Raw genomic sequence first — 56,817 nt, 5'->3', positions numbered from 1 at the left:
CGTGAGGCTGTGCGATTGGCGGCCCAACGCGGCGGTCAGGTCATGATGGCGGCACAGCTCATCGAGACGCTCACCCTGGTTTCGGCCATGAAGCTGTCGTTGCCACGGCTCTCGCCGACCGCTCCCGCCACGCTGGGCGGGGACCTCCTGATGGGCTCCCACGGTGTGATGATGGGCTCCCGCCTGGTCGTCTCCGCCGAGTGGGTGGAACAGATGCGCCGGCTGGTGCAGGCGGGCGTCCTCTCCGTTCCCGCTGTCAGTGCCGCGGTCCGCATTCAAGCCGGTCAGGCGCTGATGTCGCAGGCACACCAGGAACTCCCGCAGGGCGTACGTGAGGCGCTGGGAGATGGGCCCGAGGTTCGCGCCATGCACGAGACCGGCAAAGCGGGAGCCGGCATGGCCGAGCCGCCGCAGCACCATGTCCTCCCCAAAGAGCACCGCGAGTGGTTCGAGAAGCGCGGCTTCGTGGGTGAGATGAGCATCGACCAGTTCTGCGTCGAGTTGGAGCTGGCGCACCACCAGGCGATCCATGGCGGTGGTAATTGGCGCCTGGGGCGTACATGGCCCAGAGAATGGAACCAGATGATCATGAGCGTCCTGCGCGACGCCGAGACGGCAGCAGGCCGGATATTGACGCGGAACCAGACCCTGAAGATCGTCGCTCGATATATGAGGAACTATGACATCCCGATGAGCTTCACGCCTTGGAGAGGCCGATGAGCGAGGGCCGCTCCTGGCGAGGCAACTGGAGGATCCGTCTCCATGAGCGGGTCCGCGAGCGCGGCTACACTTCGCTTACGGCTTTTGCCGAGGAGCGCCCTTCGGTCCCGCTGCATGAGCTTGCCAAGGAACTTGGTGGAGCGGACCTCAACGCGGTGCAACTGTTCAGCGGGTTGGTTGAGGAGGCTGAGCAGCGCCAGCAGGTGACACGTCTGGTGCGCGGCCAACTCGCTCGCGAGTTTGCTGAGAGTCTCCCAGGGGGGTGGCCAGCCGTGCTGGACGACGAAGCCCGTTTCGCCGTCGCTGAGACACTCGCCTCATGGATTGGCTTCACCCCAGAAACGCACAAGGAGAGCGCCAGACAGGTCATGGCTGCCCTCCTCAGGACACCGCCGCCGACTGGCTGGCGCCCGCTTGGGCCCGACGACGAACTGCTTCGCACGCTCTTTCCAGATGAGCACGCCTGACAGGCAACTGCCCGGAATGGACCCACCCGAAAGGGGCTCTTACGGGTGGTCTGGATGGAGCCGGTGCCGCCATGTGGTGCGCTGCTGGGTGAAGCGGCGGTTCTCGAACAGCTTGATGAGCACCGCGCCCGCCACGAAGCCGCCGATGTGCGCCCACACCGCCACGCCTCCGGAGACCTCGGGGTTGAGCTGGTTCAGCTGTGGCAGTCCGGTGATGACCTGGAGCACGAACCAGTAGATGAGCACCACCCAGGCCGGCACCGAGATGATGTGCAGGAAGAAGAAGATCGGAATGAGCAGGTTCACTCGCACGCGCGGGTAGAGCACCAGGTACGCCCCTAGCACCCCCGAGATGGCCCCCGAGGCACCCACCGTGGGCACCGGAGAGCTCGGGCCCACCAGCACGTGCGCTCCCGCCGCCACCAGCCCGCACAGCAGGTAGAAGACGACGAAGCGCCTCCGCCCCATGCTGTCCTCCACGTTGTTGCCGAACACCCAGAGGAACAGGCAGTTGCCGAGGATGTGACCCCAGCCGCCGTGCAGGAACATGGAGGTGACCGGGGTGAGCACGTTGATGGCCTCCCGGTCCACCACGCACGCCAACCCCTCGCCGATGGGCACCGGCAGTCCCAACCGCGCCAGGCCCGTCAGCTCGCCCGGCACCATGCCCCAGTTGCACACGCTCGCGGCCATGGCCACCGCGTTCAGTCCCGCGCCCTGGAAGAAGATCCAGACGAGGGCAATGGCTCCCAACGTCAGGTACGTCATCACCGGCGTGCGCAGCGTGGGGTTGTCGTCGCTGATGGGAAACATGGCGTGTCCCCCACTATGGCCATCGGTCGCTGAGGAACCAGGAAGAAAGCACTCGCCTGTGCGGCGCATGACGTCCCGAGGCGCCACTTGGCTCGGGGCAGGGCGCGTGCTTGAACGGCGGTGCCGCACTCACCCCAGGAGCTGAACATGACGCTGACTTCCAGGCTCGGATCCACCGCGCTGCTGCTGGTGGCCGCCCTCGCCCTCTCCACCGGTTGCGCCGCCAACCGCCGCGACGCCTATCTCCACGACAAGGCGCGCGAGCACGTCTACCGCAAGCCCATCAATGAGGTGTGGCCCGAGGTGAAGGCGATGCTGGCCGAGGAGGAGTTCTCCATCATGGAGGCCCAGGGCGGCTACGAGCTGCAGACCGACTGGGTGATGGAGGGCGCCCCTTCATCCCTGGGCACCAGCTGGGCGCGCTACCTGGTGCGCGGCATCGAGAAGGGCCCTGGCCAGTCCGCCGTGCAGTTCCACAAGCAGGCACGTGTCCAGTCCCAGCCCCCCAACGACGGCAACACGGGCTATCCCGCCGAGGGCATCGGGCATGCCGGCACGGACAGCAACACCCTCAGCCGCGACCACGCCATGGAGTGGAAGCTGCTCCAGCGCGTGGACGCCGAGGCCGCCAAGGCCCTCGAGGCCGAGGCTGCCCAGAAGGTGCAGCCGTAGCGCCTCGCTTCAGTCGCGCAGCGGCAGCTCCACGGTGAGCCCGTCATGGGCTACCTCCACCGGCCCCTTGTACTCCTCGCGCGCCTGCACGAGCAGCTTCGTGGGGTCGGTGTCGTGCCGGCTCGACAGGTGCGTGAGGATGAGGCGCCGCGCTCCCGCCTCGCGCGCCACCCGCGCCGCCTCGCGCGCCGTGGAGTGCCGCGTCTCGATGGCCCGCTCCTGCTCGTCGTCGCTGAAGGTCGACTCGTGGACGAGCAGATCCGCGTCCTGCGAAGCCTTCACCAGCGAGGCGCACGGCCGCGTGTCCCCGGAGATGACCAGCTTGCGCCCCGGCCGTGACGTGCCCACCACGTCCTCGGGCCGCACCGTGGTGCCGTCCGCCAGCGTCACCGCCTCACCCTTCTGCAGCTTGCCGAAGCTCGGCCCCTCGGGCACGCCCAGCGCTCGCGCCTTCTCCACGTTGAAGCGCCCCGGCCGCTCGTCCTCCGCCAGCACGTACGCCAGCGCGTTGATGCGGTGGTCCACCCCCACCGCCTGCACGCTGTAGCCGCCGCGCCGCACCACGTCTCCGTCCTTCAGTTCGTGAATTTCCACCGGGAAGGCCAGCGCGTCCACGCCCAGGTGGACCGCCTGGTGCAGCACCCGCCGCGCCGTGGGCGGGCCGTAGAGCTGCACCGGGTGCTCGCGCCCCATCATCCCCAGCGTGCGCAGAAAGCCGATGATTCCCAGGTAGTGGTCGGCATGGAAGTGCGTGAAGAAGACGGCGTCCACGCTGAAGCCGGTGCCGTAGCGCACCATCTGCCGCTGGCTGCCCTCGCCGCAGTCGAAGAGGAGCAGGTCCGCGTCCGCCTTCACCGCCAGCCCCGAGAGGTTGCGGTGCAGGGTGGGCTGAGCGGCCGAGGTGCCGAGGAAGGTGAGCCTGAGGAGGGACATGCCGGCGCTTCCCACGAAGAAGTGTGCCTCCCGCACCCGCCTCCCGGCCCCCCGAAGCGGGAGGGCACCGCGGGCGCGCGCGCATGGCGGCCATTTAGCAGGCTTTCGACGCCCTCGTGACTTCCCGACTGACTCTCCGTGCGCTATGCAGCCGCGCTCCTGTCCCATGGCTGACTCCCTGACCGTTGCCCCCACCCCGGACCCGCGCCGCGTGCGCGCGCCCGATGGCTCCCTGCTCACGCCTCCGCCCGGCTGGGCCCTGCTGCCGCCCGGAGACGCCGGGCTCACCCGCCGCGTGAAGGCCGCCGGCCCCAGCTGGACGGTGGTGGAGAAGAAGGGCCGCAAGACGTTCTCCCGCGGCATCTGGGCCCCCGAGGCCCACATCTCCGCCGCCCGCGCCGAGCTGGAGGCCGAGCGCGCCACCCCCGCCTATGCCAAGCGCCGCGCCTCGGACCAGGCCCGCCGCGAGCGCGAACAGGCCGAGTACGAGGTGGACTTCGCCAACCAGGTGCTGCGCTTCCTCTCCTTCGCCCCCACCTTCACCGCCCACGCCAAGCGGCTGGCGGTGGTGGTGACGGCCCACGCCGCCCCCGTGGGCAGCGGCACCGTGGCTCGCACCGAGCGCATCCCCGTGGAGCGCCGCGCCGAGGCGGCGGTGATCGCCTGGCTGCGCCACCAGACCACCGGCTATGACGACATGCGCATCGCCCGGGTGAAGGGTGCCCGGCGCGAGGTGCGCCGCGAGCTGGCCGAGATGTCTCGCGCCCTGCTCGACGTCCACCGCCGGGACGTGCCCCACGCCGTCGTCTCCTGCTCCCTCTGCTCCGCCCTGGAGAAGCTGCAAAAGCCCGGGTAACGGGTTTCAGTAGTTGTGCAGCGCGGGTGAAGAAGCTTGCCTGCACTAAAAGGCCACAACCCGTGTCCTTTTTCAGGACACTTGTTTGAGCCACTACAAGCTACTGAATTGACAAGAGATTGTTGCAGAAATGTAAAGATTCATGGCGAATGTGAATCTGGGGCTGGAGCGCGTATGCTCCAGGAACTTCAGGACATCTCGGCCAAGCCTTTAGTTTTCCTGCATTCCCTGAGTGGCCTGGAGATTGCTTTTGAGCCCCGCGAGCGTCGGACGGGTGCATCAATCCCCCGACCGTCCGACGCTTTGCAGGCCTCAGCGCGCATAAAGAGGCGTCATCGCGTCCAGGATGGAGTTGAACAGCCGCTGCCCGTCCGGGGTGTTGGGGCACAGCCCGCCCCACACCAACGTGGTGCGCGCGGCGATGGGCTGGAAGTACATCTTTCCCCGCATGCGCACCGGCTCGTAGCTCTCGCGCTGCGAGGACAGGTAGCGCTCCTCCGGCACCCCGAAGACCGCGTAGTACGTCAGGTCCGGGGTGACGGCGTCCTTCAGGCGGTGCAGGCCGCTGGGAATCACGCAGGACACCTCGGCCGTGTGCCAGGGGCCCTCCTTGCCCACGCTCGCCTCCTCCACCCGGAAGCACATGCGCGAGGGCGGACAGCCCAGGTTGCCCGCGGTGAGGAAGTTGTAGTCCAGCCAGGGCACCTCCAGCATCTCCTCCAGGTTCACCCGCCCGTCGCGGCGGAAGCCCCACGGGGTGCCGTCCGGCTTGTGCGAGCGCAGCCCGTAGGCGCCGTAGAAGACGTTGTACCAGGGGCTGTCCGGATCGAAGTAGCTCGAGCAGCAATCCCCGCTCGCGAAGTCGCCGATGGTGAAGACCACCATCAGGTCGAACAGCCGCTTGAGCTCCTCGGCGCCGAAGGGCTCGTGCGCCACCGCGCCGATGGAGCCCGGGAGGATGGGGACGGGGGAGGACAGGCCCGTGTCGCTCAGGAAGTTCTTCTGGCCGGGAAGGGGGGTGGCGCGCATGGCCATCGCCGCCAGCTCACGTTGAAGACCCATCGGGTTCCTCCAGGGAAGGCAGATCAGGAGTAGACTACTCCCATGCAGGAGAAACTCGTCTTCGACCAGACCCTGGAGGGCCTGTTCGTCCGAGGTCTCGCCGGCAGGGTGACTCCCACCCTGAAGGGCCACCTGCGCGAGGCGGGCGTGGACCTGGACCGCAAGCTCCTGCCTGCCTACCCGTTCGCCACGTGGTGCTGGTGTGTGCGTCTGGCGGCGCGGGAGCTGTACGCCAGCCAGCCCGAGGAGCACGCCTACCGGCACCTGGGCGAGCGCATGGTGGATGGCTATCGGGTGACGATGTTGGGGCGAGCGCTGTTCAGCGTGCTCCAGATGCTGGGGCCTCGGCGCGTGGTGGGCCGGGCGCAGCAGAGCTTTCGCTCCGGCAACAACTACACCGAGGTGCGCATCCAGGATCTGGCCCCCGCGCACCTGGAGCTGTGGGTGAATGAGGCGGGCCCCACCCGCTACCTGGTGCAGGGCGCCATGATGGCGGGCCTGCGCGGCTGTGGCGTGAAGGAGGTCCAGGTGGAAGTGCATGCCTTCAGCGCCGACGACGTCACCTTCCATGTGAAGTGGAGGGACGAGAAGGGTTGAAGGCGCTTGCCTCCGGGGAAGACCCGGCGGGTGCCTGTTCGTGAAGCAGGCGACCCAGCGCGAACTCTTCAGGACTCACCGGAAGTCTCGGTGATAAGGACGACTTCACCGTTATCCAGAGCCAGGCCCGTCCATGCCCAGCATCCTCAACCTGCGCGGCGCTCCCGCCTTCTCCCCGTTCCGTCAGGACAAACTGCTCGCCCAGTGCCGCGAGCGTGTACCCGAGGTGGCCTCGCTCTACGCGGAGCTGATGCACTTCGTGGACGCCGCGGGCGCGCTGTCCGAGGCGGAGCTGGCGGTGCTCTACCGGCTGCTGGAGTACGGCCCGCGCATCCCCATCGGCTACTGGGAGGGCAGCCGGATGGTGGTGATGCCGCGCCCCGGCACCTTCTCGCCCTGGTCTTCCAAGGCCACGGACATCGTCCATAACTGCGGCCTGGTGCGCGTGCGGCGCATGGAGCGCGGCATCGTCTTCTTCGTCGCCGACAAGGACGGCCTGCCCCTGTCGCGCGAGCAGCTGGAGCGTGTGAAGCCGGTGCTGCACGACCGGATGACGCAGGTGGTGGTCTCGCGAATGGAAGAGGCCGAGGTGCTCTTCGCCGCGCACACCCCACGCTCCTTCTCCACGGTGGAGGTGCTCGGCGGCGGCCGAGCGGCGCTGGCGGAGGCCAACCGGCAGCTGGGGCTGGCGCTGGCGGAGGATGAGATGGATTACCTGTGCGCGCGCTTCCTCGAGCTGCGCCGCAACCCCACCGACGTCGAGCTGATGATGTTCGCTCAGGCCAACAGCGAGCACTGTCGGCACAAAATCTTCAACGCGAGCTGGACCGTGGACGGTGCGCAGAAGGAGCGCTCGCTGTTCCAGGCCATCAAGAATACCTACGCGGCGAACAGCGCGGGCGTGCTGTCGGCGTACAAGGACAACGCGGCCGTCATCGAAGGCTTCGAGGTGGAGCGCTTCTTCCCGGACGTGGCCAGCGGGGAGTGGCGCTTCGTGCGCGAGCCCACGCACATCTTGATGAAGGTGGAGACGCACAACCACCCGACGGCCATCTCTCCGTACCCGGGCGCGGCCACGGGCGCGGGCGGAGAGATTCGCGACGAGGGAGCCACCGGGCGCGGCGCCCGTCCCAAGGCGGGGCTGACGGGCTTCTCGGTGTCGAACCTGCGCATCCCCGGCTATGAGCGCCCGTGGGAGCGCGAGTACGGCAGGCCCGCGCGCATCGCCTCCGCGCTGGACATCATGCTCGAGGGCCCGATTGGCGGGGCGGCCTACAACAACGAGTTCGGCCGGCCCAACCTGTGCGGCTACTTCCGCAGCTTCGAGCAGCACGTCCCCACGCCCGAGGGTGTGGAGGTGCGCGGCTACCACAAGCCCATCATGATCGCCGGCGGCCTGGGCAACATCCGCGCGGGCCACGTGCAGAAGGGACAGCTCAAGGCCGGGGATAAAATCGTCGTGCTGGGCGGGCCGGCGATGCTCATCGGCCTGGGCGGCGGCGCGGCCTCCTCCATGGCGCAGGGCGCGAGCGCGGCGGACCTGGACTACGCCTCCGTGCAGCGGGACAACGCGGAGATGGAGCGGAGGTGCCAGGAGGTCATCGACCGCTGCTGGTCCCTCGGCGAGGCCAACCCCATCCGCTCCATTCATGACGTGGGGGCGGGCGGGCTGTCCAACGCGGTGCCGGAATTGGTGCATGACAACGCGCTGGGCGGACGCTTCGAGCTGCGCGCGGTGCCCAGCGCCGAGAAGGGCATGTCGCCCGTGGAGCTCTGGTGTAACGAGTCGCAGGAGCGCTACGTGCTCGCCATCGCTCCGGAGGACCTGGAGCGCTTCACCGAGCTGTGTGAGCGCGAGCGCGCCCCCTTCGCCGTGCTGGGCGAGGCCACGGCGGAGCAGGTGCTCCAGGTGGAGGACAGCCACTTCGGAAAGGCCCCCATCGATCTGCCGATGGATGTGCTGTTCGGCAAGCCGCCGCGCATGCACCGGGACGTGAAGTCGCGCCCGCTGGGGCACGCGCCGCTGAAGCTGGAGGGGCTGGAGCTGGGAGACATGGTGGCGCGGGTGCTGGAGCACCCGACGGTGGCCGACAAGTCCTTCCTCATCACCATCGGCGACCGGACGGTGTCGGGCCACACGGCGCGCGACCAGATGGTGGGACCGTGGCAGGTGGCGGTGGCCGACTGCGCGGTGACGCTGTCGGCCCTCTCGGGCTACACGGGCGAGGCCATGGCCATGGGCGAGCGCACACCGCTGGCGCTGGTGAACGCGGCGGCCTCGGCACGGATGGCCGTGGGCGAGGCGGTGACGAACATCGCCGCGGCGCGCATTGGCAAACTGTCGGACGTGAAGCTGTCGGCCAACTGGATGGCGGCCGCGGGCAGCCCTGGCGAGGACGCCAACCTCTACGCGGCGGTCCACGCGGTGGGCATGGAGCTGTGCCCGGCGCTGGGCCTCACCATCCCCGTGGGCAAGGACTCCATGTCCATGCGCACGGAGTGGGAGGAGCAGGGCGCGCGCAAGGCGGTGGTGGCGCCCGTGTCGCTCATCGTCTCGGCGTTCGCGCCAGTGCTCGACGTTCGCCCCTCGCTCACGCCGCAGCTTCGCGAGCTGCAGGAGGACACCCGGCTGCTCTTCATCGACCTCGCCGGTGGCCGGCAGCGCCTGGGTGGCTCGGTGCTGGCCCAGGTCTATGAGCAGGTCGGCGCGGAGTGTCCGGACGTGGAGGAGCCAGCGGTGCTGCGCGGCTTCTTCGCGGCCATCCAGGAGCTGAACGCCGCGGGGCGCGTGCTGGCCTATCACGACCGCTCGGACGGAGGCCTGCTGGCGACGCTGTGCGAGATGGCCTTCGCTGGCCACTGCGGGCTGGACGTGGATGTGGCGCCCCTGGGCACGCAGGCCGTGCCGGCCCTCTTCAACGAGGAGTTGGGCGCGGTGCTCCAGGTGCGCGCGGCGGACCTCGCGAGCGTGCGCGAGGTGCTCTCGCGGCATGGACTGGGCGCGCACGCCCATGAGCTGGGCCGGCCCCGCGCGGAGCTGGAGGTGCGCCTGCGCCAGGGCGAGCAGACGCTGCTCGCGGTGCCCACCATGGCGCTGCGCCAGTACTGGTCCCGCGTCAGCCACGAGCTGCAGAAGCTGCGCGACAACCCGCGCTGCGCCGAGGAGGAGTTCGCCGCCAAGTGTGACTCGGAGGACCCGGGCCTTTCGCCCTCGCTCACGTTCAACCCCTCGGAGGACGTGGCGGCGCCGTACATCGCCAAGGGCGCGCGGCCCCGCGTGGCGGTGCTGCGCGAGCAGGGCGTGAACAGCCAGACGGAGATGGCGGCGGCCTTCACCCGCGCCGGCTTCACCGCGGTGGATGTTCACATGAGCGACATCCTCGCCGGGCGCGTGTCGCTGACGGACTTCAAGGGCCTGCTGGCGTGCGGCGGCTTCTCCTATGGAGACGTGCTGGGCGCGGGCGGCGGATGGGCCAAGTCCATCCTCTTCAACGAGCGGGCGCGGGACGCGTTCAGCGCCTTCTTCGCGCGGCCCGACAGCTTCAGCCTCGGCATCTGCAACGGCTGCCAGATGATGGCTCAGCTCAAGGAGATCATCCCCGGCGCCGAGCACCTGCCGCGCTTCGTGCGCAACGCCTCGGAGCAGTTCGAGGCGCGGCTGTCGTTGGTGGAGGTGGCTCAGAGCCCCTCGCTCTTCTTCAAGGGCATGGCGGGCAGCCGGATGCTGATCGCCGTCTCCCACGGCGAGGGGCGCGCGGAGTTCCCCAACCCGGAGGAGGCGGCGCGGGTGAACGGGCTGGGGCTGGTGACGGCGCGCTTCGTGGACAACCACGGACGGGTGACGGAGGCCTACCCCGCCAATCCGAATGGTTCTCCCCATGGCATGTGCGGACTCACCACGCGGGACGGGCGCGTCACGCTGATGATGCCGCACCCGGAGCGCGTCCACCGCACCGTGCAGCACTCCTGGCACCCGAGCGGGTGGGGCGAGGACGGACCGTGGATGCGGCTGTTCCGCAATGCCCGGGCGGCCCTCGGCTAACGCCTCTTCAGGGGCGCCCCGGCGGCGGTTCCTCCAAACCTGTCTGGTTGTCTGACAGGTTTGCCACGGCTCCTTCAGGCACGCTGGCTGCTCTCGCCTGTTACCACCGCCGAGCCGATGAGGTGTGCCAGGCGTAGCGGCTCGGGCACGAGGCCCCGGTCCGTGACACGCGCGAGCGCCTCGGCCACCTCGGCGGGCTCGGCGCCCTGCACCTGAAAGGTGAAGCCGCCCAGCTGGTGGATGGGGCCCGCCCGCTTCAGCAGGGCCAGCCGTCGCTCCGCTCGGGGCAGCCGTCGCAGGGCTCGCTCCACCGCGTCCAGGTCCGGCAGGCGCCGCATCACCGCCACGCACGGGCGCTTCAGGCGCGAGGCCAGCGTGGGCAGGTCCACCACGTTGAAGCCCCCGAAGGCGATGCCATCCAGCAGCACCAGGTGAAGCTGCGGCAGGAACTTGCCGCCCTCCAGCAGCCGGCACACCTCCTGCGTCGCGCTCCATCCATCCTTGCGCACACGCCCCCAGACGAGCCCCTCGAAGCGTGTGCCGCTGCACACCACGCCCACCAGCGGCACCACGGCCCCCGGACGGCGCTGGAAGGGCCCGTCGTCGAAGCCGATGACACGTGGGAAGCGGGGCAGGCGCATGGACTCAGCGTGCGCCCTGGGCGCGGGGGGAGGGAAGCGCTGTCGAGCGGGCTACGACTTCCCGCCAGGGCGGATACCCTCCCGGGCAGCGCGTGCCTAACTTGGAGAGTGCAAACGTCCAGGAGCGCCGGATGGCTGAGTCCAAGACAATCCCAGATCCTTCCCACCCACACGACGGCACCCTGGGGCCCTTGCGCCTCATGATGCACCACGTCATGGACCGGAGCGCCGCGGCCGGCATCATCTCCCGCCCGCTTCCTGGAGACCTGCCGCTGCACCGCTGGGTACCGCAGGGTGTGCATTCGTTGATGGATCTGGCCGCCGGGGTCGCGGTGGCGGTCGCCGGAGGGCTCTCCGGGGACAGGCAGGCCCAGCGCACGGGGCTGGCGCTGGGGTTGGGCTTCGCGGGCACCGCCCTGCTCACCGACACGCGCATCAGCGTGTCCCGGTTGCTGCCCATCGAGCTGCACGAGCTGAGCGACTATGGCTGGGGGCTGGCGACGATTGCCGCGCCCTTCGTGAAGGGCTATGCGCGCCGGGCACCCGCCACCGCCGCCGTACACGTGCTGGCGGGCGCGGCCGTGCTGCTGGGCGCCTTCGTCACCGATTACCGCTGCCGCAGCGGCATGCACCTGGGCAAGGAGCGGGTGACGGACCCGGGGCCCATCAGCGCATGAGCCAGCCCGGCCCCCAGGCTCGAGGTAGCACCGTGCGCGCCGCGCTCGAGGCCGCCCTTGCCGAGGCGCCGGAGGCGGGCCTCACCGCGCGCGAGCTGTCGGCTGCGGTGGGCATTTCCGAGAAGGACGTGGCCGAGCACCTCGTCCACCTGGACAAGTCCCTCAAGGCCCTGGGCGGGCGGTTGCAGGTGGTGCCCGCCGAGTGCCTGGCCTGCGGCTTCGTCTTCCGCGACCGCACGCGCTTTACCCGCCCGGGCGCCTGTCCCAAGTGCCGGGCCACCCGGATTGATCCGCCCGCCTTCCGGCTCGGACACTGAGCCGAAGGCAAAAGCAAAGCGGCAGGGCACCCGGGGGCACCCTGCCGCTCTGGAAACAGCCTCAGCGAGACGGGAAGGCCAGGCCTTCCGCGGCTAGCTCTTGACGGCCTCGCTGCGCATCGGCGTCTCGATGCGCATGCCGTAGAACGACCGGTACACGAAGACGACCGACAGGGCGAGGAAGACGGCGGACAGCACGCGGGTGACCGTGCCATGGCCCGAGCTGTTCAGCTCCACCGCCAGCTCCACGGCGAGCAGGCCGAAGAGGGTGGTGAACTTGATGACCGGGTTGAGTGCCACCGAGGAGGTGTCCTTGAACGGGTCGCCCACCGTGTCGCCGACGACCGCGGCGGCGTGCAGGTCCGTGCCCTTGGCGCGCAGCTCCGTCTCGACCAGCTTCTTGGCGTTGTCCCACGCACCACCGGCGTTCGCCATGAACACCGCCTGGTACAGGCCGAAGATGGCGATGGAGATGAGGTAGCCGATGAAGAAGTACTCATCCAGGCACGCGAAGCCCAGGGTGCTGAAGAACACGCCCAGGAAGATGTTGATCATGCCCTTCTGCGCGTACTGGGTGCAGATCTCCACCACGCGCTTGGAGTCGGTGACGCTGGCCTTCTCCACGCCCTCCAGCTTGATGTTGGCCTTGATGAACTCCACCGCGCGGTAGGCACCGGTGCTCACCGCCTGCATCGAGGCGCCCGAGAACCAGTAGATGATGGCGCCGCCGGTGACCAGACCCAGCAGGAACGGGGCGTGGAGCAGCGACAGGTTGGCCAGCTTCAGCGAGTCCAGCAGCGGCACGCCGTTGGCGCCCACGATGGCGTTACCCACCGCGTCCTTCTGACCGACCAGCAGCACGATGATGGAGAAGATCATCGTCGCCGCGCCCACCACGGCGGTGCCGATGAGCACCGGCTTGGCGGTGGCCTTGAAGGTGTTGCCCGCGCCGTCGTTCTCCTCCAGGTACTCCTTGCCCTTCTCGAAGTCCGGCGTGAAGCCGAAGTCCTTCTGCACGGCCTCCTTCACGTTGGGCACGTTCTCGATGAGCGACAGCTCGTACACGCTCTGCGCGTTGTCCGTCACCGGGCCGTAGCTGTCCACCGCGATGGTGACAGGGCCCATGCCCAGGAAGCCGAACGCCACCAGACCGAACGAGAACACCGCCGGGGCCAGCATCAGGTCCGCGGGCACCGTGGTGCTCACCCAGTACGCGGCGCCCATCAGGCCCGCGATGATGATGCCCATCCAGTAGCCGGAGAAGTTACCCGCCACCAGACCGGAGATGACGTTGAGGCTGGGGCCACCCTCGCGGCTGGCAGTCACCACCTCGCGCACGTGGCGGCTCTCGGTGGAGGTGAAGACCTTGATGGCCTCGGGGATGATGGCGCCCGCCAGCGTGCCGCAGGTGATGATGAGCGACAGCTTCCACCACAGCGTGGTGTCATTGGCCAGGCCGGGGATGAGCAGGTAGCTGACCACGAACGTCAACACCACCGACACGATGGAGGTGAGCCACACCAGGAACGTCAGCGGGTGCTCGAAGTTCATCTTGTCGGCGTTCTTGTACTTGCCGCCCTGGATGATGCCGTTGACGCCGTAGGACAGCAGGCTGGCGATCACCATCACGATGCGCATCACGAACACCCACACCAGCAGCTGCACCTGGAAGTCCGGGGGCACCGCCAGCAGGATGAAGGTGATGAGCGCCACGCCCGTCACGCCGTAGGTCTCGAAGCCGTCGGCCGAGGGGCCCACGCTGTCGCCCGCGTTGTCACCCGTGCAGTCCGCGATAACACCCGGGTTACGCGCGTCGTCTTCCTTGATCTTGAAGACGATCTTCATCAGGTCCGAGCCGATGTCGGCGATCTTCGTGAAGATACCGCCGGCGATGCGCAGCACCGAGGCGCCCAGCGACTCGCCAATGGCGAAGCCGATGAAGCACGGGCCGGCGAAGTCACGCGGCACGAAGAGCATGATGATGAGCATCAGCAGCAGCTCGGTGCTGATGAGCACCATGCCGATGGACATACCGGCCTGCAGCGGAATCGCGTAGGTGGGGTAGGGCTTGCCGCGCAGCGAGGCGAAGGCGGTGCGGCTGTTGGCGAAGGTGTTCACGCGGATGCCGAACCAGGCCACCCCGTAGCTGCCCGCGATGCCGATGAGGCTGAAGAAGAGAATGGCGATCAGCTTGGCGGGGGCCTCGCTGAGCATGTGCTGCAGGAAGCCGAAGTAGCCGATCATCACCACGAGCAGCAGCGCCCACAGGCCCAGGATGAACTTGCCCTGGGTGACGAGGTACGTCTTGCACGTCTCGTAGATGAGCTCGGAGATCTCCAGCATCGACTTGTGCACGGGCAGGTTCTTGAGCTGGCCGTACTGGAGGAAGCCGAAGACCAGACCGAGCACGCTCACGATGATGCCGGCCATGAGCAGCTGGCGGCCGTTGAGCGCGTCGTTCATGAACGTCTTGGTGGCGAAGTCCGGCAGGACGAGGTCCGCCTCGCTGGCGCGGGCGGTGCTACCGGCAAGCAGCGCTACGAGTCCGAAGACCCGGGCGACCGTGCCGGAGACGCCCTTCCGGAGGGCGTCCAACGGTGAAACGGTGGGTGTCATGGGGGTGCAACTCCTCAAGCAGGCGAAGAATGTCGAGGGGTTGGCCGCCTGCGAGCGGGGACACCGCACGCCGACGCTTCAGCACAGCCTCGCCCTTCAGGGCCATGGAAGAGCCCAGAAGGCGGCGGCCCCTTAGCATGGGCGAGGTGTGGAAGTCGACTTCCACGTGCCTACACGTCAGGGAAGTGTCGAGACTTCCTGGCGATCAGGGCTTCAGCCGCAGCAGGAAGCCGTCGCGGCCATGGGTCCGTTTGGCCCCCCCGGCTCGGGCCAGGCTACCAGCCACCACCGGGTAGCCCGAGGCGTCCACCGCCACGGTGCTGGCGCTGGGCAGGGTGGCGCCGGTGAAGCTCCGGGCCCACACGGAGGTGCCCTCCTCGGGCAAGAGCTTCGTCACGTAGAGCCCGGGCCCCGAGGCCCGGCTTCCCACATCCAGGCCCCCGTCATGTGTGCCGGCCACCAGCACCTGCCCCGCGCTGTCGGTGCCCAGGGCCGTGGCGGAGGCCGCCAGCGAGCGCGCCCAGCGCGACTGTCCCTCGGCGCTGTAGGCGGCCACGAAGCCGTCCTGCCAGTCTGATTCGAACTGCTCCAACTGGAAGAAGAAGCGCCCGGTATAGGTGCCCGCCAGGAAGACGCGGTCCGAGCCCACCGCCACCGCCTGAGCCACTCCTTCGGCGCCGGACACCTCGCGGCTCCAGCGGTGCGCGCCCTCGCGCGAGAGCTTCACCACGTAGGGCGTGCGCGAGCGCACCGTGACGAAGGTAGAGCCGCCGAAGGACACCGCGCCCGAGTAGCTGCCGGCGAACACCACCTCGCCAAAGGCGTCCACCGCCAGTGCCCGGGCCGCTACATCTCCGCTCTTGGGAGCGAAGGCGCGGCTCCAGAGCGGCGCGCCCTTCGCGGTGAAGCGCGCCACGAAGGCTCCCTGTCTGTCCTTGGGTACCGCGTGCGCCCCGGTGCCAAAGTCCCGCTGCCCGGCGAAGTCCCCCGTGACCACCACCTCGCCCGAGCCCGGCTCCACCGCCACCGCGCCCACCGTGAGCGCGCCTTCGCCGGGAAAGCCTCGCACCCAGCTCAGCTCACCTTGTGCCGAGAGCCGCGCCACGAAGGGGCCCTCGGGCAGCCACCCCGCTCCCCACCGAAACCCCGCCGAGGTGCCTCCCAGCAGCACATCCCCCGAGGCCCCATCCACCGCCACCGCCCCGACCTGAGCGCGCTGAGCACCCGGGCCCGAGGGCACCAGCCCCTGGGCCCAGCGCAGCGCGCCGTCGCGCCCATAGCGCGCCACCAGCAAATGGGGGCCGGCAACCCCACGGTCGAAGGGCAGGGGCCCACCCCCGAGGTCTACCGGCTCGCCGTAGGCCGCCACCAGGAGGACGTCCCCGTTGGGAGCCACCGCCGCACGTAACGCCTGGCTGTCCCCCAGCACCAGCGCCCGCGACCACTCCTTGGCTCCCACGCCCTCACCGGCGACAAGCCCGGCTTCCTCGAGGCCAGGCACACGCTGCGTCGAGGTGGTCTCCTGCTCCTCGCACCCCACGAGGAGCAGGCCCACCGCGAACACCCCGCCCGCCTGACAACGCCACCCCATCCCCAACCCCCCCACCTACCCACCCCAACCCCACCACCCCGACAGCCCCTGCCCTTCCAACCGCGAGCAGTCCTTCTGCAAAGGCATTGCCAGCCCCGCCGCGAGGCGGTTTCCCTCGGGGAACGCGAGGTGCGGGGCGCTCCGGAGGCGGAAAATCGGCCTCCAGCCGGAAAATTGTTCTGGGGGCGCGGGAGGCCCGAGGGCAGGCGAGGCGGAAAAAAGAACGCGCCCACCTGGGATGCGAGCATCCCCCGGCGGGCGCGTGGCGCTTCAGGTTGCGGTGTGGACTAGTTCACCTTGACCTGGAGCTCCTTGAGCGTCTGGTCGCCGCGCATGACGCTGACCGTCCAGCTGCCCGGCTTGTTCAGGCGCACGCCGGTCCACTGACGGGCGCGCCAGCCATCGCCCTTGACCTTCACGTCCTTGGTCTCGCGCACGGTGTTGCCCTGCTTGACCTGGACCATGATGTCCTCATAGCTGTCGCCCTGGGGGACCAGGTAGGCCTGCCACAGCATCACGCTGGTGCCCGACTTGACGCCGGCGGCCATGTCTACCTCGGCGGTGCATTCGTACTTGTTCGCACCTTCCTTGCCGACCTCGGTGCAGAGCTTGGCCTCGATGAGGACCGGCCCCTGGCCCTGGCCTCGGTAGAAGTAGTCCCAGGTGTTCTTCACGCCGTCAGCAGTGGGCTTGGTCACCGGTGCGCCCGTGGGAGCCGCGGCCTGCTCGGCCTCCTGGGCCAGCGCCACGGACGACAGGGTCAGGGCCGCGAACACCGCGCTCCGGGTCAGCATCTTCTTCATGTGAAAGAGTCCCCTCCGTTGAGAGCCGGGCTCTCTTGCCGGCTCGGGGGACCGTCTAGCACGAAACAATGCCTCGTCCAGTGACCTGGGAGGGAGGCTACGGGGCGCGCTCGAGGCTCGCCGCCGTAGCTTTGGGGCTACGCCATGGGCTGGGTCAGCGGAAGGCCGGCCAGCACCGCCTCGGCCAGCTTCTCCATCTGATCCAGCGGGATGTCCTTCAGAGACAGCAGGACCGTGCCCTTGTGGTTGCGTGCGACCACCGCGACACGGGTCTGCTTGCCGAAGTGGTGCGACAGCGCGTCACGGTAGCGCTGGACGTTGGCCTCCTCCTCGGGAGGGATGGGAGCGCTCGAGGTCGGCTTGCGCAGGCGCTGCAGGGCCTTGCGCAGCTCGTCCACGCTGCAGAGGGCGAAGGCCTTGGTCTGCACCCGGCCGTCCTTGTCCGGCACCTGGATGGGACTCTGGCCCGGGTCACGCTTGTCGACCTTGAGCTTGGAGACCTCCTCGTAGGTGAGCAGCACGCTGAGGTTGGTCGTGCCGTAGCGCGCGCACGTCTCGGCGGAGAACTCCCGGGCCACGGAGCCGTAGCGCACCAGGGTGGCGCGCGACAGCTCCGCGATGTTCTTGGCGAAGTACTCCAGGGCATCGCTGTAGCCCGCGCCCTCGGCCAGGTTGTTGGCCACGACGTAGTTGTAGAGCTCGCCGATGCGGTGCTGGTTGATGTTCTCCTGCGCCAGGAGCTGGCGGACGGTGACGCGCACCTCCTCCAACGTCATGGGCTGGGAATGAATGAGGGTTGCTGCCTCCATGATGAAACTCCTTCTTTGATTCGCTCTCCGGGATGGAGAGCGCTGCGTGTGCAGGCCGCTGAAGCGACACGCGCTGTAGAGCAGGAGACGGGCCAGAGGATTTCCTTCAGGAAACCAAGCGGTTGTGAGGGTGGAGGGGCTTGACCGTCTCGCCGCGTGGACGGTGCGTCCACCGTGCGGGACGGGGCACCCGTGACGCCCGGGGAGCAGAAGGGCGCGGTGCTCACCGGTGAGCACTGAGAACCGGGGCCGTCCCGCTCTGCTAGGGTGAGGACCCAGGAGGTTCTGTTTCCGTGTTCCAACCTACGGCTTGGTTGCTCCTGGCCCTCGTGCTGCTCGTGGCGGCCCCCGCTGCCGCCCAGCCGCTCGCCCGGCTTCGCCAGGATCGGCGTGTCTCCCTGTCGGGCGCTCCGGCCGAGCCCGTGCCCGAGGTGCGCGTGGCCGCCGGGCATCTCACCACCCTGGTGTTCAACGCGCCCCTGGAGCGCGACACGCTCGAGTTCGACACGACGCGCTTCAAGCTCGCGGACCCTGGGGAGCGCAGCCTCAGCCTGGAGCCCACCACGGATCTGGGCGCGGGCGAGCGGCTCGTCGTGAAGGTGCGGTTCAAGGACCGTGCGCTGCCAGGTCAGGCCGTGTTCGCCGTCGTCTCCCACGCCACCGAGGTGGATGGGAGGGTGGAGGTGGACCGTCGCGCGAATACGCCCGAGGCGCTGATGGCGGCGCTGACCCAGACGCAGGCCGAACTAGAGAGGCTCAAGTCCTGGTGCGAGGTGAGCGGGCCCGCTAGGCTCGCATTCTCCGGGCAGATGGATGAGAACGGTGTTGTCCCTGTCTTGTTTCGGAGCGAGATGCCCTTGGAAGGGAGTGGGGGCCTGGAGGTGACGGGCGCGATGGGTTACATGGGCAAAGCCTGGGCCCTGTTGGTCGTCACCCTGCACAACAGTCGTAGCAAGAAGCCCTGGAGGCTGGAGCAGACGCGCCTTAGCCGCACAGAGGGTGTGCCGCTGCGCATCATCTCCGCGCGGATGAACAAGCCTCAATTGGCTCCTGGTGAAAATGGCATGGTGGCGGTGGAGTTGGATTATAAGGAGTTGAAGTTGCCCTCTGGCGCGCGGCTGAGATTGGACTTGCGCGACAGCAGCAACGCACGGCCCCTCTCGCTCGTCCTGGTCAAGCAGTAGCGCGCCTCCTGTCATGACAACGGACGCCCTGCATCCGGATCAACTTCAGCCTGGTCATTGGGTGGGCCCCTGGCGAATCCTGGAGTCGCTGGGCACGGGAGGCTTCGGCCGTACCTTCAAAGCCGAGCGTGAGGGAATCTTCTTCTCCTTGAAGATGGCGGTGCGCCCGGCTTCGACGGAGCGGGAGGTGGAAGGGCGTGTGGCTCACGAGGCGGCCGCGCTGATCGCCAACACCAGTCACCCCAACCTGCCGCGCCTCTACGCGGTGGACCGCTGGCCGCACCCAGCGACCGGCTACCTCTACTTCGTCACCGGCTACGAGGAAGGAGAGACCTTCCAGGATTGGCGTGCGCGCACCCGTCCCAATGCCGCTCAGCTCGCGGATGCCTTTCTCGGGGTGGTGTCCGCGCTCGCCGAACTCCATCGACGCGGGATGCTGCACAGGGACTTGAGTGGCTCCAACATCCTGGTCCGCAAGGAGGACGGCGCTCCAGTCTTCATCGATCTGAGCAGCGTGTGGCTGCCGGGCGCCTCCATGCTCACGGAGAAGCTGCCCCCGAGCCTGGCGCATACGCTGCCGCCCGAGTGCGTCACCTTCCTGAGAAGCAGCGCCGACAAGGAGGGCGAGCCCTTCGACGCGGGAAGGGCTGGCGACCTGTATCAGCTTGGTGTGCTTTTCTATGAGGCCCTCACGGAGTGCCATCCCTTCGATCCCAAGAAGCTCACCGCGGCGGAGCTCCTGGCCGCCATCGAGACCCTCGTTCCGCGTCCTCCGCACTACCTCAACCCCCAGGTGCCCGAGTCGCTGAGCCGGATTGTCATGCGGCTATTGGAGAAACGCCCCGAGGACCGCTACCCCAGCGCCGAGGTGCTTCATCAGGCACTCTGGGAGGCCGCCAAGGAGCGAAAGCGTCGGACCTGGAAGGTACCGCTGGTGCTGCCAGAGCGTGGGCCGGCTCCTGCCACCGAGGAAGAACGGGAGGAGCGTCAGGCGTGGCAGCAGGAGACGGAGCGCAAGGCGCGGGAGTCTCACCCGGAAGGGACACTGGAATCCTCTCGACACGAGGCCCTGGAGGCGTTCGCGGCCGCCGCCGAGGAACTCATTGTCGAGGCGGAGGCCGCGACTCGCCGCAGGAAGTGGTGGTGGATGCTGGCCACGGGAGCGGTACTGCTCGGCTGTGTCCTCTTCGCCACCTGGTGGGTGTGGCTTGCCCCCGCCGCGCGCTCCGCTGCTTCCTCCGAGAAAGGAAACCCGCCCGTGTCTGACCTGTCCTCCCGAGCTCGTTCCGGAACTGGAAGGCTCGCCGTCTGGCTGTGCGCCACCTTCAGCCTTGGTTGCCCTGGGGCTCAGGTGAAGCTTCCCCCTCCGGGTGCCTGCCCCCAGGAAGCTGTCGACAGCATGTATGCCCTGGAGATCCTGGGGGGCTTCGTGAACTACCGATTCATCCTCGACATCCACCAGCCTGGAGGGATCGTGGATCGGGGGGTCTATCGGGAAGGCCCCATCGTGGGCCGTGTGGTGCGTGACGAGCTCTCGCGCCACCCTCTGCCGGATGGCACCTTGTTGTACGGATATCTCTGGACCGAAGGCATCACCAAGGAGGAGCTGGGGGCGGTGATGGGGCGCTACACCGAGGCCTTGTTACCGGATGGTCGCCGCTTCCCCGTCTGCTTTGTGCTGGGCGATCACATCACCGGACGCATCACCAAAGCCGAGGGTTCGAAGCCCGGCTCGACTGTGTTGCCAAGGGCGGACAGGGTCTACCCCGTCACACGGTGGCCTTGGCCTTCTTGAGCGAGGGCTCAGTGCTCACCGGTGAGCACTGAGCCTCTTGAGTCTCGGTGCGAGGCGTAGGTTTCACCACCGAGGCGGAGAAGAACCGAGCGCAACCGCTCCGCCGCGCTGGAGTGGGACATACGGCTGCTTTTCGAGACAGACACTGCAAAATTCGCGATTCGTCGCTGTAGCTCCCTGTGCAGCATGGGCTGTTGGGAGGTGTCAGGTTCCAGCGCGGGCCGGCTGTGAATAACGTCGGTGCGGAGGCGTCCGGCCGAACATGATCCGACCGCTCGTCGTGCTGGCAGCGCTGGGACACCTGGCCCTTGGCGGCTCGCAGGCCCACGCGGCAGGCAAGCAGGCGCCTGCCCGCGTGGAGGCAAAGGTCGCGGCGAAGAAGGGCAGCACCGCGCGATCGACACCGAGCGTGGGCACGCGCATCGCCGCTCGGGCCACTCGGCTCGTGGGGGTTTCCTCGCTGCGGAAGGTGGACCGGTCGGTGCCCGATGACTGCACGGGCGTGGCGCGCATCGCCTACTCCAGCGTAGGCATCGAGGTGATGCCTCGGAGCGGCGTCCAGGGCGACAACGGCGTCTCGAACATCCACCGGCACGCGAAGCAGCTCGGCGCTGTCCACAAGGGGAAGCCCAAACCGGGAGATCTCGTCTTCTTCCGCGAGACGTATGACCGCAACCGGGATGGGCGCCGCAACGACGGCCTCACCCACGTGGGCGTTGTCGAGCGGATCGAACCCAATGGCACCATCCTCTTCGTCCACCGGGGCAGCAAGGGGGTGGCGCGCGTGCGGATGAACCTCCAGCGCCCCACCACGCGCCGGGATACGAAGAGCGGCGCGGTGCTCAACGACTACCTGCGCGCCGCTTCGGGCAAGAGCCGCGCGTACCTCACGGGAGAGCTCTTCGCGGGCTTCGCCTCACCAGGGCCACTCGCCAAGGCCCGCGCCGTCGTTTCGGCTCGCCGGTAAGCCCCTTGGGGTTTCCCTCCAGTGCAGTGGGCCCGGTTTGCGGCTCAAGTGGCGCCCATGAGTTGTGCCACCCTCTCCGTGAATCGCTCCCTCGGTGTACTCGCCGCCTTCTGGGCGGCGGTGGCCATTGCCTCCTTTGCTCGGATCAACCGCTCATCCGAACAGAAAGAACGCCACCGTGACGAAAGGCAGGTAGAGCAGGAAGGCCAGCAGGAGGAAGCCGAGAATGTCCTTGAACTCCAGCCGCGCCACGGCCAGCAGCGGTAGCGCCCAGAAGGGCTGGATGAGGTCCGTCGCCATGTCCCCCCAGGCGTACGCCAGTACCACCTTCTCCGGCTCCACCCCCAGCGTGCTCGCCGCGTTGAGCAGGTAGGGCGCCTCGATGGCCCACTTCGAGCCCCCCGAGGGCACGAAGTAGTTCACCACCCCGCTGTAGAGGTAGACGATGGCGGGGAACGTCTCACGCGTGGACAGCGACACGAACGCGTCGCCAATCAGGTCTGTCAGCCCCGTGGCCTTGAAGATGCCGTAGATGCCCGCGTACAGCGGGAACTGGAGCACGATTCCGTGCAGCACGCTGCCGGCCTCCTCGCTGGCCTTGAGCAGCCGCGCCGGCGTGCCATGCAGCAGCACCGCCAGCACCAGGAACAGGAAGTTCACCACGTTGAGGTTGATGGCGCGCCAACCTCCATTGAGCACCAGGTGCCGCGCGAACCACGCCAGCCCCAGCACGCCGAACACGAGGTTGAGCAGCCGCGCGTGGTCCAACCACACCGCCAGGCCCTTCTCCTTCGGGCGCTCGGGCGGCACGAAGTCCCCCAGCTTCTCCAGCAGCGCCGGCTCCACCCGCACCGTACGCTCCGGCTTGGGGTGCAGCGCCCAGGCCAGCAGCGTCATGCCCGCCACCACCGCCACGGTGAGCCCCACGTTGAAGGCCGAGAACAACGTCCGATCGATGGGCAACACCCCGAGCTGCTTCTCCAGGAAGTGCCCCGGCGTGGCCACCAGCAGCGGCGCCGAGGCCGACAGCCCCGAGTGCCACGTGGCGCCCAGCCCGAAGTAGGCGCACGCCACCAGCAGCCGGTAGTCCACGTCCGGTCGCCGTCGCACCATGAAGCGCACCAGCATGGCGCTGGCCACCAGCGACAGGCCCCAGTTGATATAGGCCAGCGCCATGGAGACGAAGGCCATCCACGCCACCGCCCCGCGAGGGCTCTTCGCCAGCCCCGCCAGCTTCTCCAGCACCCAGCGCACCGGCGCGGTGAGGGCCAGCAGGTAGCCGGTGAACATCACCAGCGCCATCTGCATGGAGAAGGTGAGCAGCTCCCAGAAGCCGCCGCCCCAGGCGCCCAGCACCTGGTCCGGGGCCGCGCCTCCCCAGCCCAGCGCCAGCCCCATGGTCAGCAGGCTTAGCAGCACCGCGATGGCGAACGCGCTGGGAACGAAGCGTGCGGAGAAGCGACCGAGTCCTTCCGCGATGCGCACGAGGGTTTCCACGGAGGTGGGCTCCAATCGACAAGCGGCCTGGGAATGACAGCGGACGCACGTTTTTTACGGTAAGAGCCGCCCGGAGGCACCATGTTCCACCTGCTCAAACTCGGCCCTGTGCAGCTGTCCCAGCACACCACCAACGTGTACCTGCGGGTGACGGAGACGGGTGACTTCGCCCCGCCCGTGTTCGAGCAGGAGGACACCGCCGGCGTGCGCGCCCTGCTGGAGGGACTGGAGCCCGCCAACGTGCGCTGCGAGCCCGCCCTGGCGCCGGTCGCCGAGGGCCTGGGCCTTCAGGTGGAGAGCCCTCCCCAAGAGGTGCTCTCGGCGCGGGCGGCCATCGCCACCTTCATGGCCTGGGAGCAGCGCGGCGTGGCGGGGCTGGGCGCCGACAAGGCCCTGCTCTTCGTCCAGGCCGCCACCGAGTTCTGGGAGGCCCGGCCCTGGTCCCACTGGGATGACAGCCAGCCCTTCCACATCACCATCTCCGGCGCGCTGTCGCGCACCTACGAGGGCAGCATCTTCGGTGGCGGAGAGGACGGGGGCGAGGGGCTCGCGCTCTACGAGCAGAGCGGCGCCCTCAAGCTGTTGATGGATCTGCAGAGCCGGGGGCAGGGCTCCGCCGCCACCTCGCTGCCGGCCATTGGCGTCACCCTGGACATGCGCCCTCCGTACGCCGTGGCGGCGCTCGAGGCCGCGGGCCGTGTGCCCCGCCTGCCGCTGCCGCTCAAAACAGGGCCCTCGGGCATCGCCGTGCCCTCCACCGTGGAGGCGCTGGTGCTGGTGGCCACCTTGAGGGCCGTGGCGCGCCTGGCGCCCACGCGTCGCGAGGCCATCAGCACCGTGGTCTCCGGCAACGAGCAGATGGCGGTGCGCGTCATTGCTCCGCAGCCGCGCATGCGCAACTGAAGCTCGCCCGCGGAGCGAGCCGCCCAGCGTAGCGTGTGCCGCGCTTTCACTCCTTGTCCGAGGGGGAAGGTGAAATGTTGGCTCCTCAACGCTGACGGGGAGGGACTGTCTCCTACTCAGCAGCCAGGCACGGCGCGGGGACTGGCGTGTCATCCCGTAATCAAAGAGAACTCTGCTCCGCTCAGTATTCCCGTGCCCACAGCGAGAGGCCGTCTTCAGCGCCGTGGGCCAGCCAGGGGTTCGAATGCGTACGCAGAAGCAACCGGCTCGTAAGGTCTCCGTCAAGGGGCATGAGAGCACGTCCGACACGCTCGACACACGTCAGCTCCTCCGCATCCTCGCCGCGGTGCAGCGGGGAGACTTCACCGTTCGGATGCCCGTGGACACGGTGGGCATCGCGGGCAAGGTGTCAGACGCCCTCAACGACATCATCGACCTCAACGAGCGCATGGCGAAGGAGTTCGAGCGCATCGGCAACATGGTCGGCAAGGAGGGCCGCATCACCCAACGCGCGACGCTGGCGGGCTCGGTGGGCTCGTGGGCCGACTGCGTGGAATCCGTCAACACGATGGTGGCGGACCTCATCCAGCCGACGACGGAAATGGGCCGTGTGATCGGCGCCGTGGCCAAGGGCGACCTGTCCCAGACGGTGGCGCTCGAGGTGGACGGCCGCCCGCTCAAGGGTGAGTTCCTCCGCACCGCCCGGCTGGTGAACGGCATGGTGGAGCAGCTGGGCTCTTTCGCCTCGGAAGTGACGCGCGTGGCGCGCGAAGTGGGTACCGAGGGAAAGCTGGGCGGTCAAGCCAAGGTGAAGGGCGTGGCCGGTACGTGGAAGGACCTGACCGACAACGTGAACTCGATGGCGTCGAACCTGACGTCTCAGGTGCGAAACATCGCCGAGGTGACCACGGCGGTGGCCCGTGGTGACTTGTCGAAGAAGATCACCGTGGATGTGCGCGGCGAGATCCTGGAGCTGAAGAACACCATCAACACGATGGTGGATCAGCTCTCCTCGTTCGCCTCGGAAGTGACGCGTGTGGCGCGCGAAGTGGGTACGGAAGGAAAGCTGGGTGGCCAGGCCGTCGTGAAGGGCGTTGGCGGTACGTGGAAGGACCTGACCGACAACGTGAACTCGATGGCCAGCAACCTGACCGCTCAGGTGCGCAACATCGCCGAGGTGACGACGGCGGTGGCCAATGGTGACCTGTCCAAGAAGATCACCGTGGACGTGCGCGGCGAGATTCTGGAGCTGAAGAACACCATCAACACGATGGTGGACCAGCTTTCCTCGTTCGCCTCGGAGGTGACTCGCGTCGCCCGCGAGGTGGGTACCGAAGGAAAGCTGGGCGGCCAGGCAGTGGTGAAGGGTGTTGCCGGTACGTGGAAGGACCTGACCGACAACGTGAACTCGATGGCGTCGAACCTGACTGCGCAGGTGCGAAACATCGCCGAGGTGACGACGGCGGTGGCCAACGGTGACCTGTCCAAGAAGATCACCGTGGATGTGCAGGGCGAGATTCTGGAGCTGAAGAACACCATCAACACGATGGTGGATCAGCTGTCGTCCTTCGCCTCGGAAGTGACCCGCGTCGCCCGTGAAGTGGGTACGGAAGGAAAGCTGGGCGGTCAGGCCGTCGTGAAGGGCGTTGGCGGTACGTGGAAGGACCTGACCGACAACGTGAACTCGATGGCCAGCAACCTGACTGCTCAGGTGCGAAACATCGCCGAGGTGACCACGGCGGTGGCCAATGGTGACCTGTCCAAGAAGATCACCGTGGACGTGCGCGGCGAGATTCTGGAGCTGAAGAACACCATCAACACGATGGTGGATCAGCTCCGCTCCTTCGCTTCGGAAGTGACCCGCGTCGCCCGCGAGGTGGGTACGGAAGGAAAGCTGGGTGGCCAGGCCGTCGTGAAGGGCGTCGGTGGTACGTGGAAGGACCTGACCGACAACGTGAACTCGATGGCTAGCAACCTGACCGCGCAGGTGCGAAACATCGCCGAGGTGACGACGGCGGTGGCCAACGGTGACCTGTCCAAGAAGATCACCGTGGATGTGCGCGGTGAGATCCTGGAGCTGAAGAACACCATCAACACGATGGTGGACCAGCTCTCCTCCTTCGCCTCAGAAGTGACCCGTGTGGCGCGCGAAGTGGGTACGGAAGGAAAGCTGGGTGGCCAGGCCGTTGTGAAGGGCGTCGGTGGTACGTGGAAGGACCTGACCGACAACGTGAACTCGATGGCAAGCAACCTGACTGCTCAGGTGCGCAACATCGCGGAAGTCACGACGGCGGTGGCCAACGGTGACCTGTCCAAGAAGATCACCGTGGATGTGCGCGGTGAGATTCTGGAGCTGAAGAACACCATCAACACGATGGTGGACCAGCTGTCGTCCTTCGCCTCGGAGGTGACGCGCGTCGCCCGCGAGGTGGGTACGGAAGGAAAGCTGGGTGGCCAGGCCATCGTTCGCGGCGTCGGTGGTACGTGGAAGGATCTCACGGACAACGTGAACTCGATGGCGTCGAACCTGACGTCTCAGGTGCGAAACATCGCGGAAGTGACCACAGCCGTTGCTCGCGGCGACCTGTCGAAGAAGATCACCGTGGATGTGCGCGGTGAGATCCTGGAGCTGAAGAACACCATCAACACGATGGTGGATCAGCTCTCCTCGTTCGCCTCCGAAGTGACCCGTGTGGCGCGCGAAGTGGGTACGGAAGGAAAGCTGGGTGGTCAGGCCGTTGTGAAGGGCGTCGGTGGTACGTGGAAGGACCTGACCGACAACGTGAACTCGATGGCCAGCAACCTGACTGCTCAGGTGCGCAACATCGCCGAGGTGACGACGGCGGTGGCCAACGGTGACTTGTCCAAGAAGATCACCGTGGATGTGCGCGGTGAGATTCTGGAGCTGAAGAACACCATCAACACGATGGTGGACCAGCTGTCGTCCTTCGCCTCGGAGGTGACGCGCGTCGCCCGCGAGGTGGGTACGGAAGGAAAGCTGGGCGGCCAGGCCTTCGTGAAGGGTGTTGCCGGTACGTGGAAGGACCTGACCGACAACGTGAACTCGATGGCGTCGAACCTGACCGCGCAGGTGCGAAACATCGCCGAGGTGACGACGGCGGTGGCCAATGGGGACTTGTCCAAGAAGATCACCGTGGACGTGCAGGGTGAAATCCTGGAGCTGAAGAACACCATCAACACGATGGTGGACCAGCTGTCCTCCTTCGCCTCCGAAGTGACCCGCGTGGCGCGCGAGGTGGGTACGGAAGGAAAGCTGGGTGGCCAGGCCGTCGTGAAGGGCGTGGCCGGTACGTGGAAGGACCTCACGGACAACGTGAACTCCATGGCCACCAACCTCACCACCCAGGTGCGCGGCATCGCCAAGGTGGTGACCGCGGTCGCCAACGGCGACCTCAAGCGCAAGCTCGTCGTGGATGCCAAGGGCGAGATCGCCGAGCTGGCCGACACCATCAACGGGATGATCGACACGCTCGCGGTGTTCGCCGACCAGGTGACCACGGTGGCCCGCGAGGTGGGTATCGAAGGAAAGCTGGGCGGTCAGGCCCGCGTGCCTGGCACCGCTGGCATCTGGCGCGACCTCACCGACAACGTGAACCAGCTCGCCGCCAACCTCACCACCCAGGTGCGCGCCATCGCCGAGGTCGCCACCGCGGTGACGAAGGGTGACCTCACGCGGTTCATCACGGTGTCTGCCCAGGGCGAAGTGGCTGCCCTCAAGGACAACATCAATGAGATGATCCGCAACCTCAAGGACACCACGCGCAAGAACACCGAGCAGGACTGGCTCAAGACGAACCTGGCCAAGTTCACCCGCGTGCTCCAGGGTCAGCGCGACCTGCTCACCGTGTCCAAGGTCATCCTCTCGGAGCTGGCGCCGCTGGTCGATGCCCAGCACGGCGTCTTCTACATCTCCGAGCGCGTGGACGGAGAGCAGATCCTCAAGCTGCTGGCCTCCTACGCCTACCGCGAGCGCAAGGGCCTCTCCAATGCCTTCAAGCTGGGCGAGGGCCTCGTCGGCCAGTGCGCCCTGGAGAAGGAGCCCATCCTCCTGTCCGATGTGCCCGACAGCTACATCCGCATCTCCTCGGGTCTCGGCGAGGAAGTTCCGCGCAACATCGTCGTGCTGCCGGTGCTCTTCGAGGGTGACATCAAGGCCGTCATCGAGCTGGCGAGCTTCCACAAGTTCAGCGACGTACACCTGGGCTTCCTCGAGCAGCTCACCGAGTCCATCGGCATCGTGCTCAACACCATCGCCGCCAACATGCGCACCGAGGCGCTGCTCAAGCAGTCGCAGGCGCTCACCGAGGAGCTCCGCAAGCAGCAGGAAGAGCTCACCGAGACGAACAAGCGGCTGGAGCAGCAGGCCACCTCGCTGCAGCAGTCCGAGGAGCTCCTCAAGCGGCAGCAGGAGGAGCTGCGCCGCACCAACGAAGAGCTGCAGGAGAAGGCGAAGCTGCTCTCCGAGCAGAAGAACGAGGTGGAGCGCAAGAACCAGGAAGTGGAGCAGGCCAAGCGCGCCCTCGAGGAGAAGGCCGAGCAGCTCTCGCTCACCTCCAAGTACAAGAGCGAGTTCCTCGCCAACATGAGCCACGAGCTGCGCACCCCGCTCAACTCGCTGCTCATCCTCAGCCAGACGCTCAGCGACAACTCGGACGGCAACCTCACCGCTCGCCAGGTCGAGTTCGCGAAAACCATCCATGCCTCCGGCGCGGACCTGCTGGAGCTCATCAACGACATCCTCGACCTGTCGAAGATCGAATCCGGCACCATGACGGTGGATGTGGGCCCGCTGCGCTTCAGCGACCTGCGCGAGTTCGTCGAGCGCACCTTCCGCCAGGTGGCCGACAAGAAGGGGCTGGACTTCGCCATCGAGGTGGCTCCCGAGGTGGCTCCCGAGGCGCAGACGGACGCCAAGCGCCTGCAGCAGGTGCTCAAGAACCTGCTCTCCAACGCCTTCAAGTTCACCGAGAACGGCCGCGTCACCCTGCAGGTGCAGACGGCTCGCAGCGGCTTCTCGGCGGACCACCCCATCCTGCGCACCGTCCCCACCGTGGTGGCCTTCGTCGTCAAGGACACGGGCATCGGCATCCCCAAGGACAAGCACCAGATCATCTTCGAGGCCTTCCAGCAGGCCGACGGCTCCACCGCGCGCAAGTACGGCGGCACGGGCCTGGGGCTCTCCATCTCGCGTGAGATCGCCCGCCTGCTGGGCGGTGAAATTCGCCTCGAGAGCGAAATGGGTAAGGGCAGCACTTTCACCCTCTACCTGCCGCTCAACTACGTGGCGCCCAAGCCCGTGGAGCAGCAGCAGGGCGGCCTGAGCGTGGTGGAGAAGGTCATCTCCGGCGTCAAGGCGCTGCCGGCGCCCATCCCCACGCCGGTCCCGTTGCCGCCCTCGGCGCCCGCCGCCAACCGGGTGGAGATCGAGGACGACAGCGCCTCCATCCTCCCCGGAGACCCGGTGCTGCTGGCGGTGACGCACACGCAGGAGCACGCGGCGCGGCTGCGCGCGGCTTCGCAGGGCGTGGGCTTCAAGATGATCGTCTCCACGGAGGCGGAGGCGGCGCTGGAGGCGGCCCGCAACGCGCGGCCCGTGGCCGTGGCGGTGGACCTGGACCTGCCGGACATGGCCGGCTGGGTGGTGCTGGACCGGCTCAAGCATGACGCCGCCACCCGCGCGCTGCCCGTCTACACCCTCTCGGAGGGTGACTACCGCGAGCGCTCGCTCACCCTGGGCGCCCTGGGGCACCTCATGGCCGCCGCGGACCCCGAGGCCGCCGCGCGCGCCCTCAAGGACCTGCGCGACTTCGTGGACCGCAAGGGCCGCAACCTCCTCATCGTCGAGGACGACACCGTCCACCGGCAGAGCCTGATGGAGCTGTTGGGCAGCGAAGATGTGCAGACCACGGCGGTGGGCACCGCGGCCGAGGCCCTGCAGGCCGTCGCCTCGCACCGCTTCGACTGCGTGGTGCTGGACCTGGGGCTGCCGGACATGGGCGGCGCGGACCTGCTCAACAAGCTGCACGCCGAGCACGGCCTGTCCACCCCGCCCGTCATCGTCTACACGGGCCGCGAGCTCACGCGCGCCCAGGAGACGGAGCTGCGCCGCGTGGCCGAGGCCATCGTCATCAAGGACGCCCAGAGCCCCGAGCGCCTGCTGGAGGAGACGAGCCTGTTCCTCCACCGCGCGCCCGCCCAGCTGCCCGAGCCCAAGCGCCGCATGCTGGAGAAGGCCCGCCACATGGACCCCATGCTCGTGGGCCGCAAGGTGTTGGTGGTGGACGACGATGTGCGTAACATCTTCGCCCTCAACACCGTGCTGGAGCGCTACGGCATGAAGGTCGCTTTCGCCGAGAACGCCAAGGAAGGTATCTCGCTGCTCGAGCGGGACCCGGCCGTGGAGCTGGTGTTGATGGATGTCATGATGCCGGAGATGGACGGCTACCAGGCCATGCGCGCCATCCGCGCATCGGAGCGGCTCGCGCACCTGCCCATCCTCGCGCTCACCGCCAAGGCGATGAAGGGCGACCGCGAGAAGTGCCTCGAGGCCGGCGCCTCCGACTACATCACCAAGCCGGTGGACATCGACAAGCTGCTGAGCCTGCTGCGCGTGTGGCTGCACGCCCCGCGCGGCGCCACCGCCAAGCAGCCGCGTACGGAGGTCGCTGAGTGAGTGCGCTCACGCGCGGGGCGGAGCTGGAGGTGCTCGAGCTGGAGTTGCTCGTGGAAGGGGTGCGCCGCCAGTACGGCTTCGATCTGCGCAACCACTCGCGGCCGCTCCTGCTCCGGCGGCTGCGGCGCCACCTGCGCGAGGAGCGCCTGGACACCTTCTCCTCGTTGCAGGGCAAGGTGTTGCATGACCCGGAGGCCATGGAGGGCCTGCTGCGCGCGCTGGCCTGTCCTCCCGAGCCCCTGTTCGCCGACCCCGCCTTCTTCCAGGCCTTCCGCACCCGGGTGGTGCCCATGCTGCGCACCTACCCCTCCATCCGGGTGTGGCATGCGGGCTGCGGCTCGGGCGAGGAGACGTATGCCCTGGCCATCCTGCTGATGGAGGAGGGGCTGTGGAGCCGCTGCCGACTGTACGCCTCGGATGCGAGCGAGGGGCTGCTGGCGGACGCGCGCACCGGGGTGCTGCCTCTGCCGGGCGAGGTGGACGCGCGCAACTACCAGGAGGCGGGTGGCCGGCGCGCGCTGACGGACTACTACACGCGCGACGGCAACTGGGCGGTGCTCCAGCCGGCCCTGCGCGAGGGCATCTTCTTCACCCAGCACAACCTGGCCACGGACGGCTCCTTCAACGAGTTCCAGGTCGTCCTCTGCCGCGACACGCTGCTGGCCTTCAACATGGCGCTGGCCCGGCGCGCGCACGAGCGCCTGTACGAGAGCCTCACGCGCTTTGGCTTCCTGTGCCTGGGGCGTAAGGAGTCCGTCTCACGAACCCCCTACGCCACGGCCTATGAGGAGATGCAGGGCACGGGCCGTGTCTTCCGGAGGCTGTCATGAGTCCCCTGGGGCTGCTGGTGGTGGGCGCGCCGCGCAACGCCGCCGCGGAGGTGGAGGTGCTGCTGTCCCTGCTGCCCGCGCGCCTCAACGTGCCGGTGGCGCTGGTGCTCCACCGGGGCCCGTATGATTCGCTGGCGGGCCCGCTGGGCCGCCGCTGCCTGCTGCCCGTGGTGGAGCCGGACGACAAGGACGAGCTGGTGGCGGGCCACGTGTACCTGGCTCCCGCCGGCTACCACCTCATGGTGGACCGCGACAGCATCGCCCTCTCGCGCGAGCCCTCGGAGCATGGCCAGCGGCCCGCCATCAACCCGCTCTTCGAGTCGGCGGCGGATGCCTATGGGCCCTCCGCCGCGGGCCTGCTCTTCAGTGGACATGAAGACGGATGGGCGGGGCTCTCGGTCCTGCGGGAGCGCGGCGGGCGCGCGGCTGTGGTAGGAGAAGGGGAGGCGGGCGAGGGGGGGGAGCGGGTTTCGCTCAACGAAGTGAAGGCCTGGCTGGCGCGACTCTCCTACGGGTCGCGGATGAAGGTGCAACCGTGAGCCACCCTCCTCGGGAGAAGGTCCCCATTCTGCTGGTGGACGACCAGCCCGAGGGGTTGATGGCGCTGGAGGCCACGCTGGCGCCGCTGGGCCAGCAGCTCGTCACCGCGCGCAGTGGCCGTGAGGCGCTGCGGCACATGCTGCACCAGGACTTCGCCGCCGTGCTGCTGGACGTGGTGATGCCGGAGATGGATGGCTTCGAGACGGCCATGCTCATCCGCGAGCGGGAGAAGAGCCGCAACACGCCCATTCTCTTCCTCACCGCCCTGCTGCGCGGCGAGGTGCCGGAGTTCCGCGCCTACGCGGTGGGCGCGGTGGACTACCTGCTCAAGCCCTACGAGCCGGACATCCTTCGCTCCAAGGTGAGCATCTTCGTGGACCTGTTCCGCAAGACGGAGCTGGTGCGCAAGCAGGCCGAGGCGCTGCGCGAGGCGCAGCAGCGCGAGCACGAGCGGGAGCTGGCCCAGTTCCAGCAACGCATGGAGGCCGAGCGCGCGCGGGCCCGCGAGGAGTTCTTGCGCAAGGAGATGGAGGCGGGCCGCAACCAGCAGCGCTGGCTGGAGGCGGTGCTGGCCGCGCTGCCCACCCCGCTGGCCCTGCTGGAGCCCCTCTCCGGGCGCACCTTGTTCTCCAACCGCGCCGCCCAGGAGCTGGCCAGCGGGTGCCTCGTGTACCGAGAGGCGCGGCTGCTGCACCCGGACGCCCTCTTCACGGACGCGGACGGCAAGCGCCTGCCCGAGGAGGCCCTGCCCGCCGCGCGCGCCGCCCGGGGCGAGGTGCTCAATGGCCTCACCGTGGAGTGGCGCCTGGCGGAGCAGCGCGGCGTGGCGCTGGCCTTCTCCTCCCGGCTGCCGCAGATGCATGGCCGCCCGGAGACGGTGTTGCTGGCCATGCTGGATGTGACGGCGCTGCACATGACGGAGCAGAACCTGCAGCGCGCGGTACGCGTGCGCGACGAGTTCCTCTCCATGGCCAGCCACGAGCTGCGCACCCCGCTCACCTCCCTCAAGGTCCACATCCAGGGCGCCCTGCGCTCCGCGGCTCGCGGGGACGGCGCGCCCCTGCCGCTGGCCCAGTACGTGGCGAAGCTGGAGACGCTGGAGCACAACGTCGGCCGGCTCACCCACCTGGTGGACAACCTGCTCGACATCACCCGCATCAGCGCGGGCCGCTTGGACTTCGAGCTGACGGACGTGGACCTGGCGGCCGTGGTGCGAGAGGTGGCCTCCCGCTTCAACGAGGACGCCTCGCGTGCTGGCTGCAGGCTCACGGTGAGCGCCGAGCGCCCCGTGGTGGGCCGGTGGGACCGCACCCGGGTGGATCAGGTGGTCACCAACCTGCTCACCAACGCCCTGAAGTACGGCGCCGGGGCGCCCGTAGTGCTCACCGTCGTCGAGGATGGCCCCCACGCCACCCTCGAGGTGCGCGACGGGGGCATTGGCATCCCCGACGAGGACCGCCACCGCATCTTCGAGCGCTTCGAGCGGGCGGTGCCCCACGAGCACTACAGCGGCTTCGGGCTGGGGCTGTGGATCGTTCACCAGATCGTCACCGGCCTGGGAGGCACCGTGTCGGTGGAGAGCTTGCCTGGCAAGGGCGCGACCTTCCGCGTGCAATTGCCCCGGGTGCGCGAGTCCCGCTCGGGTGAGTGGCGGCGGGCCGCTCAAGCGTGAACACCCCGTTCACGGAGCGCGAGGAAATAGTTGATTTACATAGCATCGTGGGCAAGGTGGGGGTGTGAGTGACGCAGTCATCCCCCCGCGTGTGCAGCGCTTCATCGCCACGCACATCGACTCCATCGAGAAGCTGGAGGTGCTGCTCCTGCTGCGGGCGCGCCCGGATCGGGAGTGGACCGTCCAGGACGTGAGCCAGGAGCTGCGCATCACCGAGGCCTCCGCCGCCGCGCGCCTGACGGACCTCACCGCGCGCCGGTTGCTGGTGGACCGGGCGGGCAGCCCGACCACCTACCGCTTCAGTCCGGCCAGCTCCGAGGACGCTCAGGACGTCAGTGATTTGCAGTCCACCTACAGTCTGCGGCGGGTGAGCGTCATCTCGTTCATTTTCTCCAAGCCCCTCGACAAGGTGCGAGGGTTCGCGGACGCGTTCCGGCTCAAGCGGGACAAGGACGAAGGCAATGGCTGAGGCGGTCTACATCCTCTGTGCCTTGACGAGCCTGGCATGCGCGGTGCTGCTGCTGCGAGGCTATGGTCGCTCCCACCTGCGCCTGCTGCTGTGGAGCGGCCTGTGCTTCGTGGCGCTGGCCATCAGCAACCTGGTGCTCTTCGTGGACCTGGTGCTCGTCCAGGGGGTGGACCTGTCCCTGTGGCGCAGCTCCATCGCGCTGGTGGGCGTGGCCATCCTGGTCTACGGCCTGGTCTGGGACGCGCAGTAGGAGGCAACGGCGATGTTCATCAAGCCGATGATCAACGGCGCACTGGTGATGGCCTGCGTGGTGTGCGCCCTGTTCTTCCTGCGCTTCTGGAAGGCCTCCCGGGACCGGCTCTTCGCCTTCTTTGCGCTCGCCTTCACGGTGATGGGGTGCAACTGGCTGGTGCTCACCCTGGTGGATGTGGACGACGAGCGGCGCCACTACGTCTACCTCATCCGACTTGTCTCCTTTCTGATCATCCTCTACGCCATCTGGGACAAGAACCGGGCCGGGCGCGGCAACCCTTCGTAGCGTCGGTAGGGCTCGGTGCGGACTGTCCAGCAGTGAGCGGAGAATTTTGTCTCCGACTTCAGGGAGGGGGATCCACTTGCCGCTGCAAGGCTCAATCCCCATCTCGTAGGGGTCGTCCGCTCGCAGGTGAGGAAATCCGTTCATGAGGGAAGCGCCTCCCGTCGCGAGCATTCTCCTGGTGGACGACCACCCAGCGAACCTGCTGGCGCTGGAAGTCGCCCTGGAGCCGCTCGGGCAGCGGCTGGTGACGGCCCGCTCCGGCGCGGAGGCGCTGCGCAAGCTGGCGGACGAGGACTTCGCCGCGGTGCTGCTGGATGTGCAGATGCCGGAGCTGGACGGCTACCAGACGGCCCGCCTCATCAAGGCGCAGGAGCACACCCGCCACATTCCCTTGCTCTTCCTCACCGCCATTCACCGAGATGAGCGCCAGGTGCTGCGCGGTTATGCGCAGGGGGCGGTGGACTACCTGCTCAAGCCCTTCGACCCGGACGTGCTGCGCGCCAAGGTGTCCACCTTCGTGGAGCTGTATGTGCGCGGCGAGCAGCTGAGGGCGCGCGAGGCCCGGTTGCGGCAGCAGGAGCGCGAGCTGTTGGTGCGCCAGGGCGAGGCCCACGCGCGCGCCCTGCTGGACGCCATGCCCCAGGCGGTGTGGGCGGCGCGGCCGGATGGGAGCCAGCCCTGGTGCAACGCGACATGGGCGGCGCTGATGGAGGGCTCGAAGACGGGCGAGGCCGGCACCTCCTTCCTGGACACGGTACACCCCGAGGAGCGGGAGCTGGTGCGCGCGGGCCTGCACGAGGCGCTGCGCTCCGGGCGCTCCTGGGAGGGGCAGCACCGCATGGGGCGGCCCGAGGGCTGGCGCTGGCACCGCCTGCGAATCATTCCCCAGCTGTCCAGCGGCGAGGCGTGGAGCGGCTTTCTGTGCGCGGCCACCGACATCGACGATGAGCGCCGCACCCAGCAGGTTTCACAGATTCTGTCGCACGCCAGCGTGGTGCTCTCCTCCTCGCTGGACTTCCACGCGACGCTGGCCCGGCTGGCCCAGCTGGCCGTGCCGCGCTTCGCCGACTGGTGCGCGGTGGACGTGGTGGACTCGGAGCGCCCCGGCACGAAGCTGAGCCGGGTGGCGGTGGCGCACGTGGAGTCCATCAAGGCCGAGCGGGTGCTGGAGCTGCACCAGCGCTACCCGCCCCAGGAGGACGACGCCTCGGGCGTGGCGCGCGTGCTGGCCTCGGGCGTGCCGGAGCTCTTGCCGGAGGTGCCCGACACGCTGCTGCGGCGAATCGTCCGCGACGCCGAGCACCTGGCGCTGCTGCGCGAGGTGGGCTTCCAGTCCTGCATCCGCGTGCCCATGCGCACCCGGGAGCGAAACCTCGGCGTGCTCACCTTCGTCATCTCCGGCAAGCGCCACCGCTATGACCGCAGGGACCTGGCGCTGGCCGAGGAGCTGGGCCGTCGGGCCGCGGTCGCCATGGACAACGCGCTGCTCTACCTCGACGCCCAGCGCGCCCAGCGCGAGGCCCAGGAGGCCAACCGCCTCAAGGACGAGTTCCTCGCCACGCTGTCGCACGAGCTGCGCACGCCGCTCACCTCCATCCTGGGCTGGACGCAGATGCTGTTGCGGCGCGAGGACCTGGGCGAGTCGGGGCGGCGCCGCGGCCTGGAGACCATCGAGCGCAACGCGCGCGTGCAGCGCCAGCTGGTGGAGGACCTGCTGGACGTCTCGCGCATCACCGCCGGCAAGCTCTCGCTGGACTTCAAGGAGGTGCCGCTGCGCGAGGTGGCGGACGCGGCGCTGGAGAGCGTGCGCCCGACGGCCGAGGCGCGCGGCGTGGTGTTGCAGGCGGGCCTGGAGCACCTCAGCGACAGCGTGCTGGCGGACGCCACGCGCCTGCAGCAGGTGCTGTGGAACCTGCTCACCAACGCCATCAAGTTCACCGAACGCGGCGGGTGCGTCAGTCTGGATGCCTGTCGTGAGGGCGGCGCGGTGGAGTTCACCGTGCGTGACACCGGCAAGGGCATCCCCCGTGAGTTCCTGCCGCACGTCTTCGAGCGCTTCCGCCAGGCGGAGATTGGCCGGGAGCAGGGCGGACTGGGGCTGGGGCTGGCCATCGTGCGCCACCTGGTAGAGCTGCACGGCGGCTCGGTGGGCGTACACAGCGACGGGCCGGGTACGGGCGCCACCTTCAAGGTGCGCCTGCCGCTGAGGGCCGCGCCGGAGGCGGGGGTGGTGGCGCCCCGGGCCTCCGAGGAGCTGGCGGCGTCCGTCTCCACCCTGCTCAGCCAGGGCTCCTGCTGATCCTGAAGTTTCTTCCACCCGCCAGCGGTAATTCCTACTGGCTGGCGCGGCGGGGAACTTCACGGCGCCGAGTCGATCGCTTCCCAACACTCTCCGAATGCTGAATCCCTACCGGGGTTTCCGCTCGGTGCTCCGGCGCCATGGGCGCGGGCCCGGTGTAGGCACGGTTGTCGCATAGGGGCATACCGTCGTTCGTTCCCTCTCGCCCCAGTGTCCCAGTGCTCTCTCAGCCTTCCTCATGCACCTGTGAGACGCCGCATCCGGAATCCACCGGGTGCGTCACGCTGATCCGCCCGGCGGGAGCCCCGGCGGAGGCGCGGCGGGACAGGGTGCTGCCCTGGCAGGAACCCGTCGAGGAGGCGCGTGGGCTCATCGGCCAGCGGTTCGGCCGCTTCGAGGTGGTGCGCGAGCTGGGCCGGGGCGGCATGGGGACGGTGTGGCTGGCCGAGCACACGTTGATCCAGAAGCGCGTGGCGGTGAAGGTGCTGCACGAGCACCTGGCGAGGGATCAGCGGCTGGTGTCTCGCTTCCTCTCCGAGGCGCGCACGCTCACGCTGATCCAGCACGAGAACGTCGTCTCCATCTATGACCTCGACATGCGAGACGGGCGCCCCTCGCTCGTCATGGAGTACCTGGAGGGGCAGAGCCTCTCCGCGTTCGTGAAGGGCCCGCTGGAGCCGGCGCTCGCGGTGGATCTGCTCACCCAGGTGTGTGACGCGCTCGGGGCCGCGCACGCCCACGGCATCGTCCACCGGGACCTCAAGCCGGCCAACGTCTTCCTGGTGCCTGGAGGCAACGGGCGCCACCGGGTGAAGCTGCTGGACTTCGGCATCGCCAAGCTCCTGGACTACCCCACGGACATGACGCCCACCCAGAACGGCGTGCTGCTGGGGACTCCGGAGTTCATGTCCCCCGAGCAGTGCGTGGGCGAGGCGGTGGATGCGCGCGCGGACCTGTACGCGGTGGGCGTGCTGGGCTACTTCCTGCTCACGGGAGCGCTGCCCTTCAACGGGCGCCCGGCGGAGCTGCTGCTGGCACACCTGCAGAAGCCGCCGCCGCTGGCGCACGAGGCCCGCCCGGGCGTGCCGCAGGCCCTCTCGCGGGTGCTGGTGCGGGCCATGGCCAAGCGCCCCGAGCAGCGCTTCGCCTCCGCCGCGGAGCTGCGCGAGGCGCTCCAGGCGACGGTTGCTCCCAGGCCCGCTGCTCCGGTGTTCACGGCGCGGGTGAGGATGAGCGGAGCGGCGGGCTCGATGGAGCTGCGCTGCGATCGCGTGGGTCGCGGGGGCCTCTTCCTGCACACCGAGGGCGTGCCGCCGCCGCTGCTGGAGGACGTGGGGTTGTTGTTGCGACTGCCCGGGGGCGAGCTGGCGTGTACGGGACAGGTGGTTCGGCACGTGTCGGTGGCGCAGGCGCGGGAGTGGCGCATGGCGCCGGGCTTCGCGGTGCAGCTGCGTGACTCGGCGCCGGGCTTCCTGGACGCCCTGGAGCGGCTGATCGCTGGCGAGCGGGTGGCGCCACAGACGCCGCCGCTGGGCGTCGAGCACCAGAACACGCGAGCGGACTCGGTGCTCCAGCGCTTCCGGGGCCGGCTGCGTGGGGACCACTACGGAGTGCTGGGCGTGCCGTGCGAGGCCGACTTCGACGCGGTGCGAGTGGGGGCTCGCGAGGCCCGCCTGGCGCTCGAGCCGCTCATGAAGCTGCCGCTGTCCGCGGGCCAGCGGGCCCAGGTGGAGCGGGCACTGGAGCGCGTGGCGGAGGCGCTGCACGTGCTGGGGCACCCGGAGCGGCGCGCGGAGTATGACGCGGGGCTGCGCAACCTGGAGGGGTTGCTGCGCTGCCTGTCGGCGGGGCTCACGGTGACGGCGCTGGAGGGGTGCCGCCGCCGCTTCCTGGAGCACCACCGCGTGCCGGAGGGCCACGCCATGTTGCACATGGTGACGGGGGCCTCGTTCGCAGCGCAGGGGAAGCTGCCCGAGGCGCTCGCCGCCTACGAGGCCGCGCTGCGGGTGGATCCGCTCCACCTCGAGGCGCTGAAGATCTGGCGCTCGTTGAGGAACCGGGTGCGGGCCACCCCCCCCGCGGAAGGCGCGGGCCGCTGAGCCGCCCTCCGGTAAGGCTCACTCTTCCCAGGGACGCGTGGGACCCGCCAGCCCTGCCTGATCCAGCCGCTCCCAGACACGCGTAGCCAGCTCCACGTGGGTGGGGTTGGAGAGGGTGAAGCGCTCGGGGGTGAGGATGATGAGCGAGCCCTTGTCCTCCACCGGCTCCACGCGCACGGGCTGGGGCAGGGCTGGCACCTCGCCTCGACGGCGTGAGAGGTAGGTCATCCAGCCCACCAGCAGGTGCGGGGCCGTAGACGGATCAGGAGAGACCTTCTCCAGGTGCGCATTGGACATGACCACGCCCTTGTCGGGCTCCCAGGCCAGGACCATGGCGCGGAGCACCTCGGTCATCATGGCGGTGGTGAGCACGCGCTCCGCGACAGCCCCCTCATCTGGAGGCTGGAGCAGGCACACATCCACGGCGAAGCGGGAGGAGGAGCCGCAGGTGAAATCAATCTCCGTGGACTGGCCTTGCTGCTCGACGTTCCATATGCCGAACCGGAAGCCATGTTCGGGGAGTTGGTGCTTCTTCTGCGCGAAGGCGGCCTCGAACGTCGCAGCCGTGGGCTCGACAGGGTGCTTCAAGGATTGCTCGCGCGACTGCTTCACGCGGAACCAGCGACTCCACGACGGATCCAGTCGGGTCAGCAGGCGAAAGAAGTGTTCGGCGCGTTGGGCGCATGCCCTCGCTGGTTCCCTGCGGCCCAGCCAGTAAGCACCCACGTAGTACGTCTCGATCATCCGGGAACCATCCTCACGGTTGCGCGGGAATGTGGACTACCTCGATACGCAGTCCTGCCTGTGCGAAGGCCTTGCGGAGATAGTCGGCAAGCCTCTTCTCCGCGACAATCCATTGCAGGGGTGTGTTCTGGGCGACCCGATATTGTCGCCGTGCTGTCGCGATCATCTCGCGAAAGCCTTCGAAGAAGTCCAGTGGACTGAGTTCATCATCCAGGAACTTCGCGTAGCCAGGCTCCTTGGCCTCCACCAGCTTCGTGCCGGTGAAGTCATCCAGATCCGCTTTTTCTCCCGCGTGCTCCACTCGGTACACCCAGCCCTCCGGCGCACGCCCCACCTGCGCCTGGTAGCGCTTTGCCGGGGCCAGCATCGCTTCGTTCTTCTGAATCCACCGCCCAGGGCCTCCAATCGGCGGCTTCCAGGAGGAGCCCCCTTCGCCGTTTCCGCCCCCGCCGCCCGCGCCCCGGCCCGCCATGTGGACGATGTAGAGCGCTCCGGGGGCAGCGCTCACCGCCGTCACCACGCGACCCGCGGGCACCACCACCTGCTCCAGCGCCAACGTGCCCCGCGCCGACAGCGACAGCACTGGCACGCGCAGGTTGCCCAGCGCGTTACCCGCCGAGGCCACGCGCGCACTGCCTGCCTCCGCCGTGAGGCACACCAGCGCCACATTGGTCACCAGCCGTGAGACGAGGCGTACCCGCTCCCCATGGGAGACGGCCTGGAAGTGCTGGTAGTACTGGGGAGAGTTCTCCACCAGGGTGCGCACCACGCTTGGCAGCCGCGCCAGCGCCTCCAGGCTCTCGCTCGGGTGCTGCACCACGGAGAGCAGGCCGGTAATGCTGTCCACCGCCGCTTGTTCGACGCCTTCCAGCATCGGTCCCAGGGTGTCCTCGTCCGGCACGTACACTCCGGCCAGCACCGCATCCGGATGGATCTCCAACGTCTCATCCACCGGGTAGAGGAAGCCCTGGCGCGGCAGGTAGAACGGCCCTACCGCGAAGCCCTCGGCCCGAAGAGCGCCGCCCTCGAAGCGCATCTGTCCCGCCTGTTGCACGGCCCTGCCGGTGGTGGCCCGCACCAGGTAGCCATCCGGTCGAAGCACCAGCAACGGGGCGAAGCGGGCCATTCGCTCCCGCAGCGTCGGGGGGGGGACCGCCGCGCCGCCGTGTACCACCTCCAGCAGCAGGTACACCGCCATGCGCCAGGGACCGAAGTCCTTCAACGGCACCTGTGCCTCCAGCACCTGATTCAGCAGCGCGATGGCCTGCGCTGGCGTGAGCGGGCGCCGGTCTCGGGGAAGCGCGGTGGGAGGCACGCCCGCGCGCACCAGCAACCCGGAGAGGTAATCCACGTCCACGTGCCGGGCCTCGATGGGCGCCAGGCCCCCTGAGGGTTCGGACGTGCGAGGCGCCGGCCGGGGCATGCTCACGGACCTGTGTACTTGATTGAAGAAGGCGCAGCCGCCGCCAAACCCACAGGAAGGGCGGCGTCGGCTGGAAGCCCCTTTCGAGGACGGGGCCGTGGCGCACGCGGAGAGCAGCAGGAGGAACAGCACCACCGCTCTGGGAATACGACGTGAGAACATGCCGCACCTCCAACTGAACCCGCCCCCCCGGCAGCCGGACGAACGGGAGCAACGTGCAGGCCTGACTTGCGTCCAAGGTCAGGCTCCCCGTTAATCATCCCAGGTTCCATGGCCTCCGACTCCGACGACAAGCTCCCGCCCCAGGGGCGCTTCCAACGCTTCCGCAAGCTCGCGGGCCTGTCCGCCCAGCTCGGCGCGGACGTGCTCAAGAGCGGCGCCAAGCGCCTCGCGGGACAGGAGTCGGAGCTGCTCACCAAGGGCATGGCCGACAAGCTCGTCGCCACCCTGGGGGACCTCAAGGGCGCCGCCATGAAGTTCGGCCAGGCCATCTCCATGGACCCGGACCTGCTCACCCCCGAGGTGCGCCAGGTGCTCGCCCGCCTGCAGAACCAGGCGCCCGCCATGGGCTATGACACCGTGGCCCGCGTCATCCGCCAGGAGCTTGGCGCTGCCCCCGAGGCCCTCTTCCGCGAGTTCGACCGCGAGCCCCTCGCCGCCGCCTCCCTGGGCCAGGTACACCGCGCCGTGCTCGAGGACGGGCGCCCCGTCGCCGTGAAGGTGCAGTACCCCGGCGTGGCCGACTCCCTCCATGGCGACCTCGACAACCTGGGCATGGTGGTGAAGACCGTCTCCAAGACGTCCAAGGTGATGGACGGCACCGCCTACTTCTCGGAGATGCGCGAAGAGCTGCTCCTGGAGCTGGACTACCGCCGCGAGGCCCGCCTCTGTCAGGGCTTCGTCCAGAGCGCCGCGCGTTTCTCGGACCTCAAGGTCCCCGAGGTCGTCTCCGAGCGCTCCTCCGAGCGCGTCCTCACCCTCGAGCTGCTGGAGGGCCAGACGCTCAAGGACTGGGTGGTGGGCGAGCCTTCGCCCGAGGAGCGCTTCCGCGTCTCGCGCCAGCTCATCCGCGCCATCTACGGGCCCTTCCTCTGCGCCGGGGAAATCCACGCCGACCCGCACCCCGGCAACTTCATGGTCATGAAGGACGGGCGCCTGGGGCTGTTGGACTTCGGCTCCATCAAGCGCTTCTCCGAGCGCTTCGTGGACGCCAACCGCCGCATGTTCCTCGGCGCCATGAAGCTGGAGTCCATGGACATCCTCGGCCTGAGCCGCGAGGTGGGCTTCCACGTGGAGCTGCCCGACTCGGAGGCCGAGGCGCTCATCCGCGAAATCCTCCACATCGCCGGCCGCCCCATGCGCAGCCCGGACTACGACTTCGCCACGTGCGAGATCAGCCGCGACATGAAGCAGCACTTCGCCAAGAACGCGGTGCGCTTCCTGAAGATCCGCCCGCCTCCCGAAGCGGTGATGTTCTTCCGCTCCACGGGAGGGCTGGCGCAGAACCTGCGGCTCATTGGCGCGCAGGGAGACTTCCGCGGCGTGTACCTGGAAGTCGCGAACCTGCTGGCCTGAGCCGTCAGGCCTGGGCCCAGTGCTCACCGGTGAGCACTGGGGCCTCGCACGGCTTCTACTTGGGAGTGGCCGCGGTGGTGCCCGTGCGGCCGCGCTTGTACAGGTCCGTCAGCTTCTTGGCCAGGTCCGCGCCCTGCACGCTCTTGGAGATGTAGCCGTCGGCGCCGGAGGACAGCGCCAGCGAGCGCAGCTTGGACTCATCCGAGGCGGAATAGAGGATGAACTTGGTGCCCAGCGGCGCCTGCGCGCGCGCCAGCGACAGCACCTTGTCCCCGCTCAGCGCCGGGATGTTCACGTCCAGCAGCACCAGGTCCGGCGCGACGGAGCGCACCAGATTGGAGACGCCCAGCGAAGAGCGGTGCGTCTTCACCTCGAAGCCGTAAGACGAGAGCGAGCGCTCGGCGAGCACGAGCTGATCCTGGTCGTCGTCGACGACGAGGACGCGGATCTTTGTTTCCGACATGGTTCCCCCGGAGGGCGGGTTGTTGTTCAGGTGGCCAGGATTATGGCCTTCCTGGCCCAAGGTGTTGAAGGGGGGGCGTGTAGGGAGCCTTCCAAACCGGCCAGGCGGACAGGCATTCCGAACGAAAGCAGTGTCGCTGTCAACATGAAGATTCCGGATAGCCAGCGAGCCCCGAGGCCAAAGGGCAGACAGGCATGACAGGCAGGGAAGGGCGGTCGGCCCGCAGGGCAGGCCAGCAGGCGGGAATCTCTGTGCCAGGAAGCGGGGATGCACACCCTTGGGATGTCTTTCCACCGAGCGGAGCCCCATGGCCCAGCGCAATACCCGCGACATCATCGTCATCGGTGCCTCGATGGGAGGCGTCGAGGCCCTGTCGGAGCTCGTCGCGCAGTTGCCCGAGGACTTGCCGGCCGCCGTCTGCATCGTCCTGCATGTGGCCGCGGACCACCGCAGCTTCCTGCCGGAGATTCTTACCCGTATCGGCCCGCTGCGCGCCTCGCATCCCCAGGACCACGAGCCGCTGCTGCATGGCCACATCTACGTGGCGCCCAATGATCGACACCTGCTCGTGGAGCCCGGCCATGTGCGGGTGGTGAAGGGGCCGCTGGAGAATGGCCACCGCCCCGCGGTGGATCCGCTCTTCCGCTCGGCGGCGCGCGCCTATGGGCCGCGCGTGGTGGGCGTGGTGCTGACGGGGGCGCTCAACTGTGGCACGGCGGGATTGCTCGCGGTGAAGAACCAGGGAGGCCTGGCGGTGGTGCAGGATCCCGACGACGCCGCCTGTCCGGACATGCCGCGCAGCGCGATGGAGTACGTGGAGGTGGACCACAGCGTGCCGCTGCGCGCGATGGGCGCCCTGCTGGGAAAGCTGGTTCGATCGCCGGCGCGCATGAAGCGCAAGCGTCCCGTCTCCCGCCTCTTGGACCAGGAGGTCAAGGTGATGGCGGGCCACCCCGAGGCCACCAACCAGCCCCCCGCGGGGGGCAACCCCTCACACTTCGCCTGCCCGGACTGTGGGGGCGTGCTCTTCGAGATGGATGACACGGGGATGCTGCGCTACCGCTGCCGCGTCGGCCATGGGTACACGGCCGAGTCGTTGATCCACGAGCAGGTGACGCACGTGGACTCGGCGATGTGGGCCGCCGTGCGGGCGCTCGAGGAGAACGCGGCGCTGGCCCGGCGCCTGGCGGCGCAAGCCCGCGAGCGCGAGCACCTGCACTCGGCTCGGCGCTACGAGACGCGGGCCGAGACGGCCGAGCATCAGGCGCGGGTCCTCCGGGGCCTGGCGATGAGGACCGCCTCGGTGGACGCGCAACTGCCTTCTCCGGTACCCGCGGAGGACGACGTCCGGGAGAAGTCAGGGTAGGAGGAGTTCGGGCCTACGCCCTCACCGCTTCGGTTTCCCGCCTGGGCGCGCGGCACGCTTGCGTGCCTGGGCCTTGGAGGGCATGGGCGGAGCGGTCTGGGCGAGCATCTCCCGCAGCCGGGTGAGCCCCAGCGGCTTGAGGAGCACTCCCTTGATGGAGCGCAGCCGCCGATCCTTCGGATCGAAGTCCAGCGTGGAGCCCGTCATGAGGTAGATGGGGAGCTTGCGGTCGAGCGCCCGCGCCTTGCTTGCCACCTGCCACCCGTCCATTCCCCGCAGTCCGATGTCGCAGAGCACCAGGCTGTAGCGCTGGCCCTGGCGAAGCCGCTCCAGCGCCTCCTGCCCGCTGCGCACCCCTTCGGCGCTCGGCCCCTGGGACTGGATGGCCAGCAGGGTCACCTCGAGGTTGGAGGGGTCGTCGTCAACGACGAGCACCCGGCCCGTGAGAGCGGGTTGAGTGACGGGGGGGGGCGCCGCGGGAGCCGGGAGCGCCGCCAGGGCGCTTTGCTCCAACAGCGGAAAGCAGAGGGTGAAGACCGCGCCCCCACCCGGGCGGTTGGCGGCGTGGATGGTGCCCCCCGCGCGCGCCATGACGCCATAGGCCATGGACAGGCCCAGGCCCGTGCCTTGCCTGCCCTTGGTGGTGAAGAAGGGCCGGAAGATGCTGCGCAGGTGCTCGGCGGGAATGCCCGTGCCCTCGTCCTCCACGGTGATGACGACTTTGTCCTGCTGGACGCCGCCGCGCACGCGGATGGTGCCCCCGTGTGGCATCGCGTCGCGCGCGTTGAGCAGCAGGTTGATGAAGACGTAGCGCAGGTCCGTCGCCGAGCCATGCACCAGCGGCAGTGAGGGCACTTCCACCACGAGGCGCAGCGAGAGGCTCGAATGGGCCGCGCGGTGCTCCATTTCGCTGTGGGCGATCTCCACCGCCTCTTGAACGACGTCGGCCAGTTGCACCTGCTCGGAGTCCGGCTCGACCCGCTGCCGCGCGAAGTCCTGGAGGCGGTGGATGCGGGTGCTGGCGTCGTTGACGATGCGCGACATCGCATCCAGGTGGGCGCGCTGGCTGGGGGTGAACGTCGCGTCCCGCTGGGTCAGCTCCAGCCGCAGCCTCATGGCATTGAGGGTGTTGTTGAGATCGTGCGCCACCCCCGAGGCCATCTCGCCCAGGGCTCGCAGGTGCTCCTGCTCGTGGAGCGTCTCCCGGGCGCGCTCCAGCTCCTGCTCGGAGCGCACCTGCTCGGTGATGTCGTGAGCCAGCACCAGCACCGCATGGTGGGTGCCCGGCTTGCGGTGCATGGCCACCCGCTCGGTGCGCACCTCCAACGTCCGCTCTCCGCCATGTTCCTGGTAGCGCTCCACCAGAGGGCCCTGGCTGTCCATGCCGCGAAGGGTCAGGGACGCGGCTTCCGCTACCTGCCGCAGCGTACACAGCCCTTCTCCCGAGAGCTTGTCCTGCCGAACCCGTCTCCAGAAGCTATCGCGCGACAGCTCATGCCAGCGGCGGTTGGCCAGCAGCACGACGCTCCCCCGCAGCAGCGCCAGCGCGCTCGCGCTCGTCTCCAGCGCCCAGGTGGACAGCCGGTAGGAGGAGACGTGCTCGTCGGTTCGCAGCTCCAGCCGCTGAACCAGCGCCGCGTGCTTGGCGAACAGCTCCTGGTACTTGCGCAGCAGCCCATCCCGCGGCTCCGCGGGACGCGGGGCCGGTGGGAGCGTCTCAGCGGGCGGAGGGGCGGTGCGGCGGGGGCTCATTTCTTGAGGCGCTCCTTGAGTTCGCGGTTCTCCTGCGCCAGGGCCGAGGCGCGCGTGGTGTCCTCGAAGAGGATGATGGCGCCCAGCAGGGTGGAATCCATGATGAGGGGAGTGGCCACCAGCGTGGCGCGGCCCCGGCCTCCATGGGGCAACTGGTAGCTGATCTCCTCCTGACGCAGCGAGCGGTTCTCGCTCAGGTGCTTGCGGATGCGCATCTGCACCGCGCGCGCCAGGGCGGGGACATTCAGGGTCCACAGCACCTGGCCCACCGCCTCGCGCTCGGTGAGGCCCAGCAGCCGCTCGGCGGCGAGGTTCCACGTGGAGATGCGCCCCTGCGCGTCCAGGACGATGACCCCCGCCGAGAGGGTGCGGATGATGGTGCGCTGGCTGAAGGCGAGCGCGTCCATCTCATGGGTGCGGTGGGCCAGCTCGCGGTTGGTGGCATCCAGCTCGGCGTTGGTGGACTGGAGCTCCTCGTTGGTCGTCTCCAGCTCCTCGTTGGTGGACTGGAGCTCCTCGTTGGTCGTCTGCAGCTCCTCGTTGGCGCTCTGGAGCTCCTCGTTGGTCGTCTCCAGCTCCTCGTTGGAGGCGCGCAGCTCCTCGTTGGAGGTCTGCAGCCGCAGGTTGGCGGCGTTCAGCTCCTCGGTGGCGCGCTGGAAGCTCTGCTCCAGGCCGCGCAGGCTCGTCACGTCATGCGCCACGTAGATGAGGCCCTGCGTCTCGCCCGTCGCGGTGCGCAGGGCCACCACCTGGGCGCGCAGCGTGGTGGGCTCCGCCCCAGGAGTCTCCAACACCCCGTCGGCTACCTCGCGCTCGGAGCGGCCTACGCGCACCCGGGCCGTCTGCTCGACCAGCAGGTCTGGGTTCAGCCCGGGGAGCCCGAGCGACGCCAGGCGCTTGCCCGCCAGCTCTGCCTCGCTCCGGGACCAGAGCCGGGTGGCGGCCTGATTGGTGAGCTTCACCGTGCCTTCGGCGTCGGTGACGATGATGGGGCAGATCTGCGAGTCGATGATGCCGCGCAGGAAGTTGCGCTGCGTGTCCTGGGCGTTCACGGTTGCCAAGACGTGCGCTGGGGACGGCGGGTCGGGTACGGGCAGCGGCTCGGGGGGAGCCAGGGCGAACTCCTGCCGCCCATCCTTGCGGTAGATGCGCCGGGGCAGGTCCACCGGCTCGAAGAGCCGGGCCGCGAAGGGGATGAGTTCCGAGCGCCCCAACACGAGGATGCCCTCCCGGCGCGCGGCGAAGTGGAAGCGCGCCAGCACCCGCTTCTGCAGGTCCGCGTCCAGGTAGATGAAGACGTTGCGGCAGAGGATGAGATCGATCCGGGAGACGGGCGCGTCGGAGACCAGGTTGTTCACCCCGAAGACAACCGAGCGGCGGATCTCCTTGCGCACCGTGTGGCCGCCGCTGGAGGGGGTGAACCAGCGCGCCAGGCGCTCCTTCGAGCAGCCCTCGAGCTGCTGGGCGGTGTAGACACCCCGGCGAGCGAAGGCGATGGCGGCCTCGTCCACGTCCGTGGCGAACACCTTCAGCTCTGGCCCAGGCATGCCAGGGCCCAGCGCCTCGGCCGCCGCGATGGCGATGGAGTAGGCCTCTTCCCCCGTGGCGCAGCCGGCGCTCCAGATGCGCAGCTCCTGGTCCGGCCGCCGCTTGCGCGCCAGCTCCTTGAGCACCTTTTCCAAGCTGACCCACACCTCCGGATCCCGAAAGAAGGTGGTGAGCTTGATGAGCATGGACGAGACCAGGGTGTTGATCTCGTTTGGCTCCCGTTCGAGCAGGGCCAGGTAGGCGCCGCGGGTGCGGCAGCGCGTGGCGTTCATCCTCCGCTCGATGCGGCGCTGGAGCGTGGCCCGCTTGTAGTTGCGAAAGTCGAAATTCCGGACCTGCCGGACCTTCTCCAGGATGGCTTCCAGGTCGTTATCGCGCGGGGGCTTGCTGGCCATGGGCGGGCCTGTAGCGCATTGCCTGCCAGGGCAGCAAGGCGGCGTCTGCCCTCCTGGGTCAGGTGAAGCAGAAGCGTGGCGCCGGGCAGGCGAGGGAGTGAATTGGCCTTCGGTCCAATTCTGGCCCGGCAGGGGGCACCCCAGGTTGGAAGTGTTCTCTCCTTCACTTCTCGCGGGGATGGACCCGGAGCGACCCCCATGTGCTACGACCTCGACATCCCCCGTCCTCTGTTCGAGCTGATGCAAGAGCTGCCGACAAGGACTCGAATCGGCATTTACCTCGCACTCTCTCGGCTCTCGGAGGTGGCGTCGCTCTGGCCTCCGGATGATGTGCGGTGGGAGCGCTTCGGGAGGCGGAACGGGGACGGGCTGTGCTTCTACGTGGAGGGTTGCTGCGTGAGCGTCGAGCTGCAGCCCACCGAGAGACGCCTCCGGGTGCGGGAGATAGGACGGGTGCTCGTCCGTCTGCCCTTGGATGCTTCGGGCCTGGAAGGCAACCTGCTGAGTTCTCCTGCCCAACACTGAGAAGCGGGCCTATAGGGGAAGACCGTCCTCTGTGCGGTAGGTTCATCCTTAGATTGGACCTAGCGGAGGAACACCCTATGGAGCCGAGAGCGATTCGCGTGGGCATCTTGGAAGACCAGCAGGTCTTCATGGAGAGCCTGGTCTCGGTCTTCGAGAGCGCGGGCATGGAGGTGGTGGCCCGTTGCTCGAACGTGGAAGATTTCCTGTCGAGTACGCAGAAGCATCCGCCGGATGTGGCGCTGGTGGACCTTCGGTTGGAGCACCGGGAGCGCGACGTGGTGGGAGACGGCTGCCGGGCGGTGGAGTTGCTGCATGACTTCCACCCGAACGTGCGCCCGCTGGTGCTGTCGGCGAACCGGGATGCGCAATTGATCGAGCGCTGCTTCCGGGCGGGAGCGGCCGGCTACCTGTGCAAGCTGAACGTGGGGTGCTCGGCGGTGCTCGAGGCGGTACAGCGGGTGGCGCGCGGCGAGCGGCTGGCGCCTCCGGATCTGTTCCCCATGGCCTCCGTGCAGGATGACGCTTCGACAGCGCGAGGGGCGCTGGGGCGGCTCACGTCACGCGAGCGGGAGGTGTTGAGCTACATCGCCGCGGGCGCGGACAACCTGAAGATCGCCGTCTGCCTGAACATCACCGAGCGCACGGTGAAGGCCCACATCACCAGCATCTACCAGAAGCTGGACGTGGAGAACCGCACGCAGATGGCGATGCTGGCATGCAAGCTGGGGATCGAGCGCCCGGCAACCCTCTGAAGCTCGTCGGCTCGTACGCGAGGGCATTACCCTCGAAGACAATGGGCGTGTGACAGCGGGGACTCCAATTTCAAGGCAGCATCGGCGGTAGGTCCCTCCTTCCCTGCCTTCTCCTGCCTCCGGTGTGCTGACGGTCCCCGGCGGACCGAGGTCGGACGCTTCCTCCCCTGCCTCGGTCCGCTATTCTCATGGCTTCTCGGCGACGATGAGCTCGAAGGGGCCGGGCAGCACCTCGGGAGGCTTGAAGCCCACCTCCCTGAGGGCGCCGCGGTAGGCCTCCACGTCGCACAGGCGGCTGACGCAGCTGTCGATTCCCACCAGGAAGTACGAGTAGAAGAATTGGGCCGCCATGCGCTCGGAGTTGCGGAACTCCTCGCAGATGAGGATTCGGCCCCCGGCGGGCAACGCCTCGTAGGCCTTCTTCATCAACATGCGCGCCGTCTCCCAGGGCCAGTCATGGAGCACGCGCACGAAGGCCATCGCGTCATAGCCCCGCGGCAGCGGCTCGCGCAGGAAGTCCCCGCCCACGAAGCCCAGCCGCTCGCCCAGTCCGTGCTTCTCCTGGGTGCGGACCACCAGCCCCTCCGTGGCCGGCAGGTTGTACACATCCACGGTAAGCTCGGGGTGCGCCGCCAGCAGCGCGGCCGCCATCGTCCCGTCTCCGCCGCCCACGTCCAGCAGCCGCTGCCCCGGCAGCCACAGCGCCGCGCCGTGCGAGCCGAACGCCTCGAGGATGGGGCCCAGCCCCGCCGCCATGCTGGCCTCGAAGCGCGCCACCTTCTCGGGCGTGTTCGGCGGCCAGTCGAACACCTCGGGGGGCACGTGGCGCTCTCCGCGCAGCACCTCCACCAGGTGCCCGTGGTTCTGGCGCCAGGGGAAGTTGGCGTCCCGGTCCCGCTCCAGCGAGGCAGGCCCCACCACCCGCTCGGCCGCCTCGTTCAGGCCGCGCACCCCCGTGTAGCGCGCATCCTCCAGCGCGTGCGTGGGCTGCTCGCGCTTCACCAGGCCCAGGCTCTCCAGGCAGTCGAGGAACTTGTAGAGGCGCTTGGGCATCAGCCCGAAGCGCTCGCTCAGCGCTCCGAGCGTCACCGGGCCCGCCTCCAGCGCCTGGAGCAGCCCCAGGCGCCAGGCCGTCTCCACCACGTCGATGGCCCGCGCGCCGTTGAACAGCAGGTGCAGCAGCGCGCGCGGCGAGGCGACCAGCTCACTCATGTCACTCCTCCTCTTGTCGCCAGGGGTGGTAGCGCCACGCGGTCTCCTCGCGGGCCCCCTCGGCGAAGCGAATGTCCACGTACTCCTCGAAGGCCATGGGCCGATCGAGCAGCTCGTGCTCGAGCATCAGGCTCTGGATCAGCTCGAAGTCCGGCTGGGTGGGCGTGAGCGGCGAGTACAGCACCCGATCCATGGGGTGGGTCAGCGCCCAGCGCAGCAGCGAGGGTGGCTGCCGGAAGTAGTAGCGGCCCACGAAGTCCGCCGCGTACTCGCGGTTCTCCCGCCCCTCGTCCAGCCACAGCCCCGAGCGCGCCACCCCGTCCACCAGCACCTGCACCGCCTGGGGCCGCGCGTCGATGACCTCCTGGCGCACCACCAGCACGCACGAGATGTAGTCCGGCCAGTACTCCTTGGCGTGGAAGAGCACCTCGCCCACGTCCGTCATCTCCGCCTGCGAGGGGAACGGCTCTCCCACGGAGAACGCGTCGATGGCGCCCGCCTCCAGCGCGCTGGTCATCTCCGGCGGCGGCATCTCCACCAACTTGATGGAGTCGGCCGGCAGCCCCACCGTGCGCAGCGCGCGAGAGAGGATGAGCCGCTCGTCCGAGAAGCGGCTGGGAATGGCCACGGTGCGGCCCTGCAAGTCCTTCACCTCGCGGATGGGTCCACCCTTGCGGACCACCACGGCGGAGCCGTACCGGTGTCCGAGATAGACGATCTTGATTGGGACGCCCTGCGACCGCAGGGCCATGGCCATCGGTGCAACGATGAACCCCGCCTGCATCCGATTCGACAGGAGGGCTTCCTTCAGCTCGGCGAAGCCCTGGAACAGCTTGGGAATGAAAATCGCCTGATCGAGCGAATTGCGGGAGATGTAATCGGTGACCGGGCAGGCCAGGTGTCACGTGACGGGGATGTAGGCCACGTTGAGCTTGCGCTCGGCCTCGGGCAGCTGCTCGTTGCGGTAGGCCGCCCAGTCGAAGTTGAGCCCCAGGTGCAGGGCGGTGATGGCGAGCATCCACCCGGCCACCGCCGCCAGCGACAGCTTCGTTGCACGCTTCATTTCGTCTCTCCCAGGAAAGCCCACTCGATGAACTTGAGGCGCTCGAGCTGGCGGATGGCGACGTCCAGCACCAGGCCCACCACGCCGATGAGCAGCATGGCGGCCACCACCAGCGAGTAGCGCTGGCCCGCGTTGCGCGCGTCGAACACGAGGTAGCCGAGCCCCGAGTCCACCGCGACCATCTCCGCGGCCATGCACACCTGCCACGAGGTCCACAGCGCCATGCGCAGGCCCGTCACCAGCTGCGGGGCGATGGCCGGCAGCAGCACGCGCCGGAACAGCCGCCGTCGCGACAGGCCGAAGTTGACCCCGACGTCCAAGAAGCGCCGGGGCACCTCGCCCACCGCGTGCATGACCTGCACCGAGAGCGCGAACACCGAGCCCGTCATCGTCACCACCACGGCGGACACGTTGCCGACGCCCACCGCGAGGATGGCCAGCGGGAACCAGGCCAGCGGGCTCACCGTGCGCAGCGCTTGCAGCGGCGGCTGCAGCAGCCGGGCCACCCCGGGCGACATGCCCATCACCAGCCCCAGCGGAATGGCCACCATGGCCGAGAGGCCGAAGGCCAGCAGCACCCGCCACAGGGAGTCGCGGGTATAGGCCCAGAGCTGGCCCTTCACCGCGAGGCTGCGCACCCCCTCCAGCACCGCCGCCGGCGAGGGGAAGACCTTCGAGCCGCTCCAGCGAACGCTCACCCACCACACCAGCACGAAGCCCGTCCACGCGGCCAGCGGCCACAGGAGCCAGCTCCAGCCGCTCTTGGCGGCGCGGGGCCGCGTGTCGAGCGCCTCAGATGGCATGGGCGATCCCGATCTCATCGAGGATGCTGTCGCGCAGGGCCAGGTAGCGCGGGTCGCTCAAGTCGCGGGGCCGGGGCAGGTGGATGTCGACGATGCGCTGCACGCGCGCGGGCCGCGCCCCCATCACCACCACGCGGTCCGAGAGCTGCACCGCCTCGTCGATGTCGTGGGTGACGCAGATGATCGTCTTGGGCTCCACCGACCAGATGCGCAGCAGCTCCTGGCGCATCTTCAGCCGGGTGATGGAGTCCAGCGCGCCGAAGGACTCATCCAGGAACAGCACGTCGGGCTGCACCGCCAGCGCCCGGGCGAACTCCAGCCGCTGCTTCATGCCGCCGGAGAGCTGGTGGGGGTAGCTGCGCTCGAAGCCCTGGAGGCCGACAATCTCCACGTAGTGCTCCACCCGCTCGCGGCGCTCGGCGCGGGGGAGCCGCTCCAGCCCGAAGCCGATGTTCTCCTCCACCGTGAGCCACGGAAAGACGCTGCTCTCCTGGAACACGAAGATGCGCCGCGGATCCGGGCCCTGGACCGGGGCGCCGTCGATGAGTACCTGGCCGTGGGTAGGGCGGATGAAGCCGCCCAGGATGTTGAGCAGCGTCGACTTGCCGCACCCCGAGGGGCCCACGATGCAGATGATCTCCCCGGCGCGCAGCTCCAGGTGTACATCGTTCAGCACCGTCATCGGCTGCCCGTCGCCCGGGAAGACCATCCGCACGCCCTCCACGCGAATCTTCGTGGGCCGTGGGCTGGCGGCCGGAGGGGGGACGACATGAAGGGGAGGAAGGGAGGATGGACGCGTGCTCATGCCGCTCTCCGGGACACACCCAGCCGCGCTGGCAGCATCCCTGTATCGGTGTCTGAATCCCCCCCCTTGCCGTAGGCGACGCCCCGGGCGAGGCGCGCCATGAGTCGATCGAGGGCCAGCCCCACGAGCGAGATGGTGACGATCGCCGCCATCACCACGTCGTAGCGGTCCCCCGCGTTGCGGGCATCCACCAGCAGGAAGCCCAGCCCCGAACTGACGCCGAGCATCTCCGCCATCACCACCACCACCCAGCCCACGTACAGGGCCTGTCGCATGCCGGAGACCAGATGCGGGGCGGCGGCGGGCAGGAGGATGTGGCGGACCAGGCGCGAGCCCGTCAGCCCGAAGTTGCGTCCGGCGCGCAGGTACACCGGCGGCAGCCTCCGCACGGCGTTGAGGCCGCTCACCGTGAGCGGACCGAAGCACGCCACGGCGATGAGGAAGCTGGCCGCCACGTCATCCACGCCGAACCAGAGGATGGCCAGCGGCGTCCACGCCAGCGAGCCGATGGGCCGCAGCACCTGCAGCAGCGGATCCATCGCGCGCTGCAGGCGGGGCAGCCACCCCATCAACATGCCGAAGGGCACGCCCACCAGCACGGCGACGAGGTAGCCCCAGCTCAGGCGGTAGAGCGAGGCGACGAGGTGGTTTGCAAGCTTGCCATCCGCCACCAGCGCCACCAGCGCGCGCCCTACCTCGAGAGTGTCGGGCAGCAACGTGCTGCCCGTGAGCCAGCGGTTGAGCTCCCAGGCTCCCGCGAGCATGCCCATGCCCAACAGCCCCAGGAGCACCGCGGGGGCTCGCCCCCACCGCGGTGCGCGCGAGGCCCCGGGAGGGCGCGCTGGCTCGAATGTGCTCATGCCGCGACGCTGCCGTGGCCCATGGCCTGCAACTGGGCATGGATGAAGGCGCGCAGCGGGGCGATGTGGAGCTTCTCGTCCTTCCACTCGCCGAAGAGGTTCTCCAGCAGGTGGTGCTCACCCACCTCCTGCCCGCCCGAGAAGGCGCGCACCACCGGGTGCAGGAACAGGCTCTCATGGGCCTGCTGCGTGGTGGGGTGACGCGGGTGGTGGAACGGATCCATCGCCTTGGCCTTGCCGAACTCCAGCGTGGCCACGAAGTAGGGGGCCGCGCCGGCCAGCCCGCTCTCGTGGATGAAGTCCACCGGGAGCTCCGCGTAGTGCGTGGCCGGCTCCTGCCGCTTGGAGCCCAGCACCAGCGCGCTGCCCATGAAGCCGAACTGCTGCCACAAGGCCGAGCTGCGGTTGAACGTCTCCAGCATCGCGCCCAGCAGGCCCTCGGTCGTCACCGGCACCGCCGTGGACGGCAGGGGCGTGCGCTCGTAGCGGTTCTGGAGCAGCCACGCCAGGGCCCGCGAGTTGTAGCGGAACCCGTGGATGAAGGCCGAGTTGGTGCGCTTGAAGTCGCGCATCTGCGTGGGCGCGCCGGCGAAGAACAGGTTCGGCACGTTGACCGACTCCCAGCTCGAGGTCTGCTCCGGGAAGCGATCGTTGATGACCAGGGCCGGGCGGCAGTCCGCGTCGAAGATGTCCGCGTCGAAGCGGAACCCCGTGCAGACGATGACACGGTCGTAGACGAGCTCCTCCTGCTCTCCGTCCGCGTGCGTGTACTGGAAATGCACGCCCAGCTTCCCATCCTCGGTGCGGCGGATGCGCTGGATGGTGGCGTCCAGCACCGCGTTCTGCGTCTTGAGCTGGTAGGTATCGAGGAAGTTGTTGTTCACCGCCCGCAGGTGGCCCGGGTAGTGCGTCTGCCACGCCAGCTTCAGCGGGCTGGGGCTCGCCACGTGGATGATGGCCGCCGTCTCCACGAGGTTCTCGGCCGTCTCGAAGGCCGAGTTCCCCTTGCCGATGATGAGCACCCGCTGGTTGTCGAAGTCCTCCGGCTTCACCGAGACGTCGACGTACGTGTCCGCCAGCTCGATGCCCTCGATGTGCGGCAGGTAGGGGCGCGAGTTGCCCGTGGCGGCCACCAGCACCTCACAGCTGTAGGTGTTGCCCTGCGTGTCCTGGAGCCGGAAGCCCGAGCGCTCGCGGGTGACCTGGCAGATCTCCGTGTTGCCCTGCACGCGCAGCGCGTAGTGCGTAGCGAAGTCGCGCAGGTACCGCACCATCGTGTCCGCGGGAGCGAAGTAGCGGCGCGTGTAGCTGCCGAACAGCAACCCGTGGTCATCCGTCAGCAGCGAGTTCCAGTCGAACCGCAGGTTGATCTCCGGATCCGTGTAGCCGGTCCGGGTCTTGTTGCTGGAGATCAACGTGCGGTGGCGAGGGAAGCGCGAATAGAACGCCCCGGCCTCCGCGCGATCGAGGATCAGATAGTCGCGCCCGTTGCGCGACAGGCAGTAACCCAGCTGGAGACCCGCGGGGCCTGCTCCAAGGATCAGGTACTTGCTGTGGATGTGGTTCATGGGTGGGGGAGCCCGACTCAATGGGTTGCTATCACCTTATCAGAGAACACGACGGATTGGGTAGTGCCCCATACCGAGTGGGTAGTACGGTGATAACAACCCAAGCACAATCAAACAGGTTGTTTCATCGGAGACAGAAGCGGGCGTTTCGCTCGGAGGACAGGGCTCTCCGGTGAATCAATGAAACACCCCGGCCTTGCGGGCAGGCGCCCGCCGGCTCTGGAGGTCTGTCAGGGATTGGCGTTACAGGTGTAACGGCTCAGGCGGCGCTTTGACGGGCCTCGGCCACCAGCGCGTCCATGAAGCCGTCCACTTCCGACAGCGTGTTGTAGAAGTGGGGTCCTACGCGCAGCCCGCCCCGGTAGCTGCAGATGAAGCCTCGGGAGACCAGGCGCTGGCTCACCTCGGCGTCACCCGGGAAGCGCATCACCACCACGCCGCCCCGGTGCGCCTCGTCGCGGGGGGTGACGACGGGCAGGCCCGCCTCATCCGCGCGGGCGATCAGCCGCTGGGTACACGCCAGCGAGTGGGCGCGAATGGTGGGCATGCCCACGCGGGAGACGAGCTCCAGCCCCGGGCGCGACAGCAGCACCGGGAGCGGCACGGGCGTGCCGGCCCGCATGCGCTGGGCATCCGGCGCGTAGGCCTTGGCGGGCAGGAAGGTGAAGGGCGTCTCTCCCGCGAGCCACCCCGTGGCGGCGGGCTCCAAGGAGGAGGTCAGCGAGGGCCGCACATAGAGGAAGCCGTACTCCGAGCCGCACAGCCACTTGTGTCCGCCGCCCAGCAGGAAGTCCACGTCCAGCGTGCCCACGTCCACCGGGTAGGCGCCCACCGTCTGGTAGGCGTCCACGGCGATGAGC

The 56,817-nt window shown here is 68.6% G+C and carries 47 protein-coding genes (2 of these 47 only partly in view); 25 read left to right on the top strand and 22 right to left on the bottom strand.

Features of this window, described 5'->3' with window-relative positions:
* Together SYV04_RS05785 and SYV04_RS05780 are read left to right on the top strand one after the other, a co-directional pair.
* Positions 1-720: the 3' portion of a DUF2380 domain-containing protein gene (locus tag SYV04_RS05785; protein ID WP_321544607.1), read on the top strand. 714 nt of this gene lie to the left of the window's left edge; only the last 720 of its 1,434 coding nucleotides appear in the window; the start codon falls outside the window, past its left edge; its stop codon occupies positions 718-720.
* The gene (locus tag SYV04_RS05780) at positions 717-1,187 is read left to right on the top strand and encodes an NUDIX hydrolase (protein WP_321544606.1); all 471 of its coding nucleotides are present in this window, start codon (positions 717-719) and stop codon (positions 1,185-1,187) included. The genes SYV04_RS05785 and SYV04_RS05780 overlap by 4 nt, the downstream gene beginning before the upstream one ends.
* 39 nt (positions 1,188-1,226) lie before the next feature.
* Here SYV04_RS05780 and SYV04_RS05775 read toward each other — a convergent pair whose 3' ends face one another.
* Positions 1,227-2,000 (bottom strand): rhomboid family intramembrane serine protease, encoded by a 774-nt coding sequence (locus SYV04_RS05775; RefSeq protein ID WP_321544605.1) that lies wholly within the window; start codon positions 1,998-2,000, stop codon positions 1,227-1,229.
* Positions 2,001-2,147: 147 nt separating this feature from the next.
* On the opposite strand from SYV04_RS05775, the gene SYV04_RS05770 reads away from it, so the two are divergent.
* Positions 2,148-2,672 carry a hypothetical protein gene (locus SYV04_RS05770; RefSeq protein WP_321544604.1) on the top strand — a complete coding sequence of 175 codons (525 nt, stop codon included), beginning with the start codon at positions 2,148-2,150 and terminating at the stop codon, positions 2,670-2,672.
* A 9-nt stretch (positions 2,673-2,681) separates the two neighbouring features.
* Here SYV04_RS05770 and rnz read toward each other — a convergent pair whose 3' ends face one another.
* Positions 2,682-3,605, bottom strand: coding sequence for a ribonuclease Z (gene rnz, locus SYV04_RS05765; protein WP_321544603.1), 924 nt, complete (start codon positions 3,603-3,605; stop codon positions 2,682-2,684).
* A 166-nt stretch (positions 3,606-3,771) separates the two neighbouring features.
* Here rnz and SYV04_RS05760 point away from each other — a divergent pair, with 166 nt between their 5' ends.
* The gene (locus SYV04_RS05760) at positions 3,772-4,461 is read left to right on the top strand and encodes a DUF2293 domain-containing protein (RefSeq protein ID WP_321544602.1); all 690 of its coding nucleotides are present in this window, start codon (positions 3,772-3,774) and stop codon (positions 4,459-4,461) included.
* Between the two features lie 312 nt (positions 4,462-4,773).
* Here SYV04_RS05760 and SYV04_RS05755 read toward each other — a convergent pair whose 3' ends face one another.
* Positions 4,774-5,523: a hypothetical protein gene (locus SYV04_RS05755; protein ID WP_321544601.1), complete on the bottom strand. Its 750-nt coding sequence runs from the start codon at positions 5,521-5,523 to the stop codon at positions 4,774-4,776.
* Between the two features lie 42 nt (positions 5,524-5,565).
* Between SYV04_RS05755 and SYV04_RS05750 the strand changes: the two genes are divergently transcribed.
* Entirely contained in the window at positions 5,566-6,120 is a 555-nt protein-coding gene (locus SYV04_RS05750; RefSeq protein WP_321544600.1) for a DUF2378 family protein, read from the top strand.
* Between the two features lie 133 nt (positions 6,121-6,253).
* Positions 6,254-10,162 carry a phosphoribosylformylglycinamidine synthase gene (gene purL / locus SYV04_RS05745; RefSeq protein WP_321544599.1) on the top strand — a complete coding sequence of 1,303 codons (3,909 nt, stop codon included), beginning with the start codon at positions 6,254-6,256 and terminating at the stop codon, positions 10,160-10,162.
* 74 nt (positions 10,163-10,236) lie between these two features.
* On the opposite strand, the gene SYV04_RS05740 is transcribed toward purL, so the two are convergent.
* Positions 10,237-10,803: an endonuclease dU gene (locus tag SYV04_RS05740; protein ID WP_321544598.1), complete on the bottom strand. Its 567-nt coding sequence runs from the start codon at positions 10,801-10,803 to the stop codon at positions 10,237-10,239.
* Between the two features lie 131 nt (positions 10,804-10,934).
* Here SYV04_RS05740 and SYV04_RS05735 point away from each other — a divergent pair, with 131 nt between their 5' ends.
* Both SYV04_RS05735 and SYV04_RS05730 read left to right on the top strand, forming a co-directional pair.
* Positions 10,935-11,480 (top strand): hypothetical protein, encoded by a 546-nt coding sequence (locus tag SYV04_RS05735; RefSeq protein ID WP_321544597.1) that lies wholly within the window; start codon positions 10,935-10,937, stop codon positions 11,478-11,480.
* Entirely contained in the window at positions 11,477-11,797 is a 321-nt protein-coding gene (locus SYV04_RS05730; protein ID WP_321544596.1) for a transcriptional regulator, read from the top strand. The genes SYV04_RS05735 and SYV04_RS05730 overlap by 4 nt, the downstream gene beginning before the upstream one ends.
* Before the next feature lie 93 nt (positions 11,798-11,890).
* Here SYV04_RS05730 and SYV04_RS05725 read toward each other — a convergent pair whose 3' ends face one another.
* From SYV04_RS05725 to SYV04_RS05710, 4 genes are all read right to left on the bottom strand, one after another.
* Positions 11,891-14,413 carry a sodium-translocating pyrophosphatase gene (locus SYV04_RS05725; protein WP_321544595.1) on the bottom strand — a complete coding sequence of 841 codons (2,523 nt, stop codon included), beginning with the start codon at positions 14,411-14,413 and terminating at the stop codon, positions 11,891-11,893.
* A gap of 205 nt (positions 14,414-14,618) precedes the next feature.
* Complete coding sequence (locus tag SYV04_RS05720) at positions 14,619-16,004, bottom strand: hypothetical protein (RefSeq protein WP_321544594.1); 1,386 nt, start codon at positions 16,002-16,004, stop codon at positions 14,619-14,621.
* Between the two features lie 287 nt (positions 16,005-16,291).
* Positions 16,292-16,807 (bottom strand): hypothetical protein, encoded by a 516-nt coding sequence (locus SYV04_RS05715; protein ID WP_321544593.1) that lies wholly within the window; start codon positions 16,805-16,807, stop codon positions 16,292-16,294.
* Between the two features lie 137 nt (positions 16,808-16,944).
* Positions 16,945-17,616, bottom strand: a complete 672-nt coding sequence (locus tag SYV04_RS05710) for a hypothetical protein (RefSeq protein WP_321544592.1) — start codon at positions 17,614-17,616, stop codon at positions 16,945-16,947.
* 293 nt (positions 17,617-17,909) lie between these two features.
* Between SYV04_RS05710 and SYV04_RS05705 the strand changes: the two genes are divergently transcribed.
* The 3 genes from SYV04_RS05705 to SYV04_RS05695 all read left to right on the top strand — a co-directional run bounded on the left by SYV04_RS05705 (position 17,910) and on the right by SYV04_RS05695 (position 21,562).
* Positions 17,910-18,800: a DUF2381 family protein gene (locus SYV04_RS05705; protein WP_321544591.1), complete on the top strand. Its 891-nt coding sequence runs from the start codon at positions 17,910-17,912 to the stop codon at positions 18,798-18,800.
* Between the two features lie 13 nt (positions 18,801-18,813).
* The gene (locus tag SYV04_RS05700; protein WP_321544590.1) at positions 18,814-20,595 is read left to right on the top strand and encodes a serine/threonine protein kinase; all 1,782 of its coding nucleotides are present in this window, start codon (positions 18,814-18,816) and stop codon (positions 20,593-20,595) included.
* 262 nt (positions 20,596-20,857) lie between these two features.
* Entirely contained in the window at positions 20,858-21,562 is a 705-nt protein-coding gene (locus tag SYV04_RS05695; RefSeq protein WP_321544589.1) for a C40 family peptidase, read from the top strand.
* 153 nt (positions 21,563-21,715) lie between these two features.
* Here the strand turns inward: SYV04_RS05695 and SYV04_RS05690 are convergent, their stop codons facing one another.
* On the bottom strand, positions 21,716-23,059 hold the full coding sequence (locus tag SYV04_RS05690) for a short-chain fatty acid transporter (RefSeq protein WP_321544588.1): 1,344 nt from the start codon (positions 23,057-23,059) through the stop codon (positions 21,716-21,718).
* An 81-nt stretch (positions 23,060-23,140) separates the two neighbouring features.
* On the opposite strand from SYV04_RS05690, the gene SYV04_RS05685 reads away from it, so the two are divergent.
* The 10 genes from SYV04_RS05685 (at position 23,141) to SYV04_RS05640 (ending at position 39,103) form a co-directional block, all read left to right on the top strand.
* Positions 23,141-23,962 carry a hypothetical protein gene (locus SYV04_RS05685; protein WP_321544587.1) on the top strand — a complete coding sequence of 274 codons (822 nt, stop codon included), beginning with the start codon at positions 23,141-23,143 and terminating at the stop codon, positions 23,960-23,962.
* A gap of 244 nt (positions 23,963-24,206) precedes the next feature.
* Complete coding sequence (locus tag SYV04_RS05680) at positions 24,207-30,656, top strand: HAMP domain-containing protein (RefSeq protein WP_321544586.1); 6,450 nt, start codon at positions 24,207-24,209, stop codon at positions 30,654-30,656.
* Positions 30,653-31,486, top strand: coding sequence for a CheR family methyltransferase (locus tag SYV04_RS05675; protein WP_321544585.1), 834 nt, complete (start codon positions 30,653-30,655; stop codon positions 31,484-31,486). The genes SYV04_RS05680 and SYV04_RS05675 overlap by 4 nt, the downstream gene beginning before the upstream one ends.
* Positions 31,483-32,025, top strand: a complete 543-nt coding sequence (locus tag SYV04_RS05670) for a chemotaxis protein CheB (protein WP_321544584.1) — start codon at positions 31,483-31,485, stop codon at positions 32,023-32,025. Before SYV04_RS05675 ends, SYV04_RS05670 begins: the two co-directional genes overlap by 4 nt.
* Positions 32,022-33,698, top strand: a complete 1,677-nt coding sequence (locus SYV04_RS05665) for a hybrid sensor histidine kinase/response regulator (RefSeq protein WP_321544583.1) — start codon at positions 32,022-32,024, stop codon at positions 33,696-33,698. Before SYV04_RS05670 ends, SYV04_RS05665 begins: the two co-directional genes overlap by 4 nt.
* Positions 33,699-33,762: 64 nt before the next feature.
* Positions 33,763-34,167 (top strand): hypothetical protein, encoded by a 405-nt coding sequence (locus SYV04_RS05660; protein ID WP_321544582.1) that lies wholly within the window; start codon positions 33,763-33,765, stop codon positions 34,165-34,167.
* Positions 34,160-34,417 carry a DUF5985 family protein gene (locus tag SYV04_RS05655; RefSeq protein ID WP_321544581.1) on the top strand — a complete coding sequence of 86 codons (258 nt, stop codon included), beginning with the start codon at positions 34,160-34,162 and terminating at the stop codon, positions 34,415-34,417. Before SYV04_RS05660 ends, SYV04_RS05655 begins: the two co-directional genes overlap by 8 nt.
* Before the next feature lie 12 nt (positions 34,418-34,429).
* A complete protein-coding gene (locus SYV04_RS05650) occupies positions 34,430-34,705 on the top strand; it encodes a DUF5985 family protein (RefSeq protein WP_321544580.1) in 276 nt (91 codons plus the stop codon).
* Positions 34,706-34,847: 142 nt separating this feature from the next.
* The gene (locus SYV04_RS05645) at positions 34,848-37,004 is read left to right on the top strand and encodes an ATP-binding protein (protein WP_321544579.1); all 2,157 of its coding nucleotides are present in this window, start codon (positions 34,848-34,850) and stop codon (positions 37,002-37,004) included.
* Positions 37,005-37,333: 329 nt separating this feature from the next.
* Positions 37,334-39,103, top strand: a complete 1,770-nt coding sequence (locus SYV04_RS05640) for a protein kinase domain-containing protein (RefSeq protein ID WP_321544578.1) — start codon at positions 37,334-37,336, stop codon at positions 39,101-39,103.
* A gap of 18 nt (positions 39,104-39,121) precedes the next feature.
* Here the strand turns inward: SYV04_RS05640 and SYV04_RS05635 are convergent, their stop codons facing one another.
* Entirely contained in the window at positions 39,122-39,847 is a 726-nt protein-coding gene (locus SYV04_RS05635) for an immunity 52 family protein (protein ID WP_321544577.1), read from the bottom strand.
* A gap of 13 nt (positions 39,848-39,860) precedes the next feature.
* On the bottom strand, positions 39,861-41,432 hold the full coding sequence (locus SYV04_RS05630; RefSeq protein WP_321544576.1) for a Tox-REase-5 domain-containing protein: 1,572 nt from the start codon (positions 41,430-41,432) through the stop codon (positions 39,861-39,863).
* Between the two features lie 108 nt (positions 41,433-41,540).
* Here SYV04_RS05630 and SYV04_RS05625 point away from each other — a divergent pair, with 108 nt between their 5' ends.
* The gene (locus SYV04_RS05625) at positions 41,541-42,845 is read left to right on the top strand and encodes an ABC1 kinase family protein (protein ID WP_321544575.1); all 1,305 of its coding nucleotides are present in this window, start codon (positions 41,541-41,543) and stop codon (positions 42,843-42,845) included.
* A 55-nt stretch (positions 42,846-42,900) separates the two neighbouring features.
* Here the strand turns inward: SYV04_RS05625 and SYV04_RS05620 are convergent, their stop codons facing one another.
* Positions 42,901-43,308, bottom strand: a complete 408-nt coding sequence (locus tag SYV04_RS05620) for a response regulator (protein ID WP_321544574.1) — start codon at positions 43,306-43,308, stop codon at positions 42,901-42,903.
* Positions 43,309-43,615: 307 nt separating this feature from the next.
* On the opposite strand from SYV04_RS05620, the gene SYV04_RS05615 reads away from it, so the two are divergent.
* A complete protein-coding gene (locus tag SYV04_RS05615; protein WP_321544573.1) occupies positions 43,616-44,674 on the top strand; it encodes a chemotaxis protein CheB in 1,059 nt (352 codons plus the stop codon).
* 21 nt (positions 44,675-44,695) lie between these two features.
* On the opposite strand, the gene SYV04_RS05610 is transcribed toward SYV04_RS05615, so the two are convergent.
* Both SYV04_RS05610 and SYV04_RS05605 read right to left on the bottom strand, forming a co-directional pair.
* The gene (locus SYV04_RS05610; protein ID WP_321544572.1) at positions 44,696-46,426 is read right to left on the bottom strand and encodes a hybrid sensor histidine kinase/response regulator; all 1,731 of its coding nucleotides are present in this window, start codon (positions 46,424-46,426) and stop codon (positions 44,696-44,698) included.
* Positions 46,423-48,369: a CheR family methyltransferase gene (locus tag SYV04_RS05605; RefSeq protein ID WP_321544571.1), complete on the bottom strand. Its 1,947-nt coding sequence runs from the start codon at positions 48,367-48,369 to the stop codon at positions 46,423-46,425. Before SYV04_RS05605 ends, SYV04_RS05610 begins: the two co-directional genes overlap by 4 nt.
* 198 nt (positions 48,370-48,567) lie before the next feature.
* Here SYV04_RS05605 and SYV04_RS05600 point away from each other — a divergent pair, with 198 nt between their 5' ends.
* Both SYV04_RS05600 and SYV04_RS05595 read left to right on the top strand, forming a co-directional pair.
* On the top strand, positions 48,568-48,894 hold the full coding sequence (locus tag SYV04_RS05600; RefSeq protein ID WP_321544570.1) for a hypothetical protein: 327 nt from the start codon (positions 48,568-48,570) through the stop codon (positions 48,892-48,894).
* Between the two features lie 98 nt (positions 48,895-48,992).
* Positions 48,993-49,646, top strand: a complete 654-nt coding sequence (locus SYV04_RS05595) for a response regulator transcription factor (RefSeq protein WP_321544569.1) — start codon at positions 48,993-48,995, stop codon at positions 49,644-49,646.
* 186 nt (positions 49,647-49,832) lie between these two features.
* On the opposite strand, the gene SYV04_RS05590 is transcribed toward SYV04_RS05595, so the two are convergent.
* From SYV04_RS05590 to SYV04_RS05555, 8 genes are all read right to left on the bottom strand, one after another.
* Positions 49,833-50,858: a methyltransferase gene (locus tag SYV04_RS05590; protein WP_321544568.1), complete on the bottom strand. Its 1,026-nt coding sequence runs from the start codon at positions 50,856-50,858 to the stop codon at positions 49,833-49,835.
* 1 nt (position 50,859) lies between these two features.
* Entirely contained in the window at positions 50,860-51,756 is an 897-nt protein-coding gene (locus tag SYV04_RS05585) for an ABC transporter substrate-binding protein (protein ID WP_340371380.1), read from the bottom strand.
* 3 nt (positions 51,757-51,759) lie between these two features.
* Positions 51,760-51,921 carry a hypothetical protein gene (locus SYV04_RS05580; protein ID WP_321544567.1) on the bottom strand — a complete coding sequence of 54 codons (162 nt, stop codon included), beginning with the start codon at positions 51,919-51,921 and terminating at the stop codon, positions 51,760-51,762.
* On the bottom strand, positions 51,918-52,724 hold the full coding sequence (locus SYV04_RS05575; protein WP_321544566.1) for an ABC transporter permease: 807 nt from the start codon (positions 52,722-52,724) through the stop codon (positions 51,918-51,920). Before SYV04_RS05575 ends, SYV04_RS05580 begins: the two co-directional genes overlap by 4 nt.
* Entirely contained in the window at positions 52,714-53,529 is an 816-nt protein-coding gene (locus SYV04_RS05570) for an ABC transporter ATP-binding protein (RefSeq protein WP_321544565.1), read from the bottom strand. The genes SYV04_RS05575 and SYV04_RS05570 overlap by 11 nt, the downstream gene beginning before the upstream one ends.
* Complete coding sequence (locus tag SYV04_RS05565) at positions 53,526-54,389, bottom strand: ABC transporter permease (protein WP_321544564.1); 864 nt, start codon at positions 54,387-54,389, stop codon at positions 53,526-53,528. Before SYV04_RS05565 ends, SYV04_RS05570 begins: the two co-directional genes overlap by 4 nt.
* A complete protein-coding gene (locus SYV04_RS05560; RefSeq protein WP_321544563.1) occupies positions 54,386-55,957 on the bottom strand; it encodes an NAD(P)-binding domain-containing protein in 1,572 nt (523 codons plus the stop codon). Before SYV04_RS05560 ends, SYV04_RS05565 begins: the two co-directional genes overlap by 4 nt.
* A gap of 259 nt (positions 55,958-56,216) precedes the next feature.
* Positions 56,217-56,817: the 3' portion of an aminotransferase class V-fold PLP-dependent enzyme gene (locus SYV04_RS05555; RefSeq protein ID WP_321544562.1), read on the bottom strand. Its footprint extends 536 nt past the window's final position; 601 of the gene's 1,137 nt are visible here — the last part of the coding sequence; its start codon lies beyond the right edge, outside the window — the gene reads right to left on this strand; it ends in the stop codon at positions 56,217-56,219.

Origin of the sequence: Hyalangium ruber, from assembly GCF_034259325.1 — a bacterium.
Taxonomy (GTDB): domain Bacteria; phylum Myxococcota; class Myxococcia; order Myxococcales; family Myxococcaceae; genus Hyalangium_A; species Hyalangium_A rubrum.
Note: the sequence above shows the minus strand (reverse complement) of the source record. Positions and strands in the feature narration are given on the sequence as shown.

What these genes read in the sequence shown, in the direction of transcription:
- SYV04_RS05715 (WP_321544593.1), bottom strand. Translation starts at nt 16,807, where the DNA reads ATGAAGAAGATGCTGACCCGGAGCGCGGTGTTCGCGGCCCTGACCCTG.
- SYV04_RS05775 (WP_321544605.1), bottom strand. Translation starts at nt 2,000, where the DNA reads ATGTTTCCCATCAGCGACGACAACCCCACGCTGCGCACGCCGGTGATG.
- purL (WP_321544599.1), top strand. Translation starts at nt 6,254, where the DNA reads ATGCCCAGCATCCTCAACCTGCGCGGCGCTCCCGCCTTCTCCCCGTTC.
- SYV04_RS05565 (WP_321544564.1), bottom strand. Translation starts at nt 54,389, where the DNA reads ATGAGCACATTCGAGCCAGCGCGCCCTCCCGGGGCCTCGCGCGCACCG.
- SYV04_RS05700 (WP_321544590.1), top strand. Translation starts at nt 18,814, where the DNA reads ATGACAACGGACGCCCTGCATCCGGATCAACTTCAGCCTGGTCATTGG.
- SYV04_RS05560 (WP_321544563.1), bottom strand. Translation starts at nt 55,957, where the DNA reads ATGAACCACATCCACAGCAAGTACCTGATCCTTGGAGCAGGCCCCGCG.
- SYV04_RS05630 (WP_321544576.1), bottom strand. Translation starts at nt 41,432, where the DNA reads ATGTTCTCACGTCGTATTCCCAGAGCGGTGGTGCTGTTCCTCCTGCTG.
- SYV04_RS05780 (WP_321544606.1), top strand. Translation starts at nt 717, where the DNA reads ATGAGCGAGGGCCGCTCCTGGCGAGGCAACTGGAGGATCCGTCTCCAT.
- SYV04_RS05670 (WP_321544584.1), top strand. Translation starts at nt 31,483, where the DNA reads ATGAGTCCCCTGGGGCTGCTGGTGGTGGGCGCGCCGCGCAACGCCGCC.
- SYV04_RS05725 (WP_321544595.1), bottom strand. Translation starts at nt 14,413, where the DNA reads ATGACACCCACCGTTTCACCGTTGGACGCCCTCCGGAAGGGCGTCTCC.
- SYV04_RS05685 (WP_321544587.1), top strand. Translation starts at nt 23,141, where the DNA reads ATGTTCCACCTGCTCAAACTCGGCCCTGTGCAGCTGTCCCAGCACACC.
- SYV04_RS05625 (WP_321544575.1), top strand. Translation starts at nt 41,541, where the DNA reads ATGGCCTCCGACTCCGACGACAAGCTCCCGCCCCAGGGGCGCTTCCAA.
- SYV04_RS05735 (WP_321544597.1), top strand. Translation starts at nt 10,935, where the DNA reads ATGGCTGAGTCCAAGACAATCCCAGATCCTTCCCACCCACACGACGGC.
- SYV04_RS05655 (WP_321544581.1), top strand. Translation starts at nt 34,160, where the DNA reads ATGGCTGAGGCGGTCTACATCCTCTGTGCCTTGACGAGCCTGGCATGC.
- SYV04_RS05645 (WP_321544579.1), top strand. Translation starts at nt 34,848, where the DNA reads ATGAGGGAAGCGCCTCCCGTCGCGAGCATTCTCCTGGTGGACGACCAC.
- SYV04_RS05650 (WP_321544580.1), top strand. Translation starts at nt 34,430, where the DNA reads ATGTTCATCAAGCCGATGATCAACGGCGCACTGGTGATGGCCTGCGTG.
- SYV04_RS05580 (WP_321544567.1), bottom strand. Translation starts at nt 51,921, where the DNA reads ATGAAGCGTGCAACGAAGCTGTCGCTGGCGGCGGTGGCCGGGTGGATG.
- SYV04_RS05720 (WP_321544594.1), bottom strand. Translation starts at nt 16,004, where the DNA reads ATGGGGTGGCGTTGTCAGGCGGGCGGGGTGTTCGCGGTGGGCCTGCTC.
- SYV04_RS05635 (WP_321544577.1), bottom strand. Translation starts at nt 39,847, where the DNA reads ATGATCGAGACGTACTACGTGGGTGCTTACTGGCTGGGCCGCAGGGAA.
- SYV04_RS05770 (WP_321544604.1), top strand. Translation starts at nt 2,148, where the DNA reads ATGACGCTGACTTCCAGGCTCGGATCCACCGCGCTGCTGCTGGTGGCC.
- SYV04_RS05615 (WP_321544573.1), top strand. Translation starts at nt 43,616, where the DNA reads ATGGCCCAGCGCAATACCCGCGACATCATCGTCATCGGTGCCTCGATG.
- SYV04_RS05755 (WP_321544601.1), bottom strand. Translation starts at nt 5,523, where the DNA reads ATGGGTCTTCAACGTGAGCTGGCGGCGATGGCCATGCGCGCCACCCCC.
- SYV04_RS05570 (WP_321544565.1), bottom strand. Translation starts at nt 53,529, where the DNA reads ATGAGCACGCGTCCATCCTCCCTTCCTCCCCTTCATGTCGTCCCCCCT.
- SYV04_RS05620 (WP_321544574.1), bottom strand. Translation starts at nt 43,308, where the DNA reads ATGTCGGAAACAAAGATCCGCGTCCTCGTCGTCGACGACGACCAGGAT.
- SYV04_RS05600 (WP_321544570.1), top strand. Translation starts at nt 48,568, where the DNA reads ATGTGCTACGACCTCGACATCCCCCGTCCTCTGTTCGAGCTGATGCAA.
- SYV04_RS05695 (WP_321544589.1), top strand. Translation starts at nt 20,858, where the DNA reads ATGATCCGACCGCTCGTCGTGCTGGCAGCGCTGGGACACCTGGCCCTT.
- SYV04_RS05740 (WP_321544598.1), bottom strand. Translation starts at nt 10,803, where the DNA reads ATGCGCCTGCCCCGCTTCCCACGTGTCATCGGCTTCGACGACGGGCCC.
- SYV04_RS05590 (WP_321544568.1), bottom strand. Translation starts at nt 50,858, where the DNA reads ATGAGTGAGCTGGTCGCCTCGCCGCGCGCGCTGCTGCACCTGCTGTTC.
- SYV04_RS05760 (WP_321544602.1), top strand. Translation starts at nt 3,772, where the DNA reads ATGGCTGACTCCCTGACCGTTGCCCCCACCCCGGACCCGCGCCGCGTG.
- SYV04_RS05710 (WP_321544592.1), bottom strand. Translation starts at nt 17,616, where the DNA reads ATGGAGGCAGCAACCCTCATTCATTCCCAGCCCATGACGTTGGAGGAG.
- rnz (WP_321544603.1), bottom strand. Translation starts at nt 3,605, where the DNA reads ATGTCCCTCCTCAGGCTCACCTTCCTCGGCACCTCGGCCGCTCAGCCC.
- SYV04_RS05680 (WP_321544586.1), top strand. Translation starts at nt 24,207, where the DNA reads ATGCGTACGCAGAAGCAACCGGCTCGTAAGGTCTCCGTCAAGGGGCAT.
- SYV04_RS05575 (WP_321544566.1), bottom strand. Translation starts at nt 52,724, where the DNA reads ATGCCATCTGAGGCGCTCGACACGCGGCCCCGCGCCGCCAAGAGCGGC.
- SYV04_RS05750 (WP_321544600.1), top strand. Translation starts at nt 5,566, where the DNA reads ATGCAGGAGAAACTCGTCTTCGACCAGACCCTGGAGGGCCTGTTCGTC.
- SYV04_RS05610 (WP_321544572.1), bottom strand. Translation starts at nt 46,426, where the DNA reads ATGAGCCCCCGCCGCACCGCCCCTCCGCCCGCTGAGACGCTCCCACCG.
- SYV04_RS05605 (WP_321544571.1), bottom strand. Translation starts at nt 48,369, where the DNA reads ATGGCCAGCAAGCCCCCGCGCGATAACGACCTGGAAGCCATCCTGGAG.
- SYV04_RS05730 (WP_321544596.1), top strand. Translation starts at nt 11,477, where the DNA reads ATGAGCCAGCCCGGCCCCCAGGCTCGAGGTAGCACCGTGCGCGCCGCG.